Source organism: Mesorhizobium loti CJ3sym (assembly GCF_000472785.1).
Classification (GTDB): domain Bacteria; phylum Pseudomonadota; class Alphaproteobacteria; order Rhizobiales; family Rhizobiaceae; genus Mesorhizobium; species Mesorhizobium loti_E.
This window is the reverse complement of the sequence record NZ_AXAL01000021.1, coordinates 57,355-114,355: the sequence shown is the minus strand read 5'-3', so window position 1 is coordinate 114,355 and position 57,001 is coordinate 57,355. Positions and strand designations below refer to the sequence as shown.

The 57,001-nt window shown below is 62.9% G+C and carries 51 protein-coding genes, 1 pseudogene and 1 riboswitch (2 of these 53 running past the window's edge); of the genes and pseudogenes, 11 read left to right on the top strand and 41 right to left on the bottom strand.

What is annotated here, in order from left to right:
* The 11 genes from addA to A3A9_RS0126180 all read right to left on the bottom strand — a co-directional run.
* Window positions 1–108 carry the start of a double-strand break repair helicase AddA gene (addA, locus tag A3A9_RS0126230; RefSeq protein ID WP_027061299.1) on the bottom strand. The gene continues 3,405 nt to the left of window position 1, outside the view, so only the first 108 of its 3,513 coding nucleotides appear in the window; its start codon is at window positions 106–108; the stop codon falls past the left edge of the window.
* Complete coding sequence (gene addB / locus A3A9_RS0126225) at window positions 105–3,239, bottom strand: double-strand break repair protein AddB (protein ID WP_027061298.1); 3,135 nt, start codon at window positions 3,237–3,239, stop codon at window positions 105–107. The genes addA and addB overlap by 4 nt, the downstream gene beginning before the upstream one ends.
* Window positions 3,236–3,955, bottom strand: coding sequence for a nucleotidyltransferase family protein (locus A3A9_RS0126220; protein WP_275451189.1), 720 nt, complete (start codon window positions 3,953–3,955; stop codon window positions 3,236–3,238). Before A3A9_RS0126220 ends, addB begins: the two co-directional genes overlap by 4 nt.
* A gap of 23 nt (window positions 3,956–3,978) precedes the next feature.
* The gene (tsaE, locus tag A3A9_RS0126215; protein WP_027061296.1) at window positions 3,979–5,490 is read right to left on the bottom strand and encodes a tRNA (adenosine(37)-N6)-threonylcarbamoyltransferase complex ATPase subunit type 1 TsaE; all 1,512 of its coding nucleotides are present in this window, start codon (window positions 5,488–5,490) and stop codon (window positions 3,979–3,981) included.
* 8 nt (window positions 5,491–5,498) lie between these two features.
* A complete protein-coding gene (locus A3A9_RS0126210) occupies window positions 5,499–8,054 on the bottom strand; it encodes a sensor histidine kinase (RefSeq protein WP_027061295.1) in 2,556 nt (851 codons plus the stop codon).
* A gap of 198 nt (window positions 8,055–8,252) precedes the next feature.
* Entirely contained in the window at window positions 8,253–9,653 is a 1,401-nt protein-coding gene (gene ahcY, locus A3A9_RS0126205) for an adenosylhomocysteinase (RefSeq protein WP_027061294.1), read from the bottom strand.
* Window positions 9,654–9,834: 181 nt separating this feature from the next.
* Window positions 9,835–10,146 carry an HPr family phosphocarrier protein gene (locus A3A9_RS0126200; RefSeq protein WP_027061293.1) on the bottom strand — a complete coding sequence of 104 codons (312 nt, stop codon included), beginning with the start codon at window positions 10,144–10,146 and terminating at the stop codon, window positions 9,835–9,837.
* Entirely contained in the window at window positions 10,143–10,544 is a 402-nt protein-coding gene (locus tag A3A9_RS0126195) for a PTS sugar transporter subunit IIA (protein WP_027032585.1), read from the bottom strand. The genes A3A9_RS0126200 and A3A9_RS0126195 overlap by 4 nt, the downstream gene beginning before the upstream one ends.
* 164 nt (window positions 10,545–10,708) lie before the next feature.
* Window positions 10,709–11,170, bottom strand: a complete 462-nt coding sequence (locus tag A3A9_RS0126190) for an HPr kinase/phosphorylase (protein WP_027061292.1) — start codon at window positions 11,168–11,170, stop codon at window positions 10,709–10,711.
* A gap of 87 nt (window positions 11,171–11,257) precedes the next feature.
* Window positions 11,258–13,042: a sensor histidine kinase gene (locus A3A9_RS0126185; protein WP_027061291.1), complete on the bottom strand. Its 1,785-nt coding sequence runs from the start codon at window positions 13,040–13,042 to the stop codon at window positions 11,258–11,260.
* Window positions 13,043–13,126: 84 nt separating this feature from the next.
* Complete coding sequence (locus A3A9_RS0126180; protein WP_013528337.1) at window positions 13,127–13,828, bottom strand: response regulator transcription factor; 702 nt, start codon at window positions 13,826–13,828, stop codon at window positions 13,127–13,129.
* 343 nt (window positions 13,829–14,171) lie between these two features.
* On the opposite strand from A3A9_RS0126180, the gene A3A9_RS0126175 reads away from it, so the two are divergent.
* Window positions 14,172–15,782 carry a phosphoenolpyruvate carboxykinase gene (locus A3A9_RS0126175; protein WP_027061290.1) on the top strand — a complete coding sequence of 537 codons (1,611 nt, stop codon included), beginning with the start codon at window positions 14,172–14,174 and terminating at the stop codon, window positions 15,780–15,782.
* Window positions 15,783–15,879: 97 nt separating this feature from the next.
* Window positions 15,880–16,317: an alternative ribosome rescue aminoacyl-tRNA hydrolase ArfB gene (arfB, locus tag A3A9_RS0126170; RefSeq protein ID WP_027061289.1), complete on the top strand. Its 438-nt coding sequence runs from the start codon at window positions 15,880–15,882 to the stop codon at window positions 16,315–16,317.
* A gap of 77 nt (window positions 16,318–16,394) precedes the next feature.
* Here arfB and A3A9_RS41330 read toward each other — a convergent pair.
* Window positions 16,395–18,544: pseudogene (locus tag A3A9_RS41330) on the bottom strand (TonB-dependent siderophore receptor).
* Between the two features lie 95 nt (window positions 18,545–18,639).
* On the bottom strand, window positions 18,640–18,831 hold the full coding sequence (locus tag A3A9_RS44270) for a hypothetical protein (RefSeq protein WP_152536181.1): 192 nt from the start codon (window positions 18,829–18,831) through the stop codon (window positions 18,640–18,642).
* Between the two features lie 3 nt (window positions 18,832–18,834).
* Between A3A9_RS44270 and A3A9_RS0126160 the strand changes: the two genes are divergently transcribed.
* Window positions 18,835–19,464: an alpha-ketoglutarate-dependent dioxygenase AlkB family protein gene (locus A3A9_RS0126160; RefSeq protein WP_027061288.1), complete on the top strand. Its 630-nt coding sequence runs from the start codon at window positions 18,835–18,837 to the stop codon at window positions 19,462–19,464.
* A 56-nt stretch (window positions 19,465–19,520) separates the two neighbouring features.
* The gene (locus tag A3A9_RS39500; RefSeq protein ID WP_051371167.1) at window positions 19,521–20,741 is read left to right on the top strand and encodes a glycosyltransferase family 87 protein; all 1,221 of its coding nucleotides are present in this window, start codon (window positions 19,521–19,523) and stop codon (window positions 20,739–20,741) included.
* Window positions 20,742–20,760: 19 nt separating this feature from the next.
* Here A3A9_RS39500 and A3A9_RS0126150 read toward each other — a convergent pair whose 3' ends face one another.
* The 8 genes from A3A9_RS0126150 to A3A9_RS0126115 form a co-directional block, all read right to left on the bottom strand.
* Window positions 20,761–22,230: a nucleotidyltransferase family protein gene (locus A3A9_RS0126150; protein WP_033838799.1), complete on the bottom strand. Its 1,470-nt coding sequence runs from the start codon at window positions 22,228–22,230 to the stop codon at window positions 20,761–20,763.
* Entirely contained in the window at window positions 22,230–22,907 is a 678-nt protein-coding gene (locus tag A3A9_RS0126145) for a glycosyltransferase family 2 protein (protein WP_027061326.1), read from the bottom strand. The genes A3A9_RS0126150 and A3A9_RS0126145 overlap by 1 nt, the downstream gene beginning before the upstream one ends.
* On the bottom strand, window positions 22,907–23,641 hold the full coding sequence (locus A3A9_RS0126140; RefSeq protein ID WP_027061286.1) for a glycosyltransferase: 735 nt from the start codon (window positions 23,639–23,641) through the stop codon (window positions 22,907–22,909). Before A3A9_RS0126140 ends, A3A9_RS0126145 begins: the two co-directional genes overlap by 1 nt.
* 62 nt (window positions 23,642–23,703) lie before the next feature.
* Window positions 23,704–24,459 carry a glycosyltransferase family 2 protein gene (locus tag A3A9_RS0126135; RefSeq protein ID WP_027061285.1) on the bottom strand — a complete coding sequence of 252 codons (756 nt, stop codon included), beginning with the start codon at window positions 24,457–24,459 and terminating at the stop codon, window positions 23,704–23,706.
* Window positions 24,456–25,505, bottom strand: coding sequence for a hypothetical protein (locus tag A3A9_RS0126130; RefSeq protein WP_027061284.1), 1,050 nt, complete (start codon window positions 25,503–25,505; stop codon window positions 24,456–24,458). The genes A3A9_RS0126135 and A3A9_RS0126130 overlap by 4 nt, the downstream gene beginning before the upstream one ends.
* A gap of 32 nt (window positions 25,506–25,537) precedes the next feature.
* Window positions 25,538–26,080 carry a PqqD family peptide modification chaperone gene (locus tag A3A9_RS0126125; protein WP_245279122.1) on the bottom strand — a complete coding sequence of 181 codons (543 nt, stop codon included), beginning with the start codon at window positions 26,078–26,080 and terminating at the stop codon, window positions 25,538–25,540.
* A gap of 28 nt (window positions 26,081–26,108) precedes the next feature.
* Window positions 26,109–27,209, bottom strand: coding sequence for a hybrid-cluster NAD(P)-dependent oxidoreductase (locus tag A3A9_RS0126120; protein WP_027061283.1), 1,101 nt, complete (start codon window positions 27,207–27,209; stop codon window positions 26,109–26,111).
* 20 nt (window positions 27,210–27,229) lie between these two features.
* On the bottom strand, window positions 27,230–28,477 hold the full coding sequence (locus A3A9_RS0126115; protein ID WP_027061282.1) for an aromatic ring-hydroxylating oxygenase subunit alpha: 1,248 nt from the start codon (window positions 28,475–28,477) through the stop codon (window positions 27,230–27,232).
* 114 nt (window positions 28,478–28,591) lie between these two features.
* Window positions 28,592–28,793, bottom strand: a riboswitch (cobalamin riboswitch).
* Window positions 28,794–29,302: 509 nt separating this feature from the next.
* Between A3A9_RS0126115 and A3A9_RS0126110 the strand changes: the two genes are divergently transcribed.
* The 3 genes from A3A9_RS0126110 to A3A9_RS0126100 all read left to right on the top strand — a co-directional run bounded on the left by A3A9_RS0126110 (window position 29,303) and on the right by A3A9_RS0126100 (window position 30,084).
* Window positions 29,303–29,503, top strand: coding sequence for a DUF680 domain-containing protein (locus A3A9_RS0126110; protein WP_027061281.1), 201 nt, complete (start codon window positions 29,303–29,305; stop codon window positions 29,501–29,503).
* Between the two features lie 72 nt (window positions 29,504–29,575).
* Complete coding sequence (locus tag A3A9_RS0126105) at window positions 29,576–29,779, top strand: DUF680 domain-containing protein (protein WP_027061280.1); 204 nt, start codon at window positions 29,576–29,578, stop codon at window positions 29,777–29,779.
* A gap of 68 nt (window positions 29,780–29,847) precedes the next feature.
* Window positions 29,848–30,084, top strand: coding sequence for a DUF680 domain-containing protein (locus A3A9_RS0126100; protein WP_027061279.1), 237 nt, complete (start codon window positions 29,848–29,850; stop codon window positions 30,082–30,084).
* Between the two features lie 82 nt (window positions 30,085–30,166).
* Here A3A9_RS0126100 and A3A9_RS0126095 read toward each other — a convergent pair whose 3' ends face one another.
* The 5 genes from A3A9_RS0126095 to A3A9_RS0126070 all read right to left on the bottom strand — a co-directional run bounded on the left by A3A9_RS0126095 (window position 30,167) and on the right by A3A9_RS0126070 (window position 36,743).
* A complete protein-coding gene (locus A3A9_RS0126095) occupies window positions 30,167–31,279 on the bottom strand; it encodes an ABC transporter ATP-binding protein (RefSeq protein ID WP_027061278.1) in 1,113 nt (370 codons plus the stop codon).
* Window positions 31,280–31,310: 31 nt separating this feature from the next.
* Window positions 31,311–32,975 (bottom strand): alpha-glucosidase family protein, encoded by a 1,665-nt coding sequence (locus A3A9_RS0126090; RefSeq protein ID WP_027061277.1) that lies wholly within the window; start codon window positions 32,973–32,975, stop codon window positions 31,311–31,313.
* A 4-nt stretch (window positions 32,976–32,979) separates the two neighbouring features.
* Window positions 32,980–34,134 (bottom strand): carbohydrate ABC transporter permease, encoded by a 1,155-nt coding sequence (locus A3A9_RS0126085; protein ID WP_027061276.1) that lies wholly within the window; start codon window positions 34,132–34,134, stop codon window positions 32,980–32,982.
* A gap of 1 nt (window position 34,135) precedes the next feature.
* The gene (locus tag A3A9_RS0126080) at window positions 34,136–35,149 is read right to left on the bottom strand and encodes a carbohydrate ABC transporter permease (RefSeq protein ID WP_027061275.1); all 1,014 of its coding nucleotides are present in this window, start codon (window positions 35,147–35,149) and stop codon (window positions 34,136–34,138) included.
* Window positions 35,150–35,387: 238 nt separating this feature from the next.
* Window positions 35,388–36,743, bottom strand: a complete 1,356-nt coding sequence (locus A3A9_RS0126070; protein WP_027061274.1) for an ABC transporter substrate-binding protein — start codon at window positions 36,741–36,743, stop codon at window positions 35,388–35,390.
* Between the two features lie 365 nt (window positions 36,744–37,108).
* On the opposite strand from A3A9_RS0126070, the gene A3A9_RS0126065 reads away from it, so the two are divergent.
* From A3A9_RS0126065 to A3A9_RS0126055, 3 genes are all read left to right on the top strand, one after another.
* Window positions 37,109–38,131 (top strand): substrate-binding domain-containing protein, encoded by a 1,023-nt coding sequence (locus A3A9_RS0126065; protein ID WP_027061273.1) that lies wholly within the window; start codon window positions 37,109–37,111, stop codon window positions 38,129–38,131.
* 218 nt (window positions 38,132–38,349) lie between these two features.
* Window positions 38,350–38,892: a hypothetical protein gene (locus A3A9_RS0126060; RefSeq protein WP_027061272.1), complete on the top strand. Its 543-nt coding sequence runs from the start codon at window positions 38,350–38,352 to the stop codon at window positions 38,890–38,892.
* A 127-nt stretch (window positions 38,893–39,019) separates the two neighbouring features.
* Window positions 39,020–39,817 carry a transglutaminase domain-containing protein gene (locus A3A9_RS0126055; RefSeq protein WP_027061271.1) on the top strand — a complete coding sequence of 266 codons (798 nt, stop codon included), beginning with the start codon at window positions 39,020–39,022 and terminating at the stop codon, window positions 39,815–39,817.
* Between the two features lie 15 nt (window positions 39,818–39,832).
* Here A3A9_RS0126055 and A3A9_RS0126050 read toward each other — a convergent pair whose 3' ends face one another.
* The 15 genes from A3A9_RS0126050 to puuE form a co-directional block, all read right to left on the bottom strand.
* Window positions 39,833–41,272, bottom strand: a complete 1,440-nt coding sequence (locus A3A9_RS0126050; RefSeq protein ID WP_027061270.1) for a S8 family serine peptidase — start codon at window positions 41,270–41,272, stop codon at window positions 39,833–39,835.
* On the bottom strand, window positions 41,262–41,930 hold the full coding sequence (locus A3A9_RS0126045) for a hypothetical protein (protein ID WP_027061269.1): 669 nt from the start codon (window positions 41,928–41,930) through the stop codon (window positions 41,262–41,264). Before A3A9_RS0126045 ends, A3A9_RS0126050 begins: the two co-directional genes overlap by 11 nt.
* Before the next feature lie 14 nt (window positions 41,931–41,944).
* Window positions 41,945–42,511, bottom strand: coding sequence for a sigma-70 family RNA polymerase sigma factor (locus A3A9_RS0126040; protein ID WP_027040618.1), 567 nt, complete (start codon window positions 42,509–42,511; stop codon window positions 41,945–41,947).
* A gap of 121 nt (window positions 42,512–42,632) precedes the next feature.
* Window positions 42,633–43,472 (bottom strand): alkaline phosphatase family protein, encoded by an 840-nt coding sequence (locus A3A9_RS0126035; RefSeq protein WP_027061268.1) that lies wholly within the window; start codon window positions 43,470–43,472, stop codon window positions 42,633–42,635.
* A 97-nt stretch (window positions 43,473–43,569) separates the two neighbouring features.
* A complete protein-coding gene (locus A3A9_RS0126030; RefSeq protein ID WP_027061267.1) occupies window positions 43,570–45,156 on the bottom strand; it encodes an ABC transporter substrate-binding protein in 1,587 nt (528 codons plus the stop codon).
* Window positions 45,157–45,329: 173 nt separating this feature from the next.
* Window positions 45,330–47,000: an ABC transporter ATP-binding protein gene (locus A3A9_RS0126025; RefSeq protein WP_027061266.1), complete on the bottom strand. Its 1,671-nt coding sequence runs from the start codon at window positions 46,998–47,000 to the stop codon at window positions 45,330–45,332.
* Window positions 47,000–47,824, bottom strand: a complete 825-nt coding sequence (locus A3A9_RS0126020; RefSeq protein ID WP_027061265.1) for an ABC transporter permease — start codon at window positions 47,822–47,824, stop codon at window positions 47,000–47,002. Before A3A9_RS0126020 ends, A3A9_RS0126025 begins: the two co-directional genes overlap by 1 nt.
* Before the next feature lie 9 nt (window positions 47,825–47,833).
* Entirely contained in the window at window positions 47,834–48,793 is a 960-nt protein-coding gene (locus tag A3A9_RS0126015; protein WP_027061264.1) for an ABC transporter permease, read from the bottom strand.
* A 15-nt stretch (window positions 48,794–48,808) separates the two neighbouring features.
* Window positions 48,809–50,395 (bottom strand): ABC transporter substrate-binding protein, encoded by a 1,587-nt coding sequence (locus A3A9_RS0126010; protein WP_027061263.1) that lies wholly within the window; start codon window positions 50,393–50,395, stop codon window positions 48,809–48,811.
* 154 nt (window positions 50,396–50,549) lie between these two features.
* On the bottom strand, window positions 50,550–52,535 hold the full coding sequence (locus A3A9_RS0126005) for a CocE/NonD family hydrolase (RefSeq protein WP_027061262.1): 1,986 nt from the start codon (window positions 52,533–52,535) through the stop codon (window positions 50,550–50,552).
* 80 nt (window positions 52,536–52,615) lie between these two features.
* Window positions 52,616–53,020 carry a type II toxin-antitoxin system MqsA family antitoxin gene (locus tag A3A9_RS0126000; protein ID WP_245279121.1) on the bottom strand — a complete coding sequence of 135 codons (405 nt, stop codon included), beginning with the start codon at window positions 53,018–53,020 and terminating at the stop codon, window positions 52,616–52,618.
* Window positions 53,021–53,072: 52 nt separating this feature from the next.
* Window positions 53,073–53,666, bottom strand: a complete 594-nt coding sequence (locus A3A9_RS0125995) for a nucleoside deaminase (protein WP_027061260.1) — start codon at window positions 53,664–53,666, stop codon at window positions 53,073–53,075.
* Window positions 53,663–54,169: an ureidoglycolate lyase gene (locus A3A9_RS0125990; RefSeq protein ID WP_027061259.1), complete on the bottom strand. Its 507-nt coding sequence runs from the start codon at window positions 54,167–54,169 to the stop codon at window positions 53,663–53,665. The genes A3A9_RS0125995 and A3A9_RS0125990 overlap by 4 nt, the downstream gene beginning before the upstream one ends.
* Window positions 54,166–55,029, bottom strand: coding sequence for a bifunctional allantoicase/(S)-ureidoglycine aminohydrolase (locus tag A3A9_RS0125985; RefSeq protein ID WP_027061258.1), 864 nt, complete (start codon window positions 55,027–55,029; stop codon window positions 54,166–54,168). Before A3A9_RS0125985 ends, A3A9_RS0125990 begins: the two co-directional genes overlap by 4 nt.
* A 10-nt stretch (window positions 55,030–55,039) precedes the next feature.
* Window positions 55,040–56,458, bottom strand: a complete 1,419-nt coding sequence (gene puuE / locus A3A9_RS0125980) for an allantoinase PuuE (RefSeq protein WP_027061257.1) — start codon at window positions 56,456–56,458, stop codon at window positions 55,040–55,042.
* A 184-nt stretch (window positions 56,459–56,642) separates the two neighbouring features.
* On the opposite strand from puuE, the gene uraH reads away from it, so the two are divergent.
* Window positions 56,643–57,001: the 5' portion of a hydroxyisourate hydrolase gene (uraH, locus tag A3A9_RS0125975; RefSeq protein ID WP_027061256.1), read on the top strand. 16 nt of this gene lie beyond the right edge of the window; 359 of the gene's 375 nt are visible here — the first part of the coding sequence; its start codon is at window positions 56,643–56,645; its stop codon lies off the right edge, out of view.

Genomic DNA, 57,001 nt, shown 5'->3' with positions numbered 1-57,001 from the left:
GGTCTTGCCGGAGCCGGCATTGGCCGACACCCAGGCGGAGTTTTGCGGATCGGCGGCGCGGGCCTGGCTGTTGGCGGTGTCGCTCGGGATGGGATAGGCCTTCTTCATGCCTCCCCTCCCTCGTCCCCGGCGTCGCCGCCGGCCGACCATTCGAGCACACGGGCGAGATGGTCGTAGTCGCCATCGGTCTCGCCCTCGCGAAACGGCAGCGCGCGCGACAGATATCCGGTCGCCGGATCGGCATAATGGATCAAAAGCTTTTCCAGCCGTGCCCAGGCCTCTTCGGCAAGATCGGCGGCGGTTCGCGGCTGGCGGTTGTGTTCGAGGATGGACTCTTCGAACACCTCGCCATTCGGCTTCAGCCGCACGAACGCCAGTTGCGACGGTTCACGCGCGCCCAAATCCCTGAAGGCGCCACGCCGCAGCAACGCGCCTTCCAGCGCCAGCTGCGGTGCAAGCAGCGTGTGCGCCTGCGCCTTGGATGGCGAGGAGCCGGTCTTGTAGTCCAGTATATCGGCCATGCCGCCTGCGAGCAGGTCGACGCGGTCGGCATAACCGGACAGCGTCACGCCGGACTGGCCGACGACGGTCTTCCCCGCCCGCTCCTCTGCATGCCGCTGGACCACCGCGTCGGCACGCGTGCGCTCCCACTCGATGATGTTGGCGGCGAGTTTTTCGAAGCGTGGCCACCACACGGCCTCGACATCGGCTGGAAGGGCGGCTTCGGCAAAGCAGGTGCGGCCGGCGGCAATGAGGCTGGTCAGCGCATCCGGCGCCCGCGGATCGGCCACCTCTGACGAGAATAGATGCAGGATGGCGTGAAACAGCGTGCCGCGTTCGGCAGCGCCAGGGTCGCGGATGAGCGGGTCGAGCGGCAGCAGGTCGAGGATTCGCCTTGCGTAGACGGCGTAGGGATCGCGGCGCAAGGTCTCGATTTCGGTGACCGAGAAATGCGTCGGGCGCACCGCCAATGGCGGTTTCGGCTGCGGTCGCGGCGCGAAGTCCCGCTTCGGCCCGGTGTCTAATGCGCGTGCCCAGGCCAGCAATTCGTTGCCGCGCTGGCGCAGCGCCGACGCCTGGTCGGTGCCGATGAAGGTGAGCAGGCGCTGCAGCCAGCGTGACGGCACCGCGGGTGCGTCGCCCGAACGCGCCGAGCGGGCCAGCAGCACGTGTCTGGCGCCCATCGCCATCTGGAAGTCATGCGCGGCGAGGCCAATGCGCCGTTCCGGCGGCTCGAGGTCGATGCCGGTCTTCATCAGCCGCGACATGAAGCGGTCGCTCTCCGGCTTGCGTGGCCAGACACCCTCGTTCAGCCCGCCGATGACCAGCGTGTCGACATCCTGCAGTCGCGCTTCCAGCGCGCCCCAGATGGCGATGTTCCGGTCGGTGCCTTGCGCCGGCTTGACCGTCTCCGGCGCGATCAGCGCGTCCATCACATCGGGCCATTCGCTCACCGCGAAAGACAGCGATGCCGATGCCGCGACCAGCCCGCGCAACAATTCGGCGAGCTTTTCGCCGGCATCGCCGGCATAGAGTTCGCCCAGGCCGCCGTCGGCGGAACGGCCGAGATTTTCCAAGGACACGACGCTGGCTTTGACCAGCGCGGCAAGATCGGCATCCGCCTCGCCGCGAAAGGCCGAGAGCGGCGCCAGTGCTTCTGTCAGGCGTGCGAGCAGGTCGCGAGCATCTTCGATGGAGCGCACGGTCAGCCGAGAAAACCAGAAGGGCGGTCGGCTGTCGCCGCCCAGGCCGGTCAGACGAGTTTCGAAAAGATCCGGCAGCGAAACGATATCGGGGCGGCCGGTGCCGCCGCGCAGCGTCACCAGTTCGACCAGTCCGGCCGCATGGCGCACATCAGCCCTCTCCAGACCGAGTCCGAGCAGCGGATGCTTGAGCAGCGACAGCAGGCCGACCGGGCCGCCCGGCCGGAACACCGCTTCGAGCGCCAGTCGGAGCAGGCTGGCCGCCGGGCTGTTGGCGAGGGGTGTGCCGCCGGAATCGTCGGCAACGACGCCGAAGCGCTGGAGTTCGACGCAGACGCGCCGTGCCAGCGCGCGATCGCCGGTGACGAGAGCTGCCCTTTGGCCGGGCTGTTCGACAGCCTGTTTTAGCGCGACGGCAATGGCGATGGCCTCGTCGCGTTCACTCGCCGCCTCAAGCAACGTCACATCGGCGAAGGAACCGGCAATATCAGACGCCGAAAACCCGTTGCGCGTTTCGGCCCACAATTCGGTGGTTTCGGCCGGCCGCAGCGCCTCGCCGACAAGCGCTGCGCGAAGTGCAAGGTGCGGCCCGGGCACGCCGATCTCTTCGACATCTGAGCGCAGCACGCCGATCTTGCCGATCAGTCTGGCCAGGCCATATTGCGGATGGCCAAGCACGGCAGGGCGAGCGCCGGGGGCGACAAGCGCCTGGAAGGACGCTTCATCCAGAGTTTGATCGAGCCCGGGCAGCACGATGGCGCCGCCGGGCAAGCGGGCGATCGCGGCAAGCAGTTCGGCCGTGGCCGGTATCGAGCCTGTGGAGCCAGCGGCAATGACCGGTCCGGCCGGTGGATTGCGCCGCAGCCGCGCCGCCTCGGTGCGGATCAGCGCGCTGCGGTGCGCGGCCGGATTGGAGCGGTCGCTCTCGATCAGGAATTTCGGCCAGGCCTCGGTGACGATGCCGAGGAATTCGAGCGTCACTTGCCACCATCCGGCAAGGTTGCCGGTCACCAGGCCTGCAAGCTTTGCCCAGTCGGTACCTTCGGTCTCGATCTCGTCCATCAGCCCGGCAAGGTCGCGCGCCAGCCAGATCGCATCGGCGGTGGAGGCGGGGATGACGATTTCCTCTGCGAAAAGCTTCGCCACATGCTCCGGCAGCCGGCGTTTCCACGCGCGCACCAGCGGCGTCAGCAGCAACAGGCGTTCGGTTGCCGAGATCGGCGGTGCAAGATCGATCGCCGCCGCCGGCTCGACCTCGAACAGGGTTTCATCTTCGTCGAACTCGCCGAGCGGGCGTATGACCGGCAGGATCGCCGAACCGCCACCGCCACGTGCCTTCAAACTGTCGACGAAGACACCGCGCAAGGCGCGCGCGGCGCGGCGCGTCGGCACATAGATGGTGACATCGGCCAGAGCGAGCGGGTCGCCGTCGAACCGAAATCCGGGAACCAGACGGCCGGCAAGCAGCGCCTCGGCCAGCGTCGGCAGAAACGGCGCTCCGGGGGGAATAGAGAAAACGCGGCTTGGGCCGCTCATTGCATCTCGGCTAGTGCGCCGGCTACGGCGTCTTCCGCCAGCGGGATGGCATCGGGCGTGCCGACGGTAATCCAGTGGCCCTGCATCTTCATGCCGAACAGGCGGCCAGCGGCTATTGCCGTGTCGAAATAGGCGTTGAGCGAGTGCGGTTCAGCGGGTGCACCCTTGAACAGACGCGGATGGATGATCGCCGCGCCGGCATAGATCAGGCCGGCCGGGTCGCCTTTCGAACGCCGCAAGGCACCGTCCGGCGCCACCAGGAAATCGGTGGAGCCGCAATGTCCTGTCGCCTGATGGAGATCCGCCAGCATCAGCAGAATATCCATTTTCGCGGCGTCCCATGCAAGGGCGAGGCGGCCGAGATTGAGCGGACCGTGATCGATCCAGAAGGTGTCGGCGTTGAGGATATAGAAAGGCTGGTCGCCCAATTCCGGCAGCGCCTTGACGATACCGCCGGCGGAATCGAGCAGCCGGTCGCTTTCATCGGAAATGATGATGCGAGGCACATGGCGCGCGGCGACGTGAGCGACGATCTGGTCGGGAAGATAGTGGACGTTGACCACCGCCTTGTCGACGCCGGCGGCGGCGAGGCTGTCCAGGCCCCAGTCGAGCAGCGTCTTGCCGGCGATCCTGACCAGAGGCTTGGGGATGGTGTCGGTGATCGGCCGCATGCGCTTGCCGAGCCCGGCGGCGAGTACGATTGCAGTTCTGGGCACAATGGCAGTGTCCGGTCTTGCTGTCACAGCGTTCGTTCCTCAAGCAGCCCGTGCGCGTCGTAGAAATCCCGCAGGCTGGCGAGCGCCGGGTGGGACAGCGCCCGGCGCAGATAGTCGCGGATGCGCGGCAGGTGTCTGAGATAATAGGGTTTGCCGTCGCGCTTTTCGAGCCGCACGAAAATGCCAAGAATCTTGGAATTGCGCTGCGCCGCCATGATTGCATACGCTTCCAGGAAACCTGCTTCGTCAAAAGCCCCTGCAGCATGGCGCGCCGCAACATAGGCATCGAGCGTCTGCTTCTCTATCTCGGGCGAGATGGTGACGCGGGCATCCATGGCAAGCGAAGCGACGTCATAGGCTGATGGGCCGATCAGCGCATCCTGGAAATCGACGATGCTCAGCCGGTCATGCCCGGAACGATCGCCGCGCCAGATGATGTTGGGCGAATGGAAGTCGCGCAGCATCAGCGTGTATTCGCTGCCTTTCAACCGGTCGAAAAGCGCGTTCCATTCCCTGGCGTAGCCGGTGCGCAATTCGCCGCTCGCCGGGCCACCCGATATCGCCGGCACGTACCAATCGACCAGCAGGTCGGCTTCGATCATCATCGCATCGTGATCGAAGGGGGGCACCTCATGGAAATTGCCCGGTCCGGCCTGCAGACGCTGCGGCCAGGTCCGGCCATGCATCATAGCCAGCAGTTCGGCCGCCGCCGCATAGCGCTCGGCCAGCGGTTCGCCATCCCCACCGAGAAACCCTTCAGCACCGAGATGTTCGAGCAGCAAAAAACCCTGGTCCTGGTCCTCGGCATGGATTTCGGGAACACTGACACCGCCGGCCTTCAGGGCATGGTCGATGGCGACGAAGGCGGAGACCGATTGCGCGGTGTGAGCGATCACGGCGTAGGGTTTGCCGTCGCGCACAGGCGGCCCGAGCACCAGTCGCGGCGAGTTCATCAGCACACGCGGCTCTTGGCCAGCGAGCGTCACGATCTCATAGGAGCGGGCGGAGGCGTCGCCGATGAAATGGCGCCGCTGAGCCTTGCCCCAGCCGGCGTCTTCCAGAAAACCGCGCATGGCCAGCGATCGCGCCGCGCGGTCGAAGGTCGCTCCTTGCCCCGAGAGCCGCGCCAGCCGGCCCTCGCCATGCTCGACGAGTTCGATCAAGAGCGTCGTTTTCGGCAAATAGCCTTCGGCGCGCTCGGGCCATTCGACCAGGGCAGCGCCTTGCGTCAGCGCTTCGTCGAAGCCGAGCTCGTCGAGTTCGCTTGCCGACGACAGGCGGTAGAGGTCGAAATGATGCACTGGAATGCGGGTGTCGTAGCTCTGCACCAAGGTGAAGGTCGGGCTCGGCACGTCGAGACCGGCATCGTCGGCCAGCGTCCGGATCAGGGCGCGTGCGAGCGTCGACTTGCCGGCGCCGAGATCGCCCTTGAGCGCCAGCACGTCGCCGGCGCGCAACGCCAGCGCCAGATCCTCGCCCAGCCTCGCTGTCTGTGTCTCATCGGCGAGCAGACGCTCGATCACCAAACCCGTCATCGAGCGCGCTACTCGGCTGCGGCGCGGATGCCCGGCATGTCGGGGAAGGTGCAGATGACGGTCGTGCCCTTGTCCTTGCCGGTTTCGATGCGAACGTTGCCGCCATGCAGTTCGACGAAGCTCTTGACGATCGACAGGCCGAGCCCGGCGCCGCGCCGGCGACCGCCATTGGTGCGCGGTTCGAAGCGGCGGAACACCGAATCGAGCACATCCGGCGGCATGCCAGGGCCGTCATCATGAACCGAGAATTCCACCCCGTTTGCCAGCTGGCGGCACGCGAGCCGGATGGTGCTGGCCTCCGGCGCGTAATTGGCGGCGTTGCTGAGCAGATTGTAGAGGATCTGGCGGATGCGGGTTTCGTCGCCGTGGAACGTCTTCGGCGCCGCAGCGGCGTCGACCTCGAGCCGGATCGAATGCTCCTGCAGCCGGTCGGCAACCAGCTCGGCGGCGGCCGCGATGGTGCGGTCGACCTGCACCTCGGAAATGTCGAGCTGCATGATGCCGGCGTCGACCGTCGCGAGGTCCAGTATGTCGTTGACGATAGTCAAAAGCACCGAGGAGGACGAGCTGACATGCTCGACATACTCGCGCTGCTTTTGAGTGAGCGGTCCGGTCGCGGGCACCGAAAGCAGTTCGGTGAAGCCGATGATGTTGGTCAGCGGCGAGCGCAGCTCATAGGACACATGCTGGACGAAGTCGTTCTTGAGCTGGTCTGATTTCTCCAGCGCCTCGTTCTTGTCCTTCAGGGCGCGCTGGACATGCACGCTGTCGGTGACGTCGACGAAGGTCATCATCACCTGCCCGTTGGGCAGCGGAATCACGGCGTAACGCAGCACCGTGCCGTTGTTGAGCTCGGTCTGGCCGTGACGCTCGCGGCGCTCGTCGTCGAACCCGGTGATGGCGGCGACAAAGCCGGGCCAGGGGCTGTCGACCGCTTGCCGGTCGCTAAGATCACGGATCGTCGAGACGTGCACATTGGGCTTGGCGGCTTCGCCACCCAGGCCCCACAGCGTGGCAAAGGCCGGGTTCGACAGCCGCAGCCGGCCGTCGGGGCCGAACACCGCCACGCCTTCAGCGAGGTTGTCGAGCGTCTCGCCCTGGACGCGCACCGCCGTGCGATAGCGGCTTTCCAGGTCCATCTTTTCGGTCAGGTTCTCGAACACCCAGGTCACGCCGCCCTTGGGCTGCGGATTGGCGACGACGCGGATGGTCTTGCCGTCGGGCAGGTGCCACCAATGTTCCTGCGATTCCACGGCGCGATAGGCGCCGAGCAAGCCTTCCTTCCAGCGGCGCCATTCAGGCTGCTCGGCTATCTTGCCTTCGCTGCGCAGCCGGTCGAGCAAAAGCGCATTGTCGGGCGCGCTGTGCAGGAAGCCGCTGTCGAGGCCCCACAATTTCTGGAACGCCTGGTTGAAGAAGCGCAGCTTCTCGTCGGTGTCGAAGATGGCGACCGCGGTGTTGAGCTGGTCGAGCGTGTCGGCGTGGCTGCGCACCGTACGCTCATATTCGCCGCGAATGGTCTCGATGGCGCTGGTGTCGCAGGCAAGGCCGGCTGAACCGTCGGCGCCGGCGAAGTCGGTCACCGCGAAAACGCGGCGGTCGCCTTCGATTACAGTGGACAGCGACTGCTCGAAGATCGGGTGCGATTTGTGCTGGGTGGCGATTGCTTCACGCGCCTGGCCGCCAAGGAACTCCTTGGCGTCCCTGACGGCGGCTTCCGCGCTCTCGGCCTCGACCGCGTCGGCATAGGCTCGGTTGACCCATTTCAGGCGATCGTGCTCGTCGCGCAGCCATGCCGGCATCTTCAGCGCCTCGAGCAGGCCGATCATCGTGTCATGGTCGGCGGCCAGCCGTTGGTTCTCGATCTTCAGCCGGGCTTGGCTGCGCTGCGTCTCGGAAAGCGAGACAAACCGCACCAGTATATGCGCGGCGCTCTTGCGGCCATGCACTTCGAGCGGCGCGCCGGCCTGCGATTCGATGACGAGGTCGAAGGGCCTGGCCTTTTCGCGCAAGCCCGCAACGGCATGTTCGAGCGCCGCCGCCGAGCGCGGCATAAGCCAACGGCCGAAGGCGAGGAAAGCCGCCCGCTCCTCTGGCGCGCCGCTTTCGACCGGCAATGTACCTATGAGTTCGGGCTTCTTGTTTTCCGAGGCCCAGACGATCACCCGCTGGTCGCGCAGATTGAGTAGCGCTTCCGAACGGCGCAGCGCCGCGTTGACATCGGCGACGCGGCTTCTCAGTTCGACATTTTCCGCCGAGGTGCGGGCGCGTTCACGGATGAGAACGATGGCAGACAAAAGCGCCGCGCCCGTCACGCCGACGAACACGGCGAGCTGCATGACCTCGACTGTGCTGATTGACAGGCCGGCGGTCGCCACGGCTGCGTTCTCGGCATGCGCGACGGCGCTGGCCAACGGATAGGACAGCGCGGAACTGGCCAGGAACAGGCCCGCGCGGGCACGCCATGAAAGGCGCCCGCCCTCGATGGCTGAGCCTATGGTCCCTGAATCGTCATGGCCGCCGGAAACGGCCGATCCCGCTCCGTGCGGGTTTTGCCCCGGCATGTCTTGGTCCTCTCCGCCGCCTGAATGCAAGACCGCCCTGATACGCGCCTCTCTGATCCCCTCTCGGGCCGGAAGCGTCGCGAATCACCTGACAATAAACCCTCGCCGAATCGCCGTGAAGGCGATTGCGCGCAAAAATAAAGCCAGGCGAAAAGTCAATCGCCCGGCTTCAATATCTGGTAGTAAATCTAGCTTTGGTTAATAGCGGTAGTGTTCCGGCTTGAACGGACCCTGCTGAGTGACGCCGATATAGGCGGCCTGTTCACCCGACAATTCGGTCAGGCGGGCGCCAAGCTTGTCGAGGTGCAGCCGGGCGACCTTCTCGTCGAGATGCTTGGGCAGGACATAGACCTGGTTCTGGTACTGCTCACCCTTGGTGAACAGCTCGATCTGGGCCAGCACCTGGTTGGTGAAGGATGCCGACATGACGAAGCTCGGATGACCGGTGGCGTTGCCGAGATTGAGCAGGCGGCCTTCCGACAAGAGGATCATCCGCTTGCCGTCCGGAAAGGTGATCATGTCGACCTGCGGCTTGACGTTGGTCCATTTCAGATTGCGCAGCGAGGCGACCTGGATCTCGTTGTCGAAGTGGCCGATATTGCCGACGATCACCATGTCTTTCATCGAGCGCATATGGTCGAGGGTGACGACATCCTTGTTGCCGGTGGTGGTGATGACGATGTCGGCAGTCGGGGCCGCGTCTTCCAGCGTGACCACTTCAAAGCCGTCCATCGCCGCCTGCAGGGCGCAGATCGGGTCGACTTCGGTGACCTTGACGCGGGCGCCGGCGCCCTTGAGCGAGGCCGACGAGCCCTTGCCGACGTCGCCATAGCCGCAGACGACCGCGACCTTGCCGGCCATCATCGTGTCGGTGCCGCGACGGATGCCGTCGACCAGTGATTCCTTGCAGCCATACTTGTTGTCGAATTTCGACTTGGTGACCGAGTCGTTGACGTTGATGGCCGGGAAGGGCAGCAGGCCCTTCTTCTGCAGCTGGTAGAGCCGGTTGACGCCGGTGGTCGTCTCTTCGGTGACGCCGCGGATCGCTGCCTTCTGCTTGGTGAAGAAGCCGGGCGAAGCCTTCAGGCGCTTCTTGACCTGGGCGTAGAAGTATTCCTCTTCCTCGCTCTGCGGGTTGGACAGCACGTCCTCGCCGGCTTCGGCGCGGGCGCCGATCAGGATGTACATGGTGGCATCGCCGCCATCATCGAGGATCATGTTGGAGAGACCGCCATCGGTCCACTGGAAGATCCGGTCGGTGTAGTCCCAGTACTGTTCAAGGCTCTCGCCCTTGACGGCAAAGACCGGAATGCCGGTCTCGGCGATCGCCGCGGCGGCATGGTCCTGGGTCGAGAAGATGTTGCAGGAAGCCCAGCGGATGTCGGCGCCAAGCTCCTTCAGCGTCTCGATCAGCACCGCTGTCTGGATGGTCATGTGCAGCGAGCCGGTGATGCGCGCGCCCTTGAGCGGCTTCTTGGCGCCGAATTCCTCGCGGCAGGCCATCAGGCCCGGCATTTCGGTTTCGGCGATATCGAGTTCCTTGCGGCCCCAGCCGGCAAGCGAGATGTCGGCGACCACATAGTCCTTGCTACCCGTCATGGCAGTGCTCCGTGCGAATTGTTGTACGTGCGAATTGGTTGCGGATACGCCCGCGCTGGTCGGCGCGTCGAAGGGCGCGAATTGCCGGCCTGACTAGCAGATCGGTGTCGAGACGACAATGGGATATAAAGAAATCTTTATCCCTGCATGTCTCTCAGGCATGCTGGGGGCACGTCGGAGATCAGCATTCCTCGCCGAAGCGGGAGGCGACAAGCTGCTCCAGCGCGTCCATGACCTCGAGCGCCTCCGGCCCGCTGGCGGTGACGCGGATCGAGTAGCCCGGGCTGGCGGCAAGCATCATAAGGCCCATGATCGACGTGCCGCCGACCTTGACGCCGTCCTTCTCGACATGGACCTCAGCGTTGAAGCCGCTGGCGAGCTGGACGAATTTGGCCGAGGCGCGCGCGTGCAGGCCGCGCTGGTTGACGATCGGAAATTCCCGGGTGATCGGATCTTTGGCGATCTGGTCTTTTTCCGGGGATAGCGCGTTCATTTGCTGCTCAGAAGCTGGCTGGCGACGTTGATGTACTTGCGGCCGGCGGCCTGCGCCTCGTCGAGAGCGGCGGCCATGTTGTCGCCCTTGCGGATCGAGGACAGCTTGATCAGCATCGGCAGGTTCATGCCGGCGATCACCTCGGTGCGGCCGGACTCCATCACCGAGATGGCGAGGTTCGATGGCGTGCCGCCGAACATGTCGGTCAGCACGATGACACCAGTCCCCGTATCGACACGGGCCACGGCGTCGACGATGTCGCGGCGCCGCTGCTCCATATCGTCATCGGCACCGATCGCCACGGTTTCGAAATTGTCTTGTGGCCCGACGACATGTTCGACGGCATGTCGGAACTCGGTGGCCAGTTGACCGTGCGTTACAAGCACGAGTCCGATCATTCTTTGGTGGCTCCCGTCATCGCCGCTTCACAGGCGTATTTTATGCTCGCCAACCATTCCAGGCGGCGGGAGCGCTATCTTGTCGACGCGCGGCCCGTTGACAAGCCCAAAATTGCGCCGGCCCATGCCATTTTGACGCATTGCAGCAAAAAATCTGGGGCGGATCATAGAAAAGGCGGGATCGACAGCCGTGCCATCATGGCCGGCAAGGCAGCTTGGACATTGCGCTCGGCCAGATCGATCCTCGGCACCGCGCAGCCGGCGATGTCGTCGCTGGCGTCCTCCTGGAAGCGTGCGATTTCACCGGCCGGCAGCAGGCGCACATGCAGGTCGATGACGCAGGCCGGTTCGAACGGCAGCTTCCGTGGCCCGAGCCCCGGCACTTCGGCGAGACCTTCTATCGTAGCGGGAGCGCGGCACACCAGGCGCCCGGCATGCGCCTCGACGAAAAGCTGATCGTCGCTGACCAGCCGCGAAAACAATCCGCGCTGGCGTCCATGGTCGATGAGCGTCAGCGCCAGCGTCGTCTTGCCTGAACCGGACGCCCCGCTGATGAGAATGCCGCGCTCGCCGATGAGGATCGCCGTTGCATGAATGTTTTCAGGCTGCACGATCGGGCCGGTCATCTCTGGGGATCGTGTATCGCGAAGCCGGCCTCATGCCCTTTGGATAAAGCATGATCCTATCCGCAAACCGGTTTCCACTTTGCGGGATCATGCTTCGGCCGGCAGTGTCACGACAAAGCGCGCGCCCTTGATCTCGCCGGGCTTGGTGCCGGGGATATTTTCGGCGGTCAGCGTGCCGCCATGGGCCTCGACGATCTGCCTGGAGATCGACAGGCCAAGGCCCGAATTCTGACCGAACGCCTCGCCGGCCGGCCGGTCGGTATAAAAGCGTTCGAAGATGCGGTCGATGCTGTCGGCGCGGATGCCGGGACCATTGTCGTCGATGGTCAGGATGTTGAACTTGCCGGCCCGCGCCAGCGACAGGCTGATGTGGCCGTGGTCCTCAGGAACGAAGGAGCGGGCGTTCTCTATCAAATTGGTAACAACCTGGCCGATGCGCAGATCATGGCCGACGACGATATAGCCTTTGACGCCTTGCGGCAGCTTGGCGACCTTGAGTTCGATCTCGACCGCCTTCTTGTTGCGCGTCGCCTCACGCGACACGGCGACAAGATCGGTGATGAATTTCTTCAGGTCGACCGTGCCTGCATCCTCCCGCGCGAGCTCGGCGTCGAGCCGGGAGGCGTCGGAAATGTCGGTGATGAGGCGGTCCAGCCGTTTGACGTCGTGCTGGATGATCTCCATCAACCGGCTGCGCGAATTGTCGTTCTTGGCCAGCGGCAGGGTTTCCACCGCACTGCGCAACGATGTCAGCGGGTTCTTCAACTCATGGGAAACATCGGCGGCGAAGCTTTCGATAGCCTCGATACGGGCGTAGAGCGCGTTGGTCATGTCGCGCACCGCGACCGAGAGATTGCCGATCTCGTCCTGGCGGTCGGAAAAGTCGGGGATCTCCTCGCGGCTCTTGACGCCGCGCCTGACCCGCACCGCCGCAGCGGAGAGCCGGCGCAGCGGGTTGGCGATGGTAGAGGCGAGCAGCATCGACAGGATGGCGGTGACGAGGGCCGCGATGCCGAAGACGCGCAGGATCGCCTTGCGCTCGGCGGCAACGATCTTGTCGATGTCGCCGCCTTCCGTCGACAGCATCAAAACGCCGAGGACGGCGCGGAAGCGCTGGATTGGCACCGCCACCGAAACGATCTGCTCGCCCTGTTCCGAGACGCGCACGATGGTCGACGGGCTGCCGGTCAGCGCCTTGACCACTTCCGGGAAGGCAGCACCATTGCCGCCTGGCTGCTCGTGATAGACCGGCAGGTCGGTGTTGCGGAAGAAGTCGAAGATGAACTTCTGCACGCGCTCGACAAGGTCGGGCTCTTCCTCGTCGACCGGCGGCAGGTCGTAGCGCAGGATCTGGCCGCGCGAATAGAGGTGGCGCGAATCGAGCAGCAGATTGGCGTCGCGGTCATAGATGCGGGCGCGCGTGCGCGTCGGCGAGATCAGCCGCCGCAGCACCGGCGCGACACGTTCGGGGTTGATCGGAAAATCCAGATTGTCGAGCTGGTCCGAGCCTGGTCCGAGGCTTTCGCCGGCCTGCAGCTCAAGCAGTTTTTCCGGATCGATGCTGATCGAATCGGTCTCCACCGTCGCCGAGGCCGCGATCGCGCCGGCGATGATCTCGCCCTGCGTCATCAGGCTTTCGACGCGGGCGTCGATCAGCCCGTCGCGGAAGGTGTTGAGATAGAGGATGCCGGTGACCAGGACGGCCAGTCCAGCGAGGTTGAGGAAGAGGATGCGGCGCGTCAAGCTGGAAAAGATGTGGTGGCCGAGGAAGCGGCGCATCGGCACCGTGAACTTCGACACGAAGGACGGCATGATGCGCGACGGCCGCCTGGCGGCGCCCGTCGGCCTGCTTCGCTGTGCTTCCACTGCCATCGAATAGCAGTCCCTGCTTAGTCTTCGGTTTGACGCATATCGCAGCTCCTGGCTCGGGGCCGCTTTTGCTCGACATACATCAAATTACGCTTCGCGGAACCGATATCCGACTCCGTAAAGAGTTTCGATCATCTCGAAGTCATCGTCGACAGCCTTGAACTTCTTGCGCAGTCGCTTGATGTGGCTGTCGATCGTGCGATCATCGACATAGACCTGCTCATCATAAGCCGAATCCATCAGCGCATCACGGCTTTTTACGACACCGGGACGTTGCGCCAGCGAATGCAGGATCAGGAATTCGGTGACGGTTAGCGTCACCGGTTCGCCCTTCCAGGTGCAGGTGTGGCGCTCCTGGTCCATGACAAGCTGACCGCGTTCGAGCGAGCGGGCCTGTTGGCTGGGTGTCTTGGCGGCTGCCTCGCGGGCACTGGCCCGGCGCAGCACCGCACGCACCCGCTCGACCAGCAGGCGCTGCGAGAACGGTTTGCGGATGAAATCGTCGGCGCCCATCTTGAGGCCGAACAATTCATCGATCTCGTCGTCCTTGGAGGTCAGGAAGATCACCGGCAGGTCGGACTTCTGGCGCATCCGGCGCAAAAGCTCCATGCCGTCCATGCGCGGCATCTTGATGTCGAGAATGGCAAGATTCGGCGGACGTGCCGCCAGGCCTTCCAGCGCGGACGCCCCATCCGTGTAGGTCTCGACGCGATACCCCTCGGATTCCAGGGCTATCGACACAGACGTCAGAATGTTGCGGTCGTCATCGACAAGCGCGATTGTTGCCATTTCAAGCGGCTCCCTCATGAGCTGTCCCTTCTTTCGTAGAGAAGGGGCTTTTGCAGGACAAATTAGGTACAAAATGTGGCATAGGCCTTGTCCGCTGTCACGCGCGGGGTGCCGCCGGCCACAATTCAACCTCGACATGGATTGGACGAACGAACATCGCCAATCCTTTGGGCAACCGTGAAACTTTTCGCATATATAAACGATTTAAACAACTTTCAAAATATTTAAATCGATTAATGATTTGATATCATTTGGCTTTTCTGGTTCTGACCAAGTTAGCCTGCGTAGTGGGCGTGCCGGAAACGCGCCGGCAAAGATGCGGAAAATCGAAGAAGGGACACCAATGTCGGAAGTCGGCAAACGCAATCCTGCTTGCCCGATCGATCGTATCGGCCTGAAAACCACCGGTGTGGTGCGCTACAATTTCGGCGCGGCTGCCCTTTACGAGGAGGCGATCCGGCGTGGCGAAGCCCGACTGACCGCGCATGGCGCGCTGGTGGCCGAGACCGGCCAGCACACCGGCCGCTCGCCCAAGGACAAGTTCGTCGTCCGCGACGGTGCCACCGAGCCACATGTCTGGTGGGACAACAACAAGGCGATTTCGCCGGCCCAGTTCGAGACGCTGTTCGCCGATTTCCTTACCCACGCCGCGGACAAGGATCTCTACGTGCAGGACCTGGTCGGCGGCGCCGACGCCGATCTGAAGCTACCCACGCGCGTAATCACCGAATTTGCCTGGCATTCGCTGTTCATCCGCAACCTGCTCATCCGTCCCGACAACGCTGAACTCGAGCAGTTCGTGGCTGAGATGACGATCATCGACCTGCCGTCCTTCCGCGCCGATCCGGCCCGCCACGGCAGCCGCACCGAGACGGTGATCGCCGTCGATCTCACCCGCAAGATCGTGCTGATCGGCGGAACCTCCTACGCCGGCGAGATGAAGAAGTCGGTGTTCACCATGCTCAACTATCTCCTGCCGGAAAAGGGCGTGATGCCGATGCATTGCTCGGCCAATGAGGGGCCGGCAGGTGACGCCGCCATCTTCTTCGGCCTTTCGGGAACGGGCAAGACCACGCTGTCGGCCGACCCGTCGCGCACGCTGATCGGCGATGACGAGCATGGCTGGGGCCCGCACGGCATCTTCAATTTCGAGGGCGGTTGCTACGCCAAGACGATCAAGCTGTCGGCCGAAGCCGAGCCGGAGATCTTCGCCACCACGCAGCGCTTCGGCACGGTGCTGGAAAATGTCGTGCTCGACGCCGACGGCGTGCCGGATTTCAACGACGGCCGCCTCACCGAAAACACGCGCTGCGCCTACCCGCTCGACTTCATCCCCAACGCCTCGAAGACCGGGCGCGCCAGTCATCCCAGGAACATCATCATGCTGACCGCCGATGCCTTCGGCGTGATGCCGCCGATTGCACGGCTGACCCCGGCGCAGGCGATGTATCATTTCCTGTCGGGTTACACGGCCAAGGTTGCCGGCACCGAAAAGGGCGTCACCGAGCCCGAGGCGACGTTCTCGACCTGCTTCGGCGCCCCATTCATGCCGCGCCACCCCTCGGAATACGGCAATCTGTTGCGCGAGATCATCGCACTGCATGGCGCCGATTGCTGGCTGGTCAACACCGGCTGGACCGGCGGCACCTACGGCACCGGCAAACGCATGCCGATCAAGGCGACACGCGCCTTGCTTGCCGCAGCCCTCGACGGCTCGCTGAAGACGGGCGCCTTCCGCCGCGACGCCAACTTCGGCTTCGAAGTGCCGGTGGCCGTGCCTGGCGTCGACAGCGCCATTCTCGACCCGCGCTCGACCTGGGTCGACAAGGCAGCCTATGACCGCCAGGCGGCAAGGCTGGTCGGCATGTTCGCCGTTAATTTCGAGAAGTTCGAGCCGCATGTCGATGCAACCGTAATGGGTGCGGCGCCCCGTATGCAGGAAGCGGCGGAGTAGTCGCCAGCTCGTCTGGCATCATTGCTGCTCGGTACCAGTGAAGGCCCGATTTCGATCGGGCCTTTTCTTTTTCACGGCGCCGCGCCATGACTGCGCCATGCCGATCGACGACGACATCATCATATCTGGCGAAGCCGTGATCCACCCGGGCGACCTGCACGAGGATTTCATCCGCTCGTCGGGTCCCGGCGGTCAGAACGTCAACAAGGTGGCGACCGCCGTGCAGCTGCGCTTCGACGCAGCCAACGCAGCCGGCCTGTCGGAACGTGTGCGCGAGCGCACGATCAAGCTTGCCGGCCAACGCGCCACCAAGGACGGCGTCATCGTCATCGAGGCCGGACGCTTTCGCACCCAGGAGCAGAACCGGGCCGACGCCCGGGCAAGGCTCACGGCGCTGGTCGCCAAGGCCGCCGAGCCGCCGCCGCCGCAGCGCAAGAAGACGCGGCCCTCGAAAGGCGCGGTGGAGCGGCGGCTGAAGAGCAAAGCCGGACGCGGCACGATCAAGAAATTGCGGCGCCGGGTGGATAACGATTAAGCGTCACACCAACGCGTGTATAAAGCGACTTTCCATTTCGCGCCGCGCATCCGAAAGGACGCGCGGCGTTTTCGATTTTACCAGCTGCGCTTCAGCGAAGCCGTGATGTTGCGGCCCTGACCCATGTAGCAATAGCCGCTGTTGCAAACCGTGGCGCGCTCGTCGGCGATGTTGCGGACGGCGAAGGCGGCGCTGACACCTTCATATTTATTGTCGATGGCGCCGAAATCATAGGATGCCGAGGCATCGAGATAGGCCGCGGCATCATTCTTGGCGGTGTTTGACGTGTCGGTATAGGTGGCGCTCTGCAGTCGCACGCCGGCTCCGACCGATAGGCCTGGGGCGACACTGCCCTCGTCGAACTTGTAGTTGGCCCAGAGGCTCGCGACATGCTCGGGCGTGACGGCCGGAACCTTGCCTATCTCCGCGACCGCGCCGTCAGTGATCTCGGCATGGTTGTAATTGTAGGCCGCGATCACATCCAGCCCGTCCATGATGGCCGCGCGCCTCGAGTTCAAAGCCGTTGCTGGTGACTTCGCCCAGAGCGCGGGTAGGTGCCCGTGTTGGCGTTGACGACGACCGGCTTGTTCTTCTCGACGAGATGATAGGCGACCGCCGACAGCGGGATGTCGGTTCCTGGTGGCTGGTATTTGACCCCCAGTTCGAATTGCGCGCCGTTCGTCGGCTGAAGAATGTCGCCTGACTCGGATCGGTTCGTGACCGGCTCGAACGAGGTCGCATAACTCGCGAAGGGCGCAACACCATTGTCGAACAGATAGAGGGCGCCGGCCTGGACGCTGAAGGCGTTCTTGTTCAAGCCCTCGGAACTGCCGTCACCGTATTCACGCGTCTGCTCGACCCATGTCTGGCGTCCGCCAAGCGTGAAGCGCCATTTGTCCAATTCGACCTCATCCAGCGCATAAGCGCCGGTCTGGTGCAAATCGGCGTCGGAGGTCGTGACATTGTAGTCCGGCGTCGGGCCGGAAACACCATAGGTCGGATTGGAGATGTCGAAATCATAGGCAGGATTGACGGGACCTGCCCCGTAGCCGAAGGACGAGGTCAGGTTGGTATAGTCGAGGCCGAGAAGCAAAGTGTGGGCGAGCGCACCGGTATCGAACTTGGCCTCGACCTGGTTGTCGGCCTGGAACACGTTCATTTCGTCGCGGATCGAATTCGCATAACGATGCGCGACAGTGCCGGTCCAACTGGCGATCGCTAGATAGCGCGACCTCAGGTCGAGGTGTGAATATCGAACATTCTGGCGCAACGTGATGCCGTCGCCGAAATCGTGTTCGAACTTGTAGCCAATCTGCTGCTGCCGGATTTTCTGATAGTCATAGTCCGGATCGCTTGAGCGCAAGGCGTGGACCTTTCCCGACGGATCGGTGATCGCGGCGACACTGGTATCCGTCTCGTCAGCCTGCACCAGCCCGTAGATGGTGAAGGAGGTCGCGGCATCGGGATTCCAGGTCAGCGATGGCTGCAGGAAATAGCGATCGTCGGCGATGTCGAAATTGGTGTCGCCGTTTCGCGCCAGGCCGACGATCCGGTAGAGGAACTCGTCGCTGCCCTGCGTGACCGGGCCGCCGAAATCGAAGGCCGCCTGTGCCCTGTCCTTCGTGCCATAGAGCAACTCGACTTCGTGGATCCTGTCCTCAGTCGGCAGCTTCGGCACCTTGTTGACGATGCCGGCCGGCGTTCCCGCACCGTAAAGCACCGACACCGGTCCTTTGATGACCTCGACGCGTTCGAGCGAATAGGGGTCGGTGCGGAACGTGCCATAATTGATGTAGGGCTGGCGCAGGCCGTCCTTGTAGTCGCCGAGCGTGGTGGCGTCGTAGCCCCTGATATAGATTTGGTCGAAGCGCGGATCGCAGCCATAGGCGCCGGTGCTAACGCCCGCCGAATAGCGCACCGCCTCGATGATGTCTTGCGCGCCGCGCTCCTCAAGCTCCTTGCGTGTCACCACCGAGACCGAGCGCGGCGTTTCGATGAGCGGCGTATCCGTCTTGGTCGCACCGGCGCTGCGCTTGGCAGCCACCGTCTTGTCGTCATCCCGGGAATTGTCCCGACCGGCCTTGCCGTCGACCCTGATCGGTTCGAGCGTGCCATCTTGTGTCTGGGTGCCGGTTTGCTGCGCAAGTGCTGGATGAGCGCCAAGCAGCGTCGCGAGACACGTCGTACCGAGCAATCCCCGGCCCCAGACCCTGCCACCCCTGATCATGTTAAACTCTCGATGAAACGTCACGTCGATATGCCTCGCTCTTTGCCATTCGCCGCCGAAGGCCTCTCCCGCTCGCCGGCATCCAAATTATTGATTTAAAAACTCAAGTTCAAAACTTGACTATGGAACTCATATTTATCCGTCAACCGCATTTCGCGAAGCCGGGGCGCGAATTCACCGCCCATCTCGGCATCTGCAATTGCGGTGAGATCGGTGACGGCTTTCGGGTCGCCGTTTTCTTTCGATGGTGGCATCTTGCGGGTCCCAACCATCTCAAGGTGCGCCAATCCATGCTCGTTCTACCCAAGGGCGTCCGCCACATGCCGGCCTATCTGTCCCGCCCTGTTCAGGAGGCACTGGTCGAGGCGGTCAGAGGCATCGTCCAGCAGGCGCCGCTGTTCGTGCCCGCCATGCCGCGCACCGGCAAAGAGATGAGCGTGCGCATGACCAATTGCGGCCCGCTCGGCTGGGTCACCGACAAGGAACGCGGCTACCGCTACCAGCCGACGCATCCGCTGACCGGAGAGCCATGGCCGCCGATCCCCGACGGCCTGCTCGATCTGTGGCGACAGGTGTCGGGCTATCCGAACCCGCCGCAGGCCTGCCTGATCAATTTCTACACGGCTGAAGCAAAGATGGGCCTGCACCAGGACCGCGACGAGGCCGACTTCTCGGCACCCGTCGTCTCCGTCTCGCTGGGTGACGATTGCCTGTTCAGGGTCGGCCATACGACGCGCGAGGGCGGCACCAAGTCGTTCAAGCTGAAGAGTGGCGACGTCGTCGTGCTCGGCGGCGAGGGCCGTCTCGCCTTTCATGGCGTCGACCGAATCTACCCGTCGACCTCGGCACTGCTCAAGAACGGCGGCAGGATCAATCTGACTCTGCGGCGGGTGACCCAGCCGGACGAGGGCTCAGCATAAGCCGATCTTAACGCGCGTCCCTTATCAAGGCTGTCAGGGTCCTGGAAAACTGCGCGATGACACCGGTCAATCAAACTGTCCGCGATCGATCCGATTTGCGTTTCGCGGCACTTGTGCTGTGCACCGGAATTCTGATCGGGCTGCGCTACCATCTTGCCCTGTGGACCTTCGACGAGCATGGTTTCTCGGAGCTAAGCGACCGGCTGCCCTATTGGGATTTCACCAATCTGTGGGCAGGCGGGCGCATGGCGCTCGACGGCCATGCGGCCTGGCTGTTCGACGTGGACATTTATCGCGCGGCCTTGCGGCGGATGTTCTCGCCCGATCTTCCCAATCAGGAATGGAGCTACCCGCCCAGCATCCTCATCTTCGGCGCGCCGCTTGCGCTGCTGCCGATTTTCTCGGCCTATTTCATCTGGACCTTCGGCACTGTCTTCTGCCTGTGGCTGGCGGTGCGGCCATTGAAAATGGGCATGCTTGCGCAAGCGGCCATCCTTGTGTGCCCGGCCGTCTTCATCAACGCCATCTTCGGTCAGAACGGCGCCTTGACCACCGCCTTCCTCATCGGCGGACTGGCCGTAGCACCTAGGCGGCCGATCCTGGCCGGGCTGCTGTTCGGCTTGCTGACGGTCAAGCCGCATCTGGGTATTCTGGTCCCGTTCTGCCTGCTGGCCAGCGGCAATTGGCGCGCCATCGTTGCGGCCGCCCTGTCATCGGCGGCGCTCTTCATCCTGACGGGCGCCTCGCTCGGCTTCGACGTCTGGCAGCTGTTCTGGACCGAAACCCGCCCCTTGATGACGGCGATACTGGAGGCACCCTATCCGCAGCCCTACCAGGCCAACGCCGCAACCATGTTCTTCCTGGCGCGCGCAAGCGGGGCGGGGCTGACGGTCGCCTATGCCATGCAGGCCGTTGCGACGATCGCAGCCATCGCCGCTGCCATCTGGGTCTGGCTACCCTGGCGGCAGGTGCAGCATGGCGAAAGAGTGGTTCTCACCGCCGTGCTGGCAACCGTTGCGACGCCTTATGGCTACAGCTACGACACGGTCGGTCTTGCCGTTGCCGTCGCCTACCTGTTTTCGACGCGCGCCAACATGCCCAGGCTCTTCCTGGCGCTGGTCTGGCTCTACCCGGCCATCGCCCATCTGGTGAACGGGGTGGGGCTTGGTATCGGTGTCCTGGTGCCGTTGTCGCTGTCGGCATGGATGCTTGCCGAGATCAGGGCCCGTGAACGCAGGGACGTTGTTTTGGGCGCAGCGGATAGCCAGGCATCCTAGCCCCGGAGCCACGCGGTACTCAGCGCAGCGGCGAAAATGTCGCAGAGATCAGTTGGAAGGGCAGCGCGCCATAGGCCGCGACCGCCGCCGCATCGTCCCATTGCCGGAATTGCCGGGAGGGTCGCGCCTCCAGCGTCAAGGCATGCCTTTGCCCATCAAGCGTCACCTTGCCGCGAAAATGCAGCACCCGTTCCCTGCCGGACCGGCTGATGGCCATGGCGCGCAGGCGCGCGACATGGTGGTCATCGGCATTGATCTCCATCTCGATGCGGCGCCGGACTGGTGGAACACTGATCCTGACCGTGATGTCCAGCATCATCTCTCCCGCCGTTGGCGGGCAGGGTATGATTTGGGAGAGCACCGATGGCGATGGTGCTTCCAGGGGTTCGCGACGGGCTGGCCTGCCGCGCCAGGCTTTGGCTGACGGCTCCTGCCGCAACCGGCCGCTCTTGCGCCGCAGCCGCAACTGCTTGGCAAGGCCGCGCGACAACCAGACCAGCCTGCCGAAATCGGTCCGTGGCTTGGCCTGCAGCACGGCCGACCACCGCGAAAGGCCGGTGCGGTCGGCCATATCCAGCACGCGCGCCAGCACCCTGTCCGGCACCGCAACGCCTGTTTCAAGTGCAAGGTAAGAGAGCGCCACCGCTGCGGCCACGGCAAGGCCGCGCCTGGCGACAACATCGAGGAACACGTCCCAGTCGACATCGCCGCCGCGGATAGCCACGGCGCAATCGACCAGCCAGTCGCTATGCGTGTGGGCGTCGAGCCCGCCATGCGCGATGGCAAGCGCGATGCGGTCGGCGGGCGACGGCACCAGCACGCTGACGCCGCTGAACTCGGCGCTATCGGCCCGTTGCCATATGGCCAGGTCGTCTTCCTCGCTTCGCTGCGAACCGTCATAGGCGAGCTGGTGCAGGTCGATGTCGCCAAGATTGCCCTTGAAGAAATTCATCGAGCGCAGTGAAGCCAGTCTTGTCCTCAGATATTGCGGGCTGACCCCGGTGGCGATCTGCCAGTCGCCGTCGCGCAGCACGTCGAAGGCCGTTTGCATGTCCTGCGGCCGCACCAATATGTCGATGTCATGCGCCACCCGGCCGCGCTGCGCCGAGGCGTTCAAGGCAATGCGGCTGGCGCCCTTGATCAGCATCACCTGGCATCCCGCATCGGCCATCGCCTTCAGCGCCGGTTCTGCTTCCCGCATCGCCATCCGCGATTTGGTCCACAGCATCTTCTGCAGGCCGACGAGACGCGGATAGGCGGAATGGCCGGCCAGCTTCCTGCCGAACCTGTCGGAGATCGCGGCCAGCAGCCGGTGCTCCCGAAACGGGACGAGATCGATATCGTTCTCGTCCAGCCAGCGGCCGGCGCAAGCGGCAGCGGCGTCCTCGTCGGGAAGAAGTGCTGCCTTGAGCAACTGGTCGAGCCCCCCCGTCGGCCAGGACCAGCCGTAATCCGGGAAGCGTCGCTCGATGCGGCGAATATCAGCCATCAGCCTGAGCCGGCCTTGTTGCGCGCCCGGCGCAGCATGGCGAGCCGCGCCACTTCGAGATAGCCGCGGTCGCGGGCCGCATCGCGTCCATAGGACAGGCTGCCCGGCCGGATGCGGCGCAGCGCCAAGGCCTCCTCCAGCATGTCGAGAGCAAGGCCCGCCTCGCGCGCCCGGGCGATCCAGTCGATCATTTCGCCACGGCCGCCCGGTGGATCGACGATTGGTCCAACGGTCTCGGCGACCGCGCGGCGGATCATCATGGTGGTGCGTGACCAGCCGGGCACGGAAGTAGCCTCGGGCGCGTCGGGCTGGTCGTTGCGAAAATTCCGCCAATGACAGAAAACCCCCGCTGTCGCGGGATATCTCTCAAGATGCGCCAGCTGTCTATCGATCTTGTCCGGCAGCCAGAGGTCGTCCGCGTCGAGCGTCGCAATGAGCGGCGTGGACAGCGCGGCGATGCCTCGGGTCGTGGCGCTGCCAGGCCCGGCATTCTCCTGCCGCAACAAGCGTACCGGCAGGTCCGTATCGCCGATCGCCGACGCAAGATCGTCGGTCGAACCATCATCGACGATCACCACCAGGTCCGGGCGAACCGTCTGGGCGGCGATCGATCGCAGCGTCTCGGCGATGGTGCCGCTGGCGTTGAAGGCCGGAATGATGACGCCGTATCCACTCATCACATGAACTGCCAGTCAGCGAGATCCTTGAGTTCGAAGATGCCTTCGATCCGCCGCAAGGTCGGATCTGCCTTGCGGCGGGTCATCGACTTGTAGATGGCGCGCAGGAATTCACGGGACTGAACCTCGGTTTGTCGAGTCATGTTACCGGGATGGCGTCTGTAATAGAGGGCCACGGTCTCGAGCATAACGTATCTTGGCCCGCTTTCAAAAGTGCGCAGCAGGTAGTCGGTGTCCTCTGCCTGATTGAAGGCTTCATCGAAGACACCGATACGCTCGACAAGCCGGCGCGTGAAGATCGCCGCCGACAAATGGATGCCGCGAACCGTGATGCTGCGGCTGTCAGCGGCAGGCTCCAGGCGCTCATCGTCGATCTTGTCGACCAGCATCATCCTTGAATAGGTAAGATCCAGCTCGGGATCGTCGCGGAAAAGTTGGATATCGGCCGCAAAGCGTCCAACTGGCGAAATATCGTCCGAATCCAGAAAGGAGACCAGTTCCGTTTCTGGCCCAAGCAGTCTCAGCCCTGTGTTGCGCGTCCGGGTCACACCCATGTTGGGTTGTTGAAACAGGCGGATGCAGGGGTTCTCACGCATTATCGAGCGCACCGCTTCGGCCGATCCGTCGGTCGAGCCGTCATCGATGACGATGATGTCGAGATCGGCGGCGTCGCGCTGCCTGAGCAGCGAGCGCAGGGCCGGGCCGACAAGGGCCTCACGGTTGTGGACGGGCATGATCACGCTCAGCCTCCACGACCGTTCCAGATCTGCGGAATCTGATCCGATTGCGCCCGGCATTACGTCGTCGGCCAGTCATTTAGGGGGCTCTTCATCTCGAAAATACCTGGAATCTCGCGCAGCGACGGATCAGCCTTGCGCCGCCGAATCGACTTGTGGATTGCGCGCAAATGATTGCGGACCCTATCGCCGTGTTCCCTGGTTACATTCCCCGCGTGGCGCCGGTAGTAGATCGCGACGGTGTCCAACAACTCGTAGTTAGGACCTCTTTCGAAAACCCGCAGCAGATAGTCGGTGTCCTCGGACTGCTCGAACTCCTCGTCGAATTGACCCGTTCGCTCGACAAGTCTCCTGCGAAACATGGCCGTGCTCAGCGAAATTCCCCGAAGCGTGACGATGCGGCTGTCAACTGTAGGCTCCAGCCGCTCGTCGTCAATCCGGTCAGCCAGGGTCATCAGTGAATAGGTCAACTCCAGGCTGGGGGTGGCGCGGAAATGTGCAAGATCCGTCTTGAAGCGCTCGGCCAGGGAGATGTCGTCCGAATCCAGGAAGGACACGAACTCGGCGTCCGCCGGCAGCTGCCTCAGCCCGGCATTGCGTGTCTTGGCAACGCCCATATTCTCTTGCCGGAACAGGCGGATGCAGGGGTTCTCAACCATCATCGAGCGCACGGCCTCCGCCGAACCATCGGTTGAACCGTCATCGATGACGATGATGTCGAGATCGGCGGCATCGCTCTGGCGCACAAGCGAGCGCAAGGCCGAAACGACATAGCGTTCGCGGTTGTAGACAGGCATGATCACGCTCAACTTCACGAGGCAACCCGCGTTAGAAAATCCGCAATAGTGCCGGCGATCTCCTCGGGATGCGTTCCCAAGGACAGACGGTAGCTTGGCAACAGCCGGGTGAGATCGCTGAAGAAACGGAAACCGCTTTCGCGCTCCCCCGGCATCTGCATGATACCCGACGGCGCCAGTGCTATCATGGCGTCTCGACGCGACACTGGCACGATCGAACTCGTCTCGCCACCGCCGATATGTGGCACCACCAGCGCAACAATGTCCAGCGCTGCCGGCACCGGCCGGGGCGCGATGTCAGCAATGTGAAACGTGTGCTTGCCTTGCCAGTTCAAGGGGCTCTCGATCTTCAGTCGCTGCTTCAGGCCCAGCCGGGCGAAACCTCGCGGATCCTGTTTCAGCGTTGAAAACAAGGGTCGCGCCGTCACGCCGCCGGCAAGATCGATCAGCACATAGTCGTCGCCGACGCTGTCCAGCCCGTTGAGCAGACCGGCGGCGACGGTGCCGGATTTGCCGGCGCCGCCCGCACCGGCGAGCAGCATGCCCTTGCCGTTGGCACCGAGCGTGCCGGCATGGGTCAGCCGCATGCTACGCGCCGCATATTCCCAATGCAGGAAGGCCCGCAGCGGCGCTGTCGGTTCCCAGGGCGGAAAGGCATCGGCCGAGGCCATCAGTTGCACGCCAGTGCGACGTTGCGGATCGTAGACCTGCCAGAAATCCAGATCGTGAAAATAGTGGCCACGCAGCCCGGCCTCGGCGAGCCGTTCGGCAAAGCCGTGTTCGGTGAAATGCGCGTCGCCCCATCGCGCCGGCTCGGGGATGCCGGCGATGCCGGGATGGACGATGAAGATACGGCATGCCAGCGATTCCCGCTGGTCTTGCGCGGCCTCCGCGAAAGCATGACCAAACGCATCCGCAAGCACCCCTGGACCGACATGAGCGGTCAGTTCCAGTCGGGGCAGATGGACCTTACGCGTGGCCGGATAATCCTTAGCCACACTTTCGGCGGTGGTGATGAGATACCGGGCGTAATCCGGCAAGGTTTCGAGCGTGACGCGCGGCATCCTGCGCCTCTATCCCCGCCGCAATCGGCCCGTCAGGATGCCTGCTTGACCGCCGGCCAGCCCAGGGGCTCCTCGACCTCGTGAATGGGATCCACGATGATCAGGTCGGCGAGGTCGTCGTGAATGCTCACATGGAGCGGCTCGCTCGTGGCGGCAAGCTCGGCGGGCAGCTCGCCCGGCAGTGGCTGAGCCGTCGCTTCCAGACGTGCCAGCAACCCCAGGTCGAGCAATTGCGATATGAAGTGGTCGAGTTCGGCCGCGGCTATTGTCGAGCCGCCGGCGGTCAGCCCGATCAGGGCCTGGGCATCGACCCCTGACGAGAGCGCCTGCCACACCCTGCTGCCGGAATCGGAGAAGCCGAAATATTTGCCATTCGCAAGATTGAGTACCACGGCTTCGCCATCGAAGGATTCGAAGACAATATCCCTGCTCGCAACCGCATAGGCATTGGAATCACGCATCATCGTCGCCCCGCCCGCAATTCTGCCCTCCAGCAGGATCGCTTCACCTACAACGCCTGTAAACGCTCGGTTCTTTCTTGGCAAGGCAACCGGCGCCGGCAAGGCCCCGAGCATTTCGGGAATCAGTTGGTCGCCAAGTGGATCACGCTTCGATTTCGAGCGCCGACAGCGGCTTCGAGCAGCAGGCCAGGATGAAGCCGTCATCGATCTCATGGTCGAGGATGCCGCCATTGTGGCTCATCTCGACGGTGCCGGAAACTTTCTTGACCTTGCAGGTTCCGCACAGGCCGAATTCGCAAGCGGCTGGAATGCGCACGCCCGAGGAACGCGCCGTCTGCAGCACGGTCTGGCCGGCGACACATTCGGCGTCGACGTCCGAAAGCGCGAACCGGATCGGGGTTGCGGCTTCGACGGGGACGGCAACGCCGTCCTGCTCGGGCGTTGCGAATGGCGCCGGGATTTCCTCCACCGCGGGGGCGGCAAAGCTCTCCTGGTGGTATTTCGTCATGTCGAAGCCGGCGGCGTCCAGCATCCCGCGCACGGCACGCATGAAGGGGTCGGGGCCGCAGCAGAAGATTTCACGTTCACGGAAATCGGGCGCCAGCAGCGGCAGCCGGATGGCGTCGATGCGGCCCATATGGCCGTACCAGCCTTCGCGGCTCGACCGCTCCTCGATCATGAAGCCGAGCGACAGGCCAGGCATATGGCCGCCGAGCAGTTCGAGTTCCTTGCGGAAGATGATCTCTTCGGCACGCCGTGCACAATTGACGAAGCCGACATCGGTCCATGGCGCGCAGTCGTTCAGCCAGCGCAGCATCGACATCATCGGCGTCACGCCCGAACCGGCCGAGATGAACAGATATTTGGCCGCCGGATGGCTGTGCAGCGAGAAGTCGCCGCTCGGTCCATAGGCCTTGACGTGCGAGCCGGGCTTCAGATGGTCGAACATCCAGCGTGTGCCGATGCTGCCCGCCTGCGCCTTCACCGTCACCGCAATGGAGAACGGCCGTGACGGCGACGACGATAGTGTATAGGTGCGCATCAGCGGCCCGTCTGGCGTCGGCAGCTCAAGCGTCACGAACTGGCCCGGCTTGTAGCGGAACCAGGTCTGGTTGTCGGAGCGGAAAGTGAAGGTCTTCACGTCTGGCGCTTCGTCGCTGACGCCGATCACCTCCAGTACCTGCAACCTGTCGTTCCAGGGCGCCATCTGATCGAGATGACGATAAAGGCCAAGGTCAGTCATCGCGTTCATTCCTCAACCTCTCAAGCCACGCTGCGCAGCGCTGGCCGGCCGCCTTCGGCAAGGCGCGGACCGATGAAGCGCGCGTACCAGTCGACGAACTGGATCACGCCGCCCTCATGCAGCTCCGAATAGGGGCCGGGTTCATAGGCCGGCGACAGGATGCCAAAGGCGTTTTCCTCGACGATGCGGCGGTCCTGGTCGTTGGTCTCGGTCCAGACATGGGTGAGCTCTGCGAGATCGTAGTCGACGCCCTCGACCGCATCCTTGTGCACCAGCCATTTGGTCGTCACCGCGGTTTCCGTGGCGCTGATCGGCAGCACGCGGAAAGTGACGGCATGGTCGATGAGGATGTGGTTCCACGTCGTCGGGTAGTGATAGTGCATCAAGGTGCCGATGCGGTCGGCCGAGACGCTGTCGGACAGGCTCTTCTTCACCGCCCGCTTGCCGGTCATAGTATAGCTGACCGCATCGCGCAGCAGCGGCGCGCGCGTGGCGCGATATTGTCCGGCCGGATCGATGCGGAACTTGCTCGGCAGGCCGGCGGCCTCGCATTTCGCCCAGTGCGCCAGCATTTCGGGATCGCTGTCGGCGCCTTGCACGCCGGTCACGGTCGGTGCTTCCGGGAAGGTCTTGCAGAGTTCCGGATGGTTGCCGGCGCAATGGTAGCATTCGCGGTTGTTTTCCCAGACGAGTTTCCAGTTGCCCTTCTCGACAATTGTGCTCTCGAAGGCGACCTTCGCCTCGCCCAGCCGGTGTGGCTTGAGATAGGGTTCGATCATTGCCCGCATCGGCGCGAAGTCGGCCGGCTCCTTTGCCAAACAGATGAAGATGTAGCCGGCGACACTTTCGCAGGCGACCGGCTTCAGGCTGAACTGGCTCTTGTCGAAACCGTCGGCCATCTGGCGGGCGAACAGCAGGCGGCCGTCCAGCTCATAGGTCCACTGGTGATAGGGACAGACCAGCTTGGCGGCGGTGCCCTTGTCGGTGTTGCAGACACGGCTGCCGCGATGGCGGCAGGAATTGTGGAAAGCGTTGATCTTGCCCTGCTGGTCGCGCACCAGCACGACCGGATAGTCGCCGATCTGCACGGTGATGAAGCTGCCTGGTTTCGGCAGTTCGCAATCATGGCCGATGAACAGCCAGTCGCGATACCAGATCAGCTCCATGTCCAGCTTGAAATAGTCCGGGTCGGTGTAGAAGGGTTGCTCGAGCGAGAACCCGTCCCTGCGGCTGTTCAAGAGCCTCAGCATTTCGTTGCGAGCATCCATGTCCTGTCCTCATACTTCAAGGACTGAACTGGTGGTGACGGAGGAAGGACCGGACGCAGGCCGGCGGAAGCCGGGCATGCACCATCCGCCTCTTGACCGCCCACCGCGATCAGTCGAGTTCAACAATCTCGGGCTGGTTTCCGGGCTCTGGAGTTGTCCTTTCGGACCATCGCGACACCTTCCCAGGCTTTCGCCCAGTGGTCTCCCGTTGCGACTTGAACTCCACCACCGTTGCGGGGGCAGCGCCGGATTCTGACCGGCTTCCCAATTCTCCGCTTCGTCATGACGAAGCAGCACCTGAGATGTGATGATCTAATCACGACATGCGTCCCGGTGTCGGCACGAAAACGACATCGCATCCATGCGGCGCGACACGCTTGACGAACGCTCCGGCCAGCGACTGAACAGCTGAGATCCTGTTTGGCTGGCCATCTGTGCTGTTTCGAATCGTCTCTTGTCCGGCTCCAGGCGGGGGCAAAAGAGGTCGGGGGTATCGAAAAGTGACTATTAGCAACTTCTAAAATCGAACCGAACGGTTCGTTTCTGTTGACAATGCGTGCAGGACGGTGTGAACGCTGACGCCCGGATACACTCGGTGAGTGGGAGGGATGTTTATTTAAGTATCTGTATTATATACATAAAATAAGATAATAGGCATGCTTATTAAAATTACAAGATGTAAAATCATGGCCCAGACGGAACAACTTCGTGATTGGAATCCGGCAGACGGCTCACCCACATCGGGGCTGTCCGAACGACGCGATTTCATCCCAAGACACGCCGCTAGACGGACAGCAAAAATACAAAAATACTGGAGTACTTAAAATGAAAAAGATAATTCTCACTGCCGCCGCCCTTCTGGCCATTTCCGGCAGCGCCTTCGCTGGTAGCGACCACTACGGTTCGAATGCCCCTGCAGCCACTGCTGCTGTCGACAGCTCGTACACGGCTTCGGTCAAGAAGTCGGAACCGGCTGCTCAGACGCCTGTCACGGGTGCCGACCGCAACCTCTTCGGCAACAACTAACTGCCGATCACCAACAGGCGGTGGGCTTGGCTCGCCGCCCTGGCGAAACTCGAAGAATTCAGGAGACTTGAAATGAAGAAGATCATTCTTGCTGCCGCCGCCGTTCTGGCCATCTCCGGCAGCGCTTTCGCAGGCAGCGACAACTTTGGCTCCAATGGCGCCAACCAGTCCGCTGTTGCTTCGACCGACAGCTCGTACACGGCTTCGATCAAGAAGTCGGAACCGGCTGCCCAGGCACCTGTCCAGGGTGCCGACCGCAACCTCTTCGGCCACTAACAGCCGATCCTCCGGAGCGGTGGGCTTGCCTGCCGCTCTGTTGAAACTTGAAATTCAGGAGACTTGAAATGAAGAAGATCATCCTTGCTGCCGCCGCCGTTCTGGCCATTTCCGGCAGCGCTTTCGCCGGCAGCGACAACTACAACGCCAATAGCGCCAACCCGCCTGCTGCGACTTCGGTTGACAACTCGCGTACGGGTTCGATCCGCGAAAACGGCTCGCCCGTCTACAAGCTGCTTAACTCCTCTGGCGACGTGCAGAAGTCGGCGCCCCAGGGCAGCGACCGGAACCTCTTCGGCCACTAACAGCCAAAGTCGATCCAGAAAAGAGCGGCGGGCCTGGCCCGCCGCTCTTTTTTTGTGCCTTGATTCAACGGGCCTGGCCGCTTCAGGCCGCCTTTGCTTCCGGTTTCTGGAGCGCGAAGGAATGTCCGTCCGCATCGAAGATGTGCAGGTCTTCGCCATTGGCACTGAGCCGCAATGTCGAGCCGCGCTTGACCTCGACATTGCCCGGCAGCTTGGTCACCAGTGGCAGGTCGGCGCGGCCAATGTCGACATAGACCAGCTGTACCTCACCGAGTTGCTCGACATAATCGACCGTTCCTTCGAACAGATACTCCGTGCCGGTGGCGACAATCAGGTCCTCCGGCCGCACGCCGAAGCTCACGGCCGCACCCTTCGCCGAGGCGGGCGTCGTGATCGGCACGGTGGCCTTGCGCCCGCCGACATGGCTGACAACGGTCGGGTTGCCGGTCTTGTCGATGGTCGCCGGCAGGATGTTCATGGCAGGCGAGCCGATGAACTGGGCGACGAACAGATTGCCGGGCTTCTTGTAGAGATCCATCGGCGTGCCGACCTGCTCGATATAGCCGTCCTTGAGTACGACGATGCGGTCGGCCAGCGTCATCGCTTCGACCTGGTCGTGGGTGACGTAGATCATGGTCGTGGCAGGCATCGATTCCTTGAGCTTGGCGATCTCGATGCGGGTGGCGACGCGCAGTGCGGCGTCAAGGTTCGACAGCGGCTCATCGAACAGGAACACTTTCGGGTTGCGCACGATCGCGCGGCCGATGGCGACGCGCTGGCGCTGGCCGCCCGACATCGCCTTGGGCAGGCGGTCGAGATATTTGGTCAGCTGCAGGATTTCGGCTGCCTGTTTCACGCGTCGGTCGATCTCGGCCTTGTTCTCCTTGCCGATCTTCATCGAGAACGCCATGTTGTCGTAGACGGTCATATGCGGATAGAGCGCATAGGACTGGAACACCATGGCGATGCCGCGTTTCGACGGCGGCACGTCATTGACCACCTCGCCATCGATCTTGAGCTCGCCTGAAGTGATTTCCTCGAGCCCGGCGATCGAGCGCAGCAAGGTCGACTTGCCGCAGCCCGACGGACCGACGAAGACGATGAACTCGCCCGATTTGATATCGAGGTCGATGCCGTGGAGAATGTTCAGGTTGCCGTAGGACTTCTTCACTTGTCTCAAATTGACATCGGCCATTGGTTTCCTCCCAGTGATGTCCTCAAAGATTTCAGTCGATGCGTCCGAACCAGGCGCCGTAACCGCCGAGTTCGATCGAACCGGTGCTCGCCTGTCCGGAAAACCCGTGTCCCGGCAAAGGTTGCAGCGGCCGGTTGCCAAGGTCAATCTTGGCCGGCTTGGCGCCGAGGTTGAAGGCACAGACGATCTGTTCATTGCCCGCCCGGCGCGTGAAGGCGACGGTGTCGCCCTGGCTTTCAATGAAGGTGATGTCTCCCTTGGCCAGCACCGGATGGGCGCGGCGGAAGGTGAGGAAGCGCCTGTAGTGCTCAAGCAGCGAAGCCGGGTCGCCCTGCTGGACATTGACCGCCTGCGACAGATGCTTGGCCGGCACCGGCAACCAGGGCTTTGCCTGGGAGAAGCCGCCATTCCTGGCGCCGCCATCCCACACCATGGGCGTGCGGCAGCCATCGCGGCCCTTGAATTCCGGCCAGAAGCGGATGCCGTAGGGATCCTGCAAATCCTCGAAGCGCAAATCGGCCTCGCCGAGCCCGAGCTCCTCGCCCTGGTAGATGCAGACCGAGCCGCGCAGTGACATCAGCAATGCCGAGATGACCTTGAGATAGGCGGTCGGATCGGCCTCGTTGGCAGCCCAGCGCGAGGCCGGGCGCATCACGTCATGATTGGAAAAGGCCCAGCACGACCAGCCGTCGCTGGCAACCTTGCCGAACGCTTCCAGCACCGAGCGGACCTTGCCGGCACTGATCTTTTCCGGCGCCAGGAAGTCGAAGGAATAGCACATGTGCACGCGCTTGCCGCCGGCGGTGTAGGCTGCCACCACTTCCAGCCCGCGCTGCGAATCGCCGACTTCACCGACCGCAGCGGTCGCTGGATATTCGTCGAGCAGGGCGCGGAAACGTTCGAGGAAGCCGAGGTTTTCCGGGCGGCTCTTGTCGTAGATGTGGTCCTGGTAGTTGTAGGGATTTACCGCCGGCGCGGTCTGGTCGTTGCGCTCTTCCGGCGGCAACGGCGGATTGTTTTCCAGGCCCTGGCTGTGGAAGTAGAAATTGATCGTGTCGAGGCGGAAACCGTCGACGCCGCGCTCCAGCCAGAAGCGGGTGACGTCGAGCAGTGCGTCCTGGACCTCGCGGTTGTGGAAGTTGAGGTCGGGCTGTTCGGCCAGGAAATTGTGCAGGTAATATTGCTGGCGGCTGGTGTCCCATTGCCAAGCCGATCCGCCGAAGATCGACAGCCAGTTGTTGGGCGGCGTGCCGTCGGGCCTGGCGTCCGCCCAGACATACCAGTCCGCCTTGGGATTGGTGCGGCTCGCCCGGCTTTCCCCGAACCAGGGATGGCTGTCCGCCGTATGCGACAGCACTTCGTCGATCATCACCTTGAGACCCAGCCGGTGCGCCTCCGCCGTCAGTGCGTCGAAATCGGCCAGCGTGCCGAACATCGGGTCGACGTCGCAATAGTCCGAGACGTCGTAGCCGAAATCCTTCATCGGCGACTTGAAGAAGGGCGAGATCCAGATGGCGTCCGCGCCGAGCGCGGCGATGTAGGGCAACCGTCCGATGATGCCTTTCAAGTCGCCAATGCCGTCGCCGTTCGAATCCTGGTAGCTGCGCGGATAGATCTGGTAGATCACCGCACCTCGCCACCAATCACGATCGGCGGCGAGGTCAGGGTTCGAACTGGCTTTCAAAGCGGATTGCATGGTCTCAGCCTCCTTTTACGGAACCGGCAAGCAGCCCGCGGACGAAATAGCGCTGCAGCGAGAAGAACACGATCAGCGGCACGATGATGGTCACAAAGGCCGATGTCGTCAGAATCTCCCAATCGCCGCCGCGCGAGCCAAGCAGCGCGTTGAGCTTGGCCGTCAGCACGATCTGGTCTGCTTCCGTACCGAGGAAAACCATTGCCACCAGCAGATCGTTCCATACCCACAGAAACTGGAAGATGGCAAACGAGGCAAGCACTGGGAATGACAGCGGCAGCACGATCTTGACGAAGATCTCGAAATCGCTGGCGCCGTCGATGCGCGCCGATTCCATGATTTCGCGCGGCAGGCCGGCAATGTAGCTCCTGAGCAGATAGATGGCGAAGGGCAGGCCGAAGCCGGTATGGGCCAGCCAGATGCCGAGATAGGTCTTCGACGGCACGCCGAAGAACGTGCCGACGCCGTTGTAGAGTTTCAACAGCGGGATCAGCGACATCTGCAGCGGCACCACCAGCAGGCCGATGATGACCGCGATCAGCAGTGCCCTGCCGGGAAAGCGCATCCAGGCCAGTGCATAGGCGGCAAAGGCCGCGATCAGGATCGGGATGACGGTCGCCGGAATGGTGACGGTCAGCGAGTTCATGAATGAGCGGCCGATGCCTTCGGAAAGCAGCACGGTCTTGTAATTGTCGGTGGTGAATTTCGGCGGCGCCGACGAGGCGTAATAGACGCGCTGGCCGCGATCGCCCTCGAACGCCTTGGGCGAGATCATGACGAAGCTGCCGTCGGCATTGACCTGCAGGGTGACGCCGTCACCGAGATCGGCCGAACTGCCGGCCGGATACTGCGTCGGGGCCGCCGCCTTGACGCCGAAGGCGCTGATGGCGCGCTTGGCGCCGTCGCCGAAGATGTTGCCCTCGAGAACGAACTTGCCGTCCTTCTGGGTCTGCGCCGAGGCGGGCGGCAGTCGGCCGGCTTCGGTCTGGCTGGAACTGGAGAACGAATTCCACCAGCCCGAAGCGATGATCTGGTCCTTGTCGCGCAGCGAGGAGACCAGGATGCCGAGTGTCGGGATGGTCCAGATCGTAACGAAGATCAGCACCGCGATGTGGACGCCGAAGCGGCTGGCAAAGGAATTTCCGGTCGCGACGGCCATCTCAATGCCCTCCCGTTTCTTTGTTGGCCTGGCGGATGTTCCAGACCATGATCGGAATGACCGCGATCATGATGATGATGGCGATTGTCGCGCCACGGCCGAAATCGCCGCCGCCGCGGAACATCCAGTCGAACATCAGATTGGCCAGCACCTGGCTGTTCCACTGGCCGTTGGTCATGGTCAGCACGATGTCGAACACTTTCAGAACCAGGATGGTGATCGTGGTCCACACCACCGCGATCGTACCCCAGATCTGCGGCACCATGATCTTCCAGAAGATCTGGAACGGGTTGGCGCCGTCGATGACCGCGGCTTCCAGAGTCTCCTCCGGAATGCCGCGCAGGGCCGAGGACAGGATGACCATGGCAAAGCCGGTCTGGATCCAGATCAGGATGACCATCAGGAAGAAATTGTTCCAGAACGGTAGCGATATCCAAACCTGCGGCTGGCCGCCGAAATGCTGGATGATGGCATTGAGGATGCCGATCTGCACCTGACCCTCGCCGCGATATTCGTAGATGAATTTCCAGATCACGCTGGCGCCGACGAAGGAGATCGCCAGCGGCAGGAAGATCAGGCTCTTGGCGATCGTGCCCCACCAGATCTTGTCGGTCAGCACCGCAATGATCAGGCCAAGGAAGGTGCAGGCGGCGGGCACGACGGCCAGCCACAGCACGTTGTTGAGGATCGAGTTGCGGAAGTCGCGGTCGCCGAACGCCCATTGATAGTTGGCCAGACCGACGAAATTGATGCCGCCGCGATCGAGGAAGGAGAGCCGCAGCGTCTCGATCACGGGATAGATCAGATAGATGGTCAGGATGATCATGGCCGGGCCGACGAACAGCCAGGGCCGGACCAGCCCTTGCCGGCGAAGATTGTCGATGGCAGCAGCGCCGGCGACGCCGCGCGATGGGAATATCAGGTCGACCAGCTTGTTGGCGCCCCAGAAATAGGCGACGCAGCCCCCGACGCCGATGATGATGACAAATATGGCCGAGAAAATCTGAGACGCCATGCATTCCTCCCCTGCGGATGATCCGGCGAGGCTTGATAACCTCGCGACCAGGCGCCGATTCAGTTGTTTTGGAGCGCAATCGGCCGCTTTAAAAATCTCGCATGCGGATTGCGCTTCATGTCGATGCGCTCATGACGAAACGGGGCGGCGTCGGCCGCCGTCGGATCCGGGCCGGCAAGGCCCGGATCCCTGCGAAGATGAAGCGGCCGGCCGCTCGGCTGCCGGGCCAATCAATCGCTTACTTGATCCCGTCCCAGCTCTTCTGGATGTCTGTGGCGACATCCTGGGCGGACTTGCCGCCAACCAGGTCGATCATGCCGGTCCAGAAGGCGCCGGCGCCGATCTTGCCCGGCATCAGGTCGGAACCGTCGAAGCGCACGGTCGTCGCTCCGACCAGGATCTCGCCCTGTTTCTTCAGCGCTTCGCTGCCATAGGCGTCCTTGTTGGCTCCCTTGAAGGGGGTGACGAAGCTTTTCTGCGCCATCCACAATTCATGCGCGAGCGGCATCTGCAGGAACTTGACGAATTCGCGCGATGCCTTGGAATCCTTGGTGATCATCACCAGCGTTCCGGCCACTTCCAGCGGCGTGCCAAGCTCCGGCTTGGAGGCGTAAGGCGGATAGTTGAAGAAGTCCGCATCCTGACCAAGCTTCACGCCCTCCGGGAAGAAGGAAGGGATGAACGACGCCTGATGATGCATGTAGCACTTCGGCGGCACCGAGAAGAGGCCCTTCGGGCTGTCGCGGAAATCGGTCGCCGCGACCGCCTTGGCGCCACCGTCGACCATCCTGTCGTCGGTGGCGATCTTGCCAAAAATGTCGATGGCGTTGACCACTGCGGGGTCGTTGAACGGGATCTCGTTTTTCACCCACTTGTCGTAGACTTCCGGAGGCTGCGTGCGCAGCATGATGTCCTCGACCCAGTCGGTCGCCGGCCAGCCGGTGGCGCCGCCGGAGCCAAGCCCGATGCACCAGGGCTTGCCGCCATCGGCGATGATCTTCTTCTCGAGCTCGGCCAGTTCCTCCTGGGTCTTGGGGACCTTGTAGCCGGCTTCCTGGAAATTATCGGGCGAGTACCAGACCAGCCCCTTCACATCGATCTTGTAGGGAAGGGCGTAGAAGCCTTGCTTGCCGTCCTTGCCTGCGAAGGTGCCAAGCTTGGCCCAGGAGTCGCCGGCCGCGTAGTTTTCCTTGACCCAGGCAGCGACGTCGTCGCCCAGCGGGGTCAGCACGCCCTTGGATGCGAGATCCTGGATGAGGCCCGGCTGCGGCAGGATGGCGATGTTGGGCGGGCTGCCCGCCTGGGTGTCGATAACAATCTGCTGTTCGTAGTTTTCGGACGAGGAATATTTGATCTCGACGCCGGTGGCTTCGGCGAAATAATCGAGCACCGAACGGGCAAGTGCCTCGTCCTCGCCGCGCCACGGTCCGAAGATGGTCAGGGTCTCGCCCTTGAGGTCGACTTTCTTGAGGTCTTCGAAATTTGCCCAGTGAAAGCGCTTGTCCTCGCCGGGCTTGAACTTCAGTTCGGCATGCGCGGGCGCATTCAGGGCGAACGTGGCAAACGCAGCGCCCAGCAAAAGCATTTTCTTCATCGGTATTCCCTCCCAGTGGGTCACATACACCGGACGGAACCTCCATTCCGTCCGCCGACGCTGCAGGACTGTGACTCAGTCGCGAAGGAACCGCAACCTTTCGAAGAGTCTTCCAAAGCGCTTTGGCTTTCCTGATCTCGCCATTGATTCACTCAAGAGTCAAGAGGGGGCAGTGGCTAATCGATTTAAGCTTGCGCATTTGTAGTCAAAAAAGTGCGCTGCAACATGCTTTTATGGCGGCGCAGCAGTAATTTCTGTTTCAAACTCGCGCAAACCGCGCTTATGCTTGGTGCTCGTATGACCACGCCCTTGCGGCGCTTGGGTCGATTCAATTTAAAAGCGCTTTGAGGGAATGGAGATTTTTTGTGAACCTCAAGCAGCTCGCGCATATGCTGGCGCTTTCGCAGACCACGGTGAGCCGGGCGCTGAACGGTTACCCGGAGGTCAACGAGGAAACCCGCAGGCGCGTCATGGACGCCGCCAAGCGCCATGGCTATCGCCCCAATCCGAGCGCGCGCCGGCTGGCGACCGGCAAGTCCGGCATGATCGGTTATGTCTTGCCGACGGGTGCGGCCGTCGACATCGACCCGCACTTCGTCGAGTTCCTGTCCGGCCTTGGCGACTATGCCCGCTCGCATGAGCTTGACCTCGTGCTGTCGCCGGCCGATGCCGATGACCAGGAGACGACCTATCGGCGCATCGTCGCCAACCGGCAGGTCGACGCCGTCTATATCTCCTCGCCGAAGCCGCAGGACAGCCGGGTCGCGCTGGTCAGCACGCTCGGCATTCCCTTCCTCGTCCATGGCCGCAGCGAAGGCTTTGATTTCGATTACCCGTATCTCGACATCGACAATGAGGGTGCCTTCCACGAGGCGGCGCGGTTGCTGGTCCAGCTCGGCCATCGGCGGCTGGCGCTGATCAATGGCGACGACCGCGAAACCTTCGCCATCCATCGCCAGCGCGGCGTGCGTCGCGCGCTCGCCGCCAGCGGACTGACCCTTGGCGAACGCCATGTCTGCTCGGTGGTCATGACCGAAGAAAACGGCTATCGCGCCACCAGGCGTCTGCTGGAGGCGAGCGACGCGCCGACAGCGATCGCCTGCTCCAGCCTGATCATGGCGCTGGGCGTCGTGCGCGCGGTGCGCGACCTCGACCTGACCATCCCCGGCGACGTCTCGCTGATCGCCCATGACGACGTCTTTCCCTGGCTGAAGCCCGAGAATTTTTCCGTGCCGCTGTCGACGACGCGCTCGTCGATCCGTCTCGCCGGCGCCCGCGTCGCTGAACGGCTGGCGGCACGGATTTCGGGTCTGGAAGAAGGTGCGCGAGGTGAGGTCTGGCCGGTCGACTTGGTGGTCAGGGGTTCGGTCGCTGGTGCCCCTGCCTAGGGGCGAGGCCCGATCGCGCTGAGCGACCGGGTTCGGCACGATGCGAAGCTTCCCGGCCGAGACCGGGTGGGCCGTTAACGCCCCATTAGCCCGCTTGTTCGAACATGGGCCGATGAACACCAACCAGCTCAGCACGGCTTTCGGCCGGCGCGGGCGCGCGAGTCGCGGCTGCGCCGGTTGACCACATCGCAAGGCCAGCGCGCCCTGTAGCCCATATCGTGTTTTTGCTTGGCTTGACGAGCCTTCTGCTGACCGTTGCCGGTGCAATCGTCTGGACATTGCCGGGCATTGGAAGGGCCAATGCGGAAGTGGCGCGGACAGAACAGAAAGTGGTCGAAATCATCAACCAGCCGGTTACCCATCTGCCCCGCTCCGGGTCATTCTCGGTGTTTTCACCAGGCTGGTTTCATCAAGGCGCCACAAAACCGGACTTCAACAATGTTGATATCCGCGCCACACAGGAACGCAACTATGAGGGCTATGTCACTTCAGACGTGAACCCCACGGAAATGTTCATCGGACGTGAACTCGAATTCAACGCGATGACCAAATATTTCTATACCGATCGGACACTGCCCAAAAAACGACTATCCGACCCGGAAATGGTCGAGATCAACGGTCTCTATCGCGTCATCGGCCGCGATGAGCAGGCGGTATTGATGCGATGGCTGGTTATATCAGGGCTGGTTGTCACCGGGCTTTGTCTTGGATCCGCGTTGCTTCTGCAAGTCGGTCGAGCCCGGCAGTTCCCGGCGGCTTGATAGGCAGCGTTCACCGAATCCAGAGATCGACAATGATGTGCCTGACCACCCTTTGCCAGCCTTGCTCGCAGCGAAAAAATCAGTTTTGATTGATGGAGCGGCCTTGGTCGAGGAACGGAGAGCCGACATGGAAGGCGCGGATCGTTGGCTGGTTCATAGCCACATGTCCGATCCGGGGCGGCACGCTGGTGCGATTGCGGCGCTTCCGGCAGGCATCGGACCTCTCAACCAGATCATCCAGGGGGTGCTGGTGCATGCCGATTGGGCACGAGAATACGGCCTCGACGAGACCACGCTCGACCCAACGGCACGCAGGACGTTGCCCATCGCCGAGCGGCTGGATGATGTCCTGAAGCGGGATCCACGACCTTTTGACGTCCCGCGGACGGCGGACAAGCGATCCACCGGCACCTGCCGCGACTTCGCGCTCGCCCTCTGCTCCTTCTTGCGCTGCAGGGGCGTTCCGGCGCGGGTGCGGTGCGGCTTCGCCGCGTATTTTGACGGCGAATGGGAAGACCACTGGGTGTGCGAATACTGGGATCCCAGGACCAGTAACTGGCGCCTCAGCGATGCCCAGATCGATCATGTGCTGCGGCAAAGGAATCGCATCGAATTCGATTCCGCCGATGTGCCGCGCCAGTTTTTCATGCCGGCGGGAGAAGCCTGGCTGAAGTGCCGTCGGGCAGAGGCTGACCCAGGTGCATTCGGCCACGGCAGTGTGACCGGCGGGTGGTTCCTGAAGATCAACGTGCTGCGCGACCACTATGTGCTGAACGGTCGCGAGACGTCGAACTGGGATCGCTGGCGTGAGGCGCCTCAACACGAACGATCGATTCCAGACGTCGAAATGGAGTTGCTGGATGATCTGGCCACACACCCGGAGCAGCCGCTGATCGAGATCGCGGCAGATTGGTTGGAACGATAATCCGCTAACGCGGGTTCATTCCTTCGCCGCCTCCGCCGCCTTGAGGTCCAGCAGCCCATAGCCGAAATCATTGTCGCGCCCCTTGGGGCCGAGATCTTTCGCCGTTGCCGCCAGCGCTTTCTCGATACCGTCGGCGCTACGGCCGGGCGAAGCATGGATCAGATTGGCGATGGCGCCGCTGACGATCGCCGCGGCAAACGAGGTGCCGGTCACCACGTCGGAGCCGGCGCCACTCGGCGCCACAATCTCGACACCGGGCGCCGAGATGAAGACATAGGCGCCGCGATTGGCCTGCGGCATTAGCCCGTCCTTGGCGTCGGTGGCGGTCACGGCGATGACGCCGTCGAAGGCGGCCGGATAGCCATAAGGCGCCTTCGGCCCGTTGTTGCCGGCCGCAGCGACCAGCACAATGCCGAGCGCCCTTGCATTGCGGCAGGCGGTGCCGAGCAGATCGTTCTTCGGCCCGACGAAGCTCATATTGATGACGCTGACATTCTGTTCCGCCGCCCAGTCGAGCGCCGACAGGATGACATCCATGGTCGACTTGCCGCCTTCGAAGGCACGCGCGTGATAAATCTTGGCGCCCGGCGCCATGCCTTCCAGCGAGCCGACGCCGGCGATCAGCCCATCGACCGAAGTGCCATGGTCGCGCTTTTCGATCGGCACGTCCGGCATGGCGTCGAACTGTGCGGCGATGGCGCCGGCCAGCGCCGGATTGGTGTCGTCGATGCCGGTATCGATGACGGCAACCCTGACGTTTTCGCCGCTGGCCTGTTTGGAATCGAGTTCGATATGGTCGAAGGCGTAGTTTACAATGCCTGCGGCCTGCTGGAGCGAATAGATGTGGTTGGGCTCACGCCGCTGCGTGCGGCCATCGGCGGCAAGTTGCGCCAGCACAACGCCGACCGGACGGCCATCGGGAATACCGAAGCGCACCAGCGTGGTGCCGAGCAGCCGGGACTGGCGCTGCGAACGCACTTCGAGGCCGAATGAGGCGGCGATCTGCTGCACGGCACCGGCATCAGCGTCGACCGTTACAAGCACCTCGTCGGGCACGAAATCGCCAGCCACGGCGCGCGGCGGCTGAACGGCAATGAGATCGGTAGGCGAGATGATCGAGCCCCCGGCCGGCGGGCCGGCCTGATTGTTGGCAGGTGGCGTCGCCGGTTCCAGTCGTGGCGTCGGTACCGGTGCCGGAGGCGCTACCGGATTGGGAAACAGGTCGACGATCAAAGCGGGGAGAAAGACAGCGCCGGCCTGATCGGTGCCCGATCCGGCCTTGGCGTTGCCGCCGTCCTTGGCGCAATCGGCCGCGGTCGCATTTGCTCCGTTGCGGCAGTCGATTTTCGTCTGGTCGCTATTGGTGTCATTGGTCTGCGCCGACGCGGGCACGGCGGCGATCGTTATCGCCGCCGCCAGGATCGCCGCAAATCGAAGGGCCGCCTCAGCCGCCATCAACCGGTTTCCTTCCCTCGATCACAGTGTCGGTGAAAGGCTGGGCAGCAATAAGGCCGAGTTGCTTTGCATAGTCTGCGGCGTTGGCTGCGGCAATGCCGAGCCGGAACACGCCGTCGGCGGTCGGTCCGCCGATGATCTTCAGCCCGTTGCCGCCGAGGAAGCCCGAAATGTCGGACATCTTCGCATCCGGCTTGAACTTGACCAGCGCGAACGGCATTTTCGCCAGGTCATCTTCCGCACCGGCGATTTCGAAATTCCCGCCCTTGCCGCCGGGCTGCACCAGGGATTGCACCGCGATCAGCGCCAAAAGGACCGCGGCCGCCGCCCAGGCGACGCCGACCGGCACCGCCATGAAGCGGCCCCAGGCCTGCGCCAGCCAGGATGAGCCTGCGGGCTTGCGTGCAGGCCCGGCCTCGGCGTCGAGCGCCCTGGCGAAGCGGCTGAGGGCATCGGCGGGCGGGCGGATCGCTTCATTGGCGGCCGATGTGCCGGAGAACTCGGCCTCGGCCTCGCCAAGGGCTGCCATTGCCGCCGGATCGGTCGCCAGCCATTCCTCGACGGCTTCGAGGTCAGAGCCTTCCAGCGAGCCGTTCAGGTAGAACGGCAGCAGCGTTTCCATGTCGTCGCGGCGCGACATCTTTTCAGCGGCGCTCATATCGTCAGGATTACTCATGGCCACCCCCTGTCGTAACCGGCAGCCTTGAGGGCCTCGCCGAGTTTCTTGCGGGCGTAAAACATCCGGGTCTTGACGGTCGCGACCGGGATGCCGAGCACCTCGCCAATCTCCGTCACCGACTGTCCGTGGTAATAGGCAAGGTCGATCACCGTGCGGTGTTCTTCGGGCAAGGCGTCGATGAAGCGGCGCAAGGCGGCGGCCTTGTCCTCCTTCATGGTGACGACCTCAGGCGTGTCGGCGCCGTCGGGCACCGCGGCGGCGGCCTCGTCGTCGATCCAGTCTTCCTTCTTCTTGCGCAGCAGGGACAGCGCCTTGAACCGGGCGATGCCGAGCAGCCATGTCGAGACTTCGGAGCGTCCTTCGAAGCCTGGCGCCTGGCGCCACAGTTCGAGGAACACCTCGTTCGCGATATCGTCAGCCATCATTTCCGATCCCGTCTGGCGCGCCACGAAGCGGTAGACCCGCGCGTGGTGACGCATGAACAGGAGCCGCACGGCGGCACGGTCGCCCTTCGCGACCCGGTCGACAAGCGCGCGATCGGTCTCCGTCGCTGCCGTCATGGCCGGTCGAGCCGCCTGGCTCCTGTCTGCTCTGTCGCTGATCGGTGCAAAAAGGTTCATCCTCCGCCAAGGAATTTGCGGAGGCTAACCGAAGTAGGGTGCGGTTGCCAGAGCCGCCCGCTCAACTCAAGAAGGGCTTCGCCTTCATCGTCGCCGGCACCGGCACACCGAGCCGGCCCAACACCGTCGGCGCCAGCTGCAGTTGGTCGAGCAGTGTGTCGGCCTGCGGTCCTTTGCCGGATCCGAAGTAATAGAGCGCGAAATCCTGCATCTCGTCGTCACGGCCGCCATGGTGGCCACGATCCGTCTGGCCATGGTCGGCGGTGACCATGACTTCGTAGCCGGCTTCGATCCAGCCCGGCAGGAAGGCCGCCAGCATGCCGTCCATGGCGTAGACGGCATGGTCCATCTCATGGCAGTCATGGCCGAAGCGATGGCCCATCGAATCCAGCGTGCAGGTGTGCAGGATGCCGTAGTGGATGCCGTGGCGTTTGGTCAGCATGGTCAGCGTGGCGAACAGATCGACATCGCTCGGCGTCATCTGGTTGCGCTGGTTATAGCCGGTCATGGTGTGGAAGCGGCCATGTGTGATCGGCCCGCCGGGCTCGTCATATTCCATGTCCTCGACCAGGTCGAACGGATAGGAGCGGAAGAATTCCGACCAGTAGGAATGGGTGACGGCACCCGTTTTGCCGCCCGCCTTGCTGACTTCGGAGAAGATGTCTGGTTGCGAGACGCGGAAGCGGTTCTCGTTGGAAAGAATGCCATGCACCTGCGGCGAAACCCCGGTATGGATCGAGGCATAGCAGCAGGCCGAGGTCGACGGCAGCACCGAGCGCATCTTCCAGACCCGAGCCTCGCCCGATTGCACCCAGCCCTCGAGATTGCCCATCAGCCGGCGCCAGTTTCTGTAGGGGACGCCATCGAGGATGATCAGCAGAAGCTTGGATTTGAGCGCCATGGGCTGCTCCATGATGTCTAGCAGTTGAAACGGGAACGCCGCGTGCCGTTTCGGGCACACGGCGTTCTTACACGTGAATCAGACAGGCAGGGTTCGGCTAAGCGTTGAGCCAGCACTCGCCAAGCGCGTAGCCGTCCATCATTTCGCCGATCGGGCTCTTGGCAAAGCCGCCGATCTTGTTGGTGGCGGCGGCATCGATGAACTGGTTGAAGAACGGCACGATCAGGCCGCCTTCATCGCGCATCAGCACCGCCATGTCATGGTAGATCGCCTTGCGCTTGGCCTGGTCGAGTTCACCGCGCGCTGCAAACAGCATCTTGTCGAATTCCGGCCGCTTGAAGCGCGTGTCGTTCCAGTCGGCGGTCGAGACATAGCCGGTGGAATACATCTGGTCCTGCGTGGCGCGTCCGCCCCAGTAGGAGAGCGAGAAGGGCTGCTTGTTCCAGACTTCCGACCAGTAGCCGTCGCCCGGTTCGCGCTTGATCTCGATCTTGATGCCGGCCTTGGCGGCGCTCTGCTGGTAGAGCTGGGCGGCATCGACGGCGCCGGGGAAGGCGACATCGGAGGTGCGCAACACGATCGAGCCGCTGTGGCCGGACTTCTTGTAGAGAGCCGCCGCCTTTTCCGGATCGAACTTGCGTTGCTCGATGGCGGTAAACAGCGGATAGGCTTCGTTGATCGGGAAGTCGTTGCCGACCGAGCCGTAGCCGCGCAGGATCTTCTCCAGCAGTTCGTCGCGGTCCATGGCGAGCTTCAGCGCCATGCGCAGGTCGTTGCTGTCGAAGGGCGCCGTGTCGCAGAACATGTTGAACGGATAGTAGCCCTTGCCTGAGACGTTCTCGATGGTGACACCGGGAATGCGCTTGACCAGATCGACGACCTTGGGCTCGACGCGGTTGATCATGTGCACCTGCCCGCCCTGAAGAGCGGCAAGCCGTGCAGTAGCATCATTGATGACGACGATCTCGATCTGGCCGGCATGGCCTAGTTTGTCACCTTGCCAGTAGTTGGCGAAGCGCTCGCCGCCATGGCGCACGCCCGGCTGGTTGACGGTGACCTTGTAGGGGCCGGCGCTGATACCGGCATTCGGATTGTCCCTGCCGCCATTCGGCTGGATGACGAGATGGTAGTCGGCCATCAAATACGGGAAATCGGCATCCGCATCGCCCAACGTAACGATGACTTCCTTGCCGCTTGCCTTGACACCCTTGATGTTCTTGAGGATGCCGAGCGCACCGGACTTGGACTTCTCGTCGGCATGGCGCTCGATTGTTGCGGCGATGTCTTCGGCCGCAACCGTCTTGCCATTGTGGAACTCGATGCCGTCGCGCACCTTGATCGTCCAGGTCTTGGCATCCTTCGACGCGCCGATCTCCTGCGCGATCATATTTGTCAGGCTGTTGTCCGGCATCAGGCGGACCAGATATTCGCCCCACTGCTTGCCGAAACTGTAGGTGACCTGGCTGAGGTTCAGCGCCGGGTCGAGGCTGTTGGTCGATTCGCCACCCTGCAGGCCGGCCTTGAGGACGCCGCCCTTAACCGGGGTCTGCGCGAAGGCCTTTCCGGCCAATGTCGTAGCCAATGCCGCCGAGACGCCAAGAGCCGCGGTGCGGCCGAGAAAGTCGCGGCGTGAGATCCGGCCCTGGCCCGCGAGTTCAGCGAGATAATCGAATTCGGTCTTCATGTCCTACCCCCTATTAAAAACGTCGCACAAGCAGCGCCCGTCAGGGTGACGTTTGACGCTCTCGTGTTGCATGCGAATGACGGCAGTCGCCGCCGCCGAGCGGATCGTGCCTATGTCTTTGTTTTAATGCGATTTCGAATGGAGAACCGTTTCAAACTCTTCTTGCAATTGGTCTAATTCCCCGCGCTGGCCATGCGCCGCCCCTTGATCGCCTTTTCCAGCCAGCCGATCTCCATTTCCGGAACGGACGACAAGAGAAGATCGGTATAGGCATCGAAGGGCGGCGTCAGAACGGTGCTCTTTGGCCCATAACGCACCACCTCGCCGCGATACATCACCGCGATCGAATCGGCGATCGACTTCACGGTTGCGAGGTCGTGGGTGATGAACAGATAGGCGACGTTTTCTTCCTTCTGCAGGTCGAGCAGCAGCTTGAGGATGCCGTGAGCGACCAGCGGGTCGAGTGCCGAGGTCACCTCGTCGCAGATGATCAGCTTCGGCTTGGCGGCGAGCGAGCGGGCGATGCAGACGCGCTGCTTCTGACCGCCGGAAAGCTCGGCCGGGTAACGATCGACAAACCCCTTGCCCATCTCGATCTTGTCGAGCAGTTCGGCAACACGCTTGTCGCGCTCGCGGCCGCGTATGCCGAAATAGAATTCGAGCGGCCGGCCGATGATAGTGCCGACGGTCTGGCGCGGGTTCATCGCCACGTCGGCCATCTGGTAGATCATCTGCAACTGGCGCAGATCCTCCTTCGGCCGGTCGGCAAGCCGGTTGGCCAGCGGGCGTCCGTCGAAGGTCACGGTCCCTTCTTCTGGCGGCAGCAAACCGGTGATGGCGCGCGCCAGCGTCGACTTGCCCGAGCCGGACTCGCCGACGACAGCCAGCGTCTGGCCAGGATAGATATCGACCGAGACGTTCTTCAGCACCTTGATGTGGCTGCGGCCATAGGCGGCAGTGACGTTTTTCACCGACAGGAACGGCGCGGTGCCGGGCTTTTGTTCGGCATGTTCGATCTCATGCACCGAGACCAGCGCGTTGGTGTATTCCTGGCGCGGTTCCTTGATGATCTGACGGGTGCCGCCCCATTCGACGAGCCTTCCGTGGCGCAGCACCATGATCTCGTCGGAAACCTGGGCGACGACCGCGAGGTCGTGGGTGATGTAGAGCGCCGCGACATGCGTGTCGCGGATGGCATCCTTGATCGCCGCCAGGACGTCGATCTGCGTCGTCACGTCGAGCGCGGTGGTCGGTTCGTCGAAGACGATCAGGTCCGGTTCGGAACACAGCGCCATCGCTGTCATCACGCGCTGCAACTGGCCGCCCGAAACCTGGTGCGGAAAGCGCTCGCCGATGGTTTCGGGGTTCGGCAGGCTAAGCTTCTTGAACAGCGCCACGGCCCGTTTTTCGGCCTCTGCGCGGGTCGCCGTGCCATGCAGCAGCGTCGCCTCGACCACCTGGTCCATCAGCTTGTGGGCCGGGTTGAAGGCCGCCGCCGCCGATTGCGCGACATAGCAGACCTCGCGGCCGCGCAGCTTGCGGAAACCGTCCTTGCCGGTCTTGAGGATGTCGCGGCCGTTGAGGATCACCTCACCGCCGGTGATGCGCACGCCGCCGCGGCCATAGCCCATGGACGACAGGCCGATGGTCGACTTGCCGGCGCCGGATTCACCGATCAGGCCCAGCACCTTGCCCTTTTCCAGGGTCAGCGAGACATCATGCACCAGCACGATGTTCTTCGGCGCCTCGCCGGGCGGATAGACGGTGGCCTCGATGCGCAGATTGCGGATGTCGAGCAGCAGGCCTTGCTTGGATTGTCCGGGGTTCGCTTTTGTGTCAGCCATCACCCGCGCCCTCCTTTCAGGCTTGTCGTCCGGTTGAGCACCCAGTCTGCGACGAGGTTGACCGAAATCGCCAGCATGGCGATCGCCGCCGCCGGGATCAGCGCCGCGCCGATGCCGAACACGATGCCATCCTTGTTTTCCTTGACCATGCCGCCCCAGTCGGCGTCCGGCGGTTGCACGCCAAGGCCTAGGAACGATAGCGTCGACAGGAACAGCACGGCGTAGATGAAGCGCAGGCCGAGTTCCGAAACCAGCGGCGATAGCGCATTGGGCAGGATCTCGCGGAAGATGATCCAGCCGCTGCCTTCGCCGCGCAGCTTGGCGGCTTCAACGTAATCCATGACGTTGATGTCGACGGCGACTGCGCGCGACAGGCGGTAGACGCGGGTCGAGTCGAGGATACCCATCACCAGGATCAGCGTCACCAGATTGGTCGGCAGCACGGAAAGCACGACCAGACCCATGATCAGGGTCGGGATCGACATCAGGAGATCGACGAGGCGCGACAGCAGAGTGTCGTACCAGCCGCCGAACACCGCCGCCGAGAAACCGAGTATGGCGCCGAGCGAGAAGGATAGTGCGGTCGCAAGCACGGCGATGAACAGCGTGATGCGGGCACCGTAGATCATGCGCGAAAGGAGATCGCGGCCGAGATTGTCGGTGCCCAGCCAATGCGCGGCCGACATTGGTTCCCAGACGTCGCCGATGATTTCGGCATTACCGTGCGGGGCGATCCAGGGCGCAAAGATTGCCGCCAGCACGAACAGCGCCGTCAGGACTATGCCGATCAGCGCGGGGATGGGGATGCGTTTGATATCGAGCATACCCGCCCCCTATTTCGGATGTCTGAGGCGCGGATTGGCGATGATCGCCGCTATGTCCGCAATGATGTTCAATGTGATGTAGACAGCGGCAAAGATCAGGCCGACGGCCTGCACCACCGGCACATCGCGCTTGGTCACGTGATCGACCAGATACTGCCCCATGCCGGGATAGACGAAGATCACCTCGACCACGACGACGCCGACGATCAGATAGGCGAGGTTGAGCATGACGACATTGATGATCGGCGCGATGGCATTGGGGAAGGCGTGCTTGCGGATGACATTGAAGGCCGACAGGCCTTTCAATTCCGCCGTCTCGACATAGGCCGACTGCATGACATTGAGGATCGCCGCACGCGTCATTCGCATCATATGGGCAAGCACCACCAGCGTCAGCGCCGTCGCAGGCAAGGCGATAGCCTGCATGCGCTCACCGAATGGCATGCCGTCATAGACAGTCGAGATGCCGGGGAAGATCTGCCACTTCACGGCAAAGAAGTAGACAAGGACATAGCCAATGAAGAACTCGGGGAAGGAGGTCGAGGCGAGCGCCAGTCCGGAGATCAGCTTGTCGACCCAGCCATTGCGGTAGCGCACCGCGATCAAGCCGAGAATGATTGCCAGCGGCACGGCAACGATCGCCGCCCAGAAGGCAAGGAACAGCGTGTTCCACAGCCGGCCCTTTATCGACGTGGCGATGTCTTGCCCGCTCGACATGGCGGTTCCAAGATCACCGACCAGAACACCGCCAAGCCAGTGGAAATACCTGACATAGGCGGGCGCATTGAGACCGAGCTGCTCGCGCAGATTGGCGAGCGACTCCGGTGTCGCTGATTGTCCGAGAATGGCTTGCGCGACGTCGCCGGGCAGAATCTGGGTGCCGGCGAAGATCAGGACCGAGACGGCCAACAAGAGGACTATGCCCAGCGCAATGCGCTGGGCAATCAGCTTCAAGATGGGTGAAGACATATCCGCAAAGCCGGCTCAGGCCTGCAGCCAGCACTTCGCCAGGGCGTAGCCGTTCATCAGCTCCTGATGCGGATCGTCCACCCAGCCGTCGACCTTGGCGCCGGTCGCATCGATGAACTGGTTGAACATCGGCAGGATGAGACCGCCATCGTCGCGCACCATGACGGCCATGTCGTGGTACATCGCCTTGCGCTTGGTCTCGTCGAGTTCGGCGCGCGCCGCCAGCACCATCTTGTCGAAATCCGGGCGCATGAAACGCGTGTCGTTCCAGTCGGCGGTCGACAGATAGGCGGTCGAGTACATCTGGTCCTGCGTCGAGCGCCCACCCCAGTAGGAGGCGCAGAAGGGCTGCTTGTTCCAGACTTCCGACCAGTAGCCGTCGCCCGGTTCGCGCTTGATCTCGAGCGTGATGCCGGCCTTGGCCGCGCTCTGCTGGAAGAGCTGGGCCGCATCGACGGCGCCGGGGAAGGCGACATCCGACGTGCGCAGCAGCACTGAGCCGTCATGACCCGACTTCTTGAAGTGGAACTTGGCCTTGTCCGGATCATACTTGCGCTGCTCGATCTCGGTGAACAGCGGGTAAGACGCATTGATCGGGAAGTCGTTGCCGAGCGAGCCGTAGCCGCGCAGCACCTTGTTCAGCATCTCCTCGCGGTCGATCGCCAGCTTTAAGGCCATGCGCAGATCGGCGTTGTCGAAGGGTGCCGTGTTGCAATGCATGATGAAGACATAGTGGCCGGGGCCGGCGTGGTTGCGGATGGTCACGCCCGGCACCCGCTTGATCAGGTCGACGATCTTCGGCTCGACGCGGTTGATCATGTTGACCTGACCGCCCTGCAGCGCCGCCGTGCGCGCCGTCGCGTCGTTGATGACGATGATCTCGATCTGATCGGCATGGCCCATCTTGTCGCCCTGCCAGTAATTGGCGAAGCGTTCACCGCCATGGCGCACGCCCGGCTCGTTGGTGGCGATCTTATATGGGCCAGCGCTGATGCCGGCGTCCGGCTTGTCCTTGCCGCCATTGGGCTGGATGATCAGGTGATAGTCGCTGAGCAGGTAGGGAAGGTCGGCATTCGGCTCCTTCAGCGTCAGCACCACTTCCTTGCCGCTGGCCTTGATGGTCTCGATGCCTTTCATGTAGCCGAGCGCGCCCGACTTCGACTTTTCATCCGAATGGCGCTCGAGCGTGGCGGCCACGTCTTCGGCGGTCACCGTCTTGCCGTTGTGGAATTCGATGCCGTCACGGATCTTCAGCGTCCACACCTTGGCGTCCGGCGACGAGCCGATCTCCTCGGCGATGCGGTTCTCGAGCTTGCCGTCGGGCGACAGCTCGACGATCAATTCGCCCCACATCTTGCCGAAGGCGAACGGAACCTGCGTCATCATCAGCGCCGGGTCGAGGCTGTTGGTGGATTCGCCGCCGACCAGGCCGGCCTTCAGCGTGCCGCCCTTGACCGGACCTGCCGCGCGCGCCGCGCTGGACAGCAGCGAGTTGGCAAAGGGTGCGGCGATACCGAGCGCTGCGGCGCGACCGAGAAAATCACGACGGCTCAGCTTGCCCGCGGCAACACGCCGGCTAAGGAATTCGAGTTCATTCGACATTTTGAGTTCCTCACTCTGTTGGATCGACTCTGCGGTCGATTTTCTTTGTTAATTCTCCCTGAATAATGAGGGTAAGCTAATGCCGTAAGCAAGACCGAATGCGACATGCCGTGGCGTAAATCGTACGTCGCATTTGGACCAACGGCTGCGGCGCTCAGACCAGCGCGCGTGGAATCCTTTCCTCGAAATTGCGCTCGAAGACGATTATTTCACCCTCATAGGCCTCGATTCTGGCGCTGACGATGAAGTTTTGCGGATCCGATCGCATCTCGGCCCATGCCTCGGTACGCACCGACCATCCATTTCGCGACAGTGTCTGCGTCCAGTGGGTTTTCCCCGAGGCTGACAGTGGATTGTCAGGATGGATCGCCCAGGTCTCGCGGGCGACGCTGCCATTGACCAGGCCATGGTCGAGATCGCGCACCTCGCCGAAATCATCCGATATGGAAAGCGTGACGATTCCGGTCTTTTCGTCGCGATTGACATGGCGTTCGGAATTGGTGGCACGGATCGTCTCGATCGCCCAGGGTGCCGCACCTTCCGGTTCGGCGAACGTCGCTTCGTCGCCTGTCGCCAGCGGGCGCAGCGGCAAGGACAGCGTCGCTGCCGACAAGGTGAGTTTCACCGGTTCCGGCGATGGCCAGATGGCAGGCCAGTAGGCGTTCGACACGGCAATGCGCAGGCGGTGGCCGGCCGGCACGCGATAGGCGCATTGGTCGAGCACGACACGCGCGGAGACGGTCTCGCCTGGCACCAGCGCCTGCGGAAATTCGTGTGAGTCGCGGTGTGTCAGGTTCAGCACGCCATAGGAGATCAGTTCCGAAGCGCCGTCGGGGTGCACGTCGCACAGCCGGACCGCGATATTGGCCTGCGGACGGTCGGAGGAGAGCGTGACCAGAACCTCGGGCGCACCGACGATGTCGACCGCCTCACCAAGTTCCGGCTGGTCGAAACAGAACGACAGCGCATCGTCGGGACGCTGGTCGCCCGGCAGTTCCGGGCCGAAGGTGAACGGGAAATACTCGCCGCCGGCGAGGCCGCAGGTCTGCGGCGAGGCGACGATGGCGGGTTTGCCGCCCGCCGCGATCAACTCGATCTTCTCCGTCTTGATGGCGGGCGACGGCCATTCTTTCTCGGCTACCCAGCGGCCAGGTCGCTCGGGATGCCAGCGTGCCGGTCGCACGCTATCCATCACATAGGCGCGGTAGGCCGGATCGTTCTCCACGCCGGTCTTGGCGCCCTTCAGCCAGTGGTCCCACCAGCGCAAGGCTTCCTGCAGGAAGCCGATGGCCGGCTGGGGTCCGGCGTAATGCGGATATTTGTGGATCCAGGGGCCGACGATGCCCTTCACCGGCGCTTCGATATTGATCACGAGATTGGAGATCGTGTTGCGGTAGCCGTCATGCCAGCCGCCGATCGACAAAACGGCCGCTTTGACCGCGGAAAAATCCTCGCAGATCGAGCCGCGTTCCCAGTAGGCGTCGCGATGCTGGTGGCTGAGCCATAACGGCAGAAGGAAGGACTGGTTCTCCAACCGCGTCAGCCACAGATCGCGCCAGCGGTTGTCGCCGGCGATCAACGGGTCCGGCGGCCGCGACGAATAGGAGAGCATGGTCGAGGCCCAGCCGAAATTCTCGATCAGCAGGCAGCCGCCCTTATAGTGGATGTCGTCGGCATAGCGGTCGACGGTCGAACACAGGCTGATGACCGCCTTCAGCGCCGGCGGCTGCTTGGCGGCCACCTGCAGGCAGTTGAAGCCGCCCCAGGAGATGCCCATCATGCCGACATGGCCGTTGCACCAGGGTTGAGCCGCCGCCCAGGCAATGACGTCGCAGGCGTCCTGCAATTCCTGCTCGGAATATTCGTCGTCCATCAGCCCTTCGGAATCGCCATTGCCGCGCATGTCGACGCGGATCGATGCGTAGCCGTGGCCGGCGAAATAGGGATGCGTCAGCTGGTCGCGAAAAATGGTGCCATCGCGCTTGCGGTAGGGCAGATGCTCGAGGATGACAGGCACCGGATCGTCGCCGGCATCCTCCGGCATCCACACCCGCGCCGACAGCCGGCAGCCATCCGGCATGACGATGCCCATGTCGGGGAATTCAACGACCTTGCGGGGAAATTCAGTGACGGTTTTCATGGGCTGGCATAACGCCCCGCGGCGCCGCAACTTTCAATCGCCATTCGCGACTGGAGCAGCGAAATATGCGACCTGTGCCGCTATCGCAATTCGTCCAGCAGCTCGGGATGTTTTTCCAGCAGCGTCATCAATTGGATGGTCGGGCCGCTCGGCTCGATCAAGCCTCGTTCATACTTGTCAAAAGCATTTTCGCCGACCTTGAACAGGGATCCGGCCTCGCGCTGTGACAGTTTCAGCTTCGTACGCATACGTCGGATGGTTGCGGGAGCTGGAACGCCGTCAATCTTTTCCTTGAGGGCGCGAAGGCACGCGTCGACAGCAATCATATCGTCTCCGACATGCACCCCCTCGTCCCCAGAGGCCGGATAATAGCCCGGAAGGTCGACTACCATGCTCTCGCCCTTATAGGTCACGGTGAATGGACGCACCTGACGCGTCAGGGTTTCCCCGGTTTCGGGGGAAATCATGGTTTTTCCTGCGGTCACTTCCATAGCCTATGGTTGCCACCATAAAGGTGGCAATTCAAGCAGTAGGCCCTCAGTTCAGTGGAATCTCGTTCTCGCCCTTGCTTGCCTGGTAGGCGCCGGACAACTCGTCGTAGCGGACCGAGATCTTGCCGATGCGCGCCTCCAGCCGCTGGCGCTCGGCCTCGGGCAGCGCCCGCACCAGCCTGCGGATCGAAAAACTTTTCCAGTAGGCGTTCTCGGCATTGTAGCCGCCGGGGTCGAGGGTGAAGACCTCTTTCAGGATTTTCAGGTCGTGCGGGATAGCAAAACTGTCTCGCGAATCCTCATGGCTGAACAGATAGTAGAAATTGTCGAAGCCGGTCCAGGTGATCGCCGATAGGCAGAGCGAACAGGGTTCGTGCGTGGCGATGAACAGCGCGTCCTTGGTGTCGACGCGCTCGGCCCTCGGCATTTCGTAGAAACGCTTCAGGCAATGCACCTCGCCATGCCAGAGCGGGTTTTCGATCTCGTTGTTGGTTTCGGCTAGCACCAGCGAGCGGTCGTCCTTGCGCAGGATCGCCGCGCCAAACAGCTTGTTCCCATGGGCAACACCTTCCGCCGTCTTCGGCACGATGTCGTGTTCGATGACGTCGAGCAGGCGGTCGATCAGCGAAATGTCGGTCATGAAGGAATCCCGTCGGGGAGATGGATCTCGTAGGCGTGCGAGAAATGGAACTCTTCGAGGTTGGAGCCGTCACCGCCACGGTCGACGATCAGGAAATCCTGGGCCTCGCCGAGCGGCGTCAGCACGCCGTGCCAGAGATTGCGGGCATAGTTGATGCCTTGTCCGGGCGCGGTGATGAAGGCGTGCGGCTCGCCTGGCCCTTCATCACCATCATGGCAGACGACGACCAGGAACGGGCGAGGCGACAGCGGGATGAACGCCTGGCTGCCCAAGGGATGGCGCTCCACCATGGTCAGCTTCAGCGGCAGTTCATAAGGCGTGCCGCGCACCATCGAGATCAGCACGCGGGCGTTCGGCCCAGCGGCTTGCGCCGTGGCAAGGTCGTGGTAGCGTTCGGCGCGGCCGCCATTGATCGGGTAGTGGTTGTCGCCGCCCATGTCGATGACATCGCCGAACCCGGCAAAGGCCTCACGGGTCAGCTTCTGTGCTGTGATGCGGGTCACCGCGCGCCGCCGCCAATGCCCGCCCCGCCGAGCTTGGCGTGCCGGTTGACATCCTTGTAGAGCAGATAGCGGAATTTGCCCGGACCGCCGGCATAGCAGGCCTGCGGGCAGAAGGCGCGCAGCCACATATAGTCGCCGGCCTCGACCTCGACCCAGTCCTGGTTGAGGCGATAGACCCCCTTGCCCTCCAGCACATAGAGCCCGTGTTCCATGACATGTGTCTCGGCGAAAGGAATGACCGCACCTGGCTCGAGCGTAACGATGGTCATATGCATGTCGTGTCGCAGATCGGCCGGATCGACGAACCGCGTCGTCGCCCAGCGGCCCTCGGTGCCGGGCATCGGCGTCGGTGCGATCTCCTGCTCATTGGCGAAGAAAGCTTCCGGTATGTCGAGACCATCGACCACTTCGTAAGTCTTGCGAACCCAGTGGAAGCGGACTGGCGCCTTGCTTTCGTTGCGAACCGTCCAGCCGCTGGCCGGCGGCAGGAAGGCAAAGCCGCCGGGCCTTAAACTATGCTTCTTGCCGGCGAGCAGAACGGTCAATTCGCCTTCGACCACGAACAGTGCGCCCTCGGCGCCGGCGTCGGGCTCCGGCCGCTCGCTGCCGCCGCCGGGCGCGACCTCGACGATGTATTGCGAGAAGGTCTCGGCGAAGCCGGACAGCGGTCGCGACAGGATCCAGACGCGGGTCTTGTCCCAGAACGGCAAGGCGCTGGTGACGATGTCCTGCATCACCCCCCTGGGGATGACGGCATAGGCCTCGGTGAAGACGGCGCGGCCTGTCAGCAGCTCTGTCTGGCCGGAATGGCCGCCATGCGGCGCATAATAGGTTCGCTCGGGCATCGTGATCGTATCCATGGGTTCAAACCTATTGCGGTAGCATATCCCTGAGACGGAGCAGCGCGATGCGCTCCACCTGTTTGCAGGCGGTATCGAGTTCGACGCCACGGCTGTTGCCGATGCGCGCCTCGAATTCGGCGAGGATCTCTTCCTTGGTCTTGCCCCGCACCGCGATGATGAAGGGGAAGCCGAAGGTGGTGACGTAGGCGGCGTTGAGTTTGGAGAACAGCTCGCGTTCCTTGTCGGTCAAAGCGTCGAGGCCGGCGGAAGCCTGTTCTTTGGTCGATTCCGCTGTCAGCCGCCTGGCCTTGGCTAGCTTGCCGGCAAGGTCGGGATGGGCGTTGAGCACGCCCAGCCGCTCGGTCTCGCTGGCGGCGCGGAAGATACGGCAGAGCGCATTGTGCAGGCCGCCCGCCGTGTCATGCGCCGGGCCGAGCTCCAGCTCGTAGGCCCGCTCGGCAATCCAGGGCGAATGTTCGAACACGCCGCCAAAGGTGTGGACGAAGGTTTCGAATTCCATCTTCGAGGGCCTGAGCGCCGCCGGCTTGTAGGGGTGATTCTCCTGCCAGTGCCTGGCGATGTCGATGCGCCGCGCCAGCCAGACCTTGTCGTGCGATTTGACATAGTCGACGAAGCGCTTCAGCGCCGCCACTCGGCCCGGCCGCCCGACGAGCCGGCAATGCAGGCCGATATTCATCATGCGTGGCCGGCCGGCCTTGCCCTCGGCATAGAGCGTGTCGAAACTGTCCTTCAGATAGGCGAAGAACTGATCGCCCGAATTGAAGCCCTGCGGCGTGGCGAAGCGCATGTCGTTGGCGTCGAGCGTATAGGGAATGATGAGCTGCGTGCCGCCGCTGTGCTCGAACCAGTAGGGCAGTTCGTCGTCGTAGGTGTCGGAGACGTAGTCGAAGCCGCCCTCTTCGGCCACGATGCGCACCGTGTTGACCGAGGTGCGGCCCGTATACCAGCCGGTCGGACGCTCGCCGGTCACCTCGTAGTGCAGCTTGATCGCCGCTTCGAGGTCGCGGCGCTCGTCCTCGGCGCTATGGTCGCGATAGTCGATCCACCGCAGCCCGTGCGAGGCGATCTCCCAGCCGGCTTCCTGCATGGCTGTGACCTGATCGGGCGAGCGGGCGAGTGCTGAGGCAACGCCGTAGCAGGTCACGGGTACCTGGGCCTCGCTGAAGAGGCGCAACAGCCGCCAGAAGCCGGTCCGCGCGCCATATTCGTAGATTGATTCCATGTTCCAATGGCGCTGGCCGACCCATGGGGCGGCTCCGACGATCTCCGACAGGAAGGCTTCCGAGGCCTTGTCGCCGTGCAGCACGCAGTTCTCGCCGCCCTCTTCGTAATTGACGACGAACTGCACCGCGACATGCGCGCCGCCGGGCCATTTCGGATCCGGCGGATTGGCTCCGTAGCCGCGCATGTCTCTGATATAACGCATTGCCCCTCCTGCCGGGCATTGCCCGAAAGTGTGATCAGGATATCGAAAGGGTGCTTCTCGCATTCCCCCGAAAATTTTTGAAAGTGTTTTTGTCGCACTCCGCTCGACCGGGACTTATGCATCGCCTTTAATTGGCGCACAATTCATCACTATTGTTCTGATGTACCAGGATGGGAGGCGGCCAATGGCAGAGACGTCGAAAGCCGATGGCGGGCGCCTGACGACCCACGTGCTGGACACGGCGACCGGCAAGCCGGCGGCCGGGTTGTCAATCGCGCTCTATCGTCTCGATGGCTCGGCCAGAACACATCTGAAGACGGTCGCGACCAATGCCGACGGCCGTTGCGATGCACCGCTGCTTGCTGGCAGCGATTTCCGCACCGGCGAATACGAACTGGTTTTCGCGGCTGGTGACTATCTGCGCGGCTTGGGGACAAAGCTGCCCAATCCCGCCTTCCTCGACTGCGTGCCGATCCGCTTCGGTATGGCCGACGCGGTGCACTATCATGTACCATTGTTGCTCTCGCCCTACGGCTATTCGAC

Excerpts from the sequence above, each read along its gene's own strand:
- addB (WP_027061298.1), bottom strand. The coding sequence starts at position 3,239 with ATGAGCGGCCCAAGCCGCGTTTTCTCTATTCCCCCCGGAGCGCCGTTT.
- tsaE (WP_027061296.1), bottom strand. The coding sequence starts at position 5,490 with ATGACGGGTTTGGTGATCGAGCGTCTGCTCGCCGATGAGACACAGACA.
- A3A9_RS0126210 (WP_027061295.1), bottom strand. The coding sequence starts at position 8,054 with ATGCCGGGGCAAAACCCGCACGGAGCGGGATCGGCCGTTTCCGGCGGC.
- ahcY (WP_027061294.1), bottom strand. The coding sequence starts at position 9,653 with ATGACGGGTAGCAAGGACTATGTGGTCGCCGACATCTCGCTTGCCGGC.
- A3A9_RS0126200 (WP_027061293.1), bottom strand. The coding sequence starts at position 10,146 with ATGAACGCGCTATCCCCGGAAAAAGACCAGATCGCCAAAGATCCGATC.
- A3A9_RS0126195 (WP_027032585.1), bottom strand. The coding sequence starts at position 10,544 with ATGATCGGACTCGTGCTTGTAACGCACGGTCAACTGGCCACCGAGTTC.
- A3A9_RS0126190 (WP_027061292.1), bottom strand. The coding sequence starts at position 11,170 with ATGACCGGCCCGATCGTGCAGCCTGAAAACATTCATGCAACGGCGATC.
- A3A9_RS0126185 (WP_027061291.1), bottom strand. The coding sequence starts at position 13,042 with ATGGCAGTGGAAGCACAGCGAAGCAGGCCGACGGGCGCCGCCAGGCGG.
- A3A9_RS0126180 (WP_013528337.1), bottom strand. The coding sequence starts at position 13,828 with ATGGCAACAATCGCGCTTGTCGATGACGACCGCAACATTCTGACGTCT.
- A3A9_RS0126175 (WP_027061290.1), top strand. The coding sequence starts at position 14,172 with ATGTCGGAAGTCGGCAAACGCAATCCTGCTTGCCCGATCGATCGTATC.
- arfB (WP_027061289.1), top strand. The coding sequence starts at position 15,880 with ATGCCGATCGACGACGACATCATCATATCTGGCGAAGCCGTGATCCAC.
- A3A9_RS0126160 (WP_027061288.1), top strand. The coding sequence starts at position 18,835 with ATGCTCGTTCTACCCAAGGGCGTCCGCCACATGCCGGCCTATCTGTCC.
- A3A9_RS39500 (WP_051371167.1), top strand. The coding sequence starts at position 19,521 with ATGACACCGGTCAATCAAACTGTCCGCGATCGATCCGATTTGCGTTTC.
- A3A9_RS0126150 (WP_033838799.1), bottom strand. The coding sequence starts at position 22,230 with ATGGCTGATATTCGCCGCATCGAGCGACGCTTCCCGGATTACGGCTGG.
- A3A9_RS0126145 (WP_027061326.1), bottom strand. The coding sequence starts at position 22,907 with ATGAGTGGATACGGCGTCATCATTCCGGCCTTCAACGCCAGCGGCACC.
- A3A9_RS0126140 (WP_027061286.1), bottom strand. The coding sequence starts at position 23,641 with ATGCCCGTCCACAACCGTGAGGCCCTTGTCGGCCCGGCCCTGCGCTCG.
- A3A9_RS0126130 (WP_027061284.1), bottom strand. The coding sequence starts at position 25,505 with ATGCCGCGCGTCACGCTCGAAACCTTGCCGGATTACGCCCGGTATCTC.
- A3A9_RS0126125 (WP_245279122.1), bottom strand. The coding sequence starts at position 26,080 with ATGCTCGGGGCCTTGCCGGCGCCGGTTGCCTTGCCAAGAAAGAACCGA.
- A3A9_RS0126120 (WP_027061283.1), bottom strand. The coding sequence starts at position 27,209 with ATGACTGACCTTGGCCTTTATCGTCATCTCGATCAGATGGCGCCCTGG.
- A3A9_RS0126115 (WP_027061282.1), bottom strand. The coding sequence starts at position 28,477 with ATGGATGCTCGCAACGAAATGCTGAGGCTCTTGAACAGCCGCAGGGAC.
- A3A9_RS0126110 (WP_027061281.1), top strand. The coding sequence starts at position 29,303 with ATGAAAAAGATAATTCTCACTGCCGCCGCCCTTCTGGCCATTTCCGGC.
- A3A9_RS0126105 (WP_027061280.1), top strand. The coding sequence starts at position 29,576 with ATGAAGAAGATCATTCTTGCTGCCGCCGCCGTTCTGGCCATCTCCGGC.
- A3A9_RS0126100 (WP_027061279.1), top strand. The coding sequence starts at position 29,848 with ATGAAGAAGATCATCCTTGCTGCCGCCGCCGTTCTGGCCATTTCCGGC.
- A3A9_RS0126095 (WP_027061278.1), bottom strand. The coding sequence starts at position 31,279 with ATGGCCGATGTCAATTTGAGACAAGTGAAGAAGTCCTACGGCAACCTG.
- A3A9_RS0126090 (WP_027061277.1), bottom strand. The coding sequence starts at position 32,975 with ATGCAATCCGCTTTGAAAGCCAGTTCGAACCCTGACCTCGCCGCCGAT.
- A3A9_RS0126085 (WP_027061276.1), bottom strand. The coding sequence starts at position 34,134 with ATGGCCGTCGCGACCGGAAATTCCTTTGCCAGCCGCTTCGGCGTCCAC.
- A3A9_RS0126080 (WP_027061275.1), bottom strand. The coding sequence starts at position 35,149 with ATGGCGTCTCAGATTTTCTCGGCCATATTTGTCATCATCATCGGCGTC.
- A3A9_RS0126070 (WP_027061274.1), bottom strand. The coding sequence starts at position 36,743 with ATGAAGAAAATGCTTTTGCTGGGCGCTGCGTTTGCCACGTTCGCCCTG.
- A3A9_RS0126055 (WP_027061271.1), top strand. The coding sequence starts at position 39,020 with ATGGAAGGCGCGGATCGTTGGCTGGTTCATAGCCACATGTCCGATCCG.
- A3A9_RS0126050 (WP_027061270.1), bottom strand. The coding sequence starts at position 41,272 with ATGGCGGCTGAGGCGGCCCTTCGATTTGCGGCGATCCTGGCGGCGGCG.
- A3A9_RS0126045 (WP_027061269.1), bottom strand. The coding sequence starts at position 41,930 with ATGAGCGCCGCTGAAAAGATGTCGCGCCGCGACGACATGGAAACGCTG.
- A3A9_RS0126040 (WP_027040618.1), bottom strand. The coding sequence starts at position 42,511 with ATGACGGCAGCGACGGAGACCGATCGCGCGCTTGTCGACCGGGTCGCG.
- A3A9_RS0126035 (WP_027061268.1), bottom strand. The coding sequence starts at position 43,472 with ATGGCGCTCAAATCCAAGCTTCTGCTGATCATCCTCGATGGCGTCCCC.
- A3A9_RS0126030 (WP_027061267.1), bottom strand. The coding sequence starts at position 45,156 with ATGAAGACCGAATTCGATTATCTCGCTGAACTCGCGGGCCAGGGCCGG.
- A3A9_RS0126025 (WP_027061266.1), bottom strand. The coding sequence starts at position 47,000 with ATGGCTGACACAAAAGCGAACCCCGGACAATCCAAGCAAGGCCTGCTG.
- A3A9_RS0126020 (WP_027061265.1), bottom strand. The coding sequence starts at position 47,824 with ATGCTCGATATCAAACGCATCCCCATCCCCGCGCTGATCGGCATAGTC.
- A3A9_RS0126015 (WP_027061264.1), bottom strand. The coding sequence starts at position 48,793 with ATGTCTTCACCCATCTTGAAGCTGATTGCCCAGCGCATTGCGCTGGGC.
- A3A9_RS0126010 (WP_027061263.1), bottom strand. The coding sequence starts at position 50,395 with ATGTCGAATGAACTCGAATTCCTTAGCCGGCGTGTTGCCGCGGGCAAG.
- A3A9_RS0126005 (WP_027061262.1), bottom strand. The coding sequence starts at position 52,535 with ATGAAAACCGTCACTGAATTTCCCCGCAAGGTCGTTGAATTCCCCGAC.
- A3A9_RS0125995 (WP_027061260.1), bottom strand. The coding sequence starts at position 53,666 with ATGACCGACATTTCGCTGATCGACCGCCTGCTCGACGTCATCGAACAC.
- A3A9_RS0125985 (WP_027061258.1), bottom strand. The coding sequence starts at position 55,029 with ATGGATACGATCACGATGCCCGAGCGAACCTATTATGCGCCGCATGGC.
- puuE (WP_027061257.1), bottom strand. The coding sequence starts at position 56,458 with ATGCGTTATATCAGAGACATGCGCGGCTACGGAGCCAATCCGCCGGAT.